At 66.7% G+C, this 56,323-nt stretch carries 50 protein-coding genes, 2 tRNA genes and 2 pseudogenes (1 of these 54 cut by a window edge); 28 read left to right on the plus strand and 26 right to left on the minus strand.

Annotated elements, in window-relative coordinates; all coding sequences use genetic code 11:
- Positions 1–555: dicarboxylate/amino acid:cation symporter (locus tag ACI2KI_RS17085; protein WP_404621949.1), on the plus strand; the 555-nt coding region annotated here is incomplete at its 5' end.
- A gap of 216 nt (positions 556–771) precedes the next feature.
- Here ACI2KI_RS17085 and ACI2KI_RS17090 read toward each other — a convergent pair.
- Entirely contained in the window at positions 772–3,594 is a 2,823-nt protein-coding gene (locus ACI2KI_RS17090) for a M14 metallopeptidase family protein (RefSeq protein ID WP_404621951.1), read from the minus strand.
- Positions 3,591–3,758, minus strand: coding sequence for a hypothetical protein (locus tag ACI2KI_RS17095; RefSeq protein ID WP_404621953.1), 168 nt, complete (start codon positions 3,756–3,758; stop codon positions 3,591–3,593). The genes ACI2KI_RS17090 and ACI2KI_RS17095 overlap by 4 nt, the downstream gene beginning before the upstream one ends.
- Positions 3,759–4,066: 308 nt before the next feature.
- On the opposite strand from ACI2KI_RS17095, the gene ACI2KI_RS17100 reads away from it, so the two are divergent.
- From ACI2KI_RS17100 to ACI2KI_RS17120, 5 genes and pseudogenes are all read left to right on the plus strand, one after another.
- Entirely contained in the window at positions 4,067–4,807 is a 741-nt protein-coding gene (locus tag ACI2KI_RS17100) for a hypothetical protein (RefSeq protein WP_404621955.1), read from the plus strand.
- A gap of 229 nt (positions 4,808–5,036) precedes the next feature.
- Positions 5,037–6,113, plus strand: a complete 1,077-nt coding sequence (locus tag ACI2KI_RS17105) for a tyrosine-type recombinase/integrase (protein WP_404621957.1) — start codon at positions 5,037–5,039, stop codon at positions 6,111–6,113.
- A 157-nt stretch (positions 6,114–6,270) separates the two neighbouring features.
- A complete protein-coding gene (locus tag ACI2KI_RS17110) occupies positions 6,271–6,693 on the plus strand; it encodes a DUF2924 domain-containing protein (RefSeq protein WP_404621959.1) in 423 nt (140 codons plus the stop codon).
- Positions 6,683–8,374, plus strand: a complete 1,692-nt coding sequence (locus ACI2KI_RS17115) for a recombinase family protein (protein ID WP_404621961.1) — start codon at positions 6,683–6,685, stop codon at positions 8,372–8,374. The genes ACI2KI_RS17110 and ACI2KI_RS17115 overlap by 11 nt, the downstream gene beginning before the upstream one ends.
- 131 nt (positions 8,375–8,505) lie before the next feature.
- Positions 8,506–9,236: pseudogene (locus ACI2KI_RS17120) on the plus strand (IS6 family transposase).
- On the opposite strand, the gene ACI2KI_RS17125 reads toward ACI2KI_RS17120, so the two are convergent.
- Together ACI2KI_RS17125 and ACI2KI_RS17130 are read right to left on the minus strand one after the other, a co-directional pair.
- Positions 9,233–10,885: an ATP-binding protein gene (locus tag ACI2KI_RS17125; protein WP_404621963.1), complete on the minus strand. Its 1,653-nt coding sequence runs from the start codon at positions 10,883–10,885 to the stop codon at positions 9,233–9,235. The pseudogene ACI2KI_RS17120 and the gene ACI2KI_RS17125 sit on opposite strands and share 4 nt — an antisense overlap.
- 171 nt (positions 10,886–11,056) lie before the next feature.
- Complete coding sequence (locus ACI2KI_RS17130; protein WP_404621965.1) at positions 11,057–11,902, minus strand: BLUF domain-containing protein; 846 nt, start codon at positions 11,900–11,902, stop codon at positions 11,057–11,059.
- Positions 11,903–12,155: 253 nt separating this feature from the next.
- On the opposite strand from ACI2KI_RS17130, the gene cheB reads away from it, so the two are divergent.
- The gene (cheB, locus tag ACI2KI_RS17135) at positions 12,156–13,214 is read left to right on the plus strand and encodes a chemotaxis-specific protein-glutamate methyltransferase CheB (protein ID WP_404621967.1); all 1,059 of its coding nucleotides are present in this window, start codon (positions 12,156–12,158) and stop codon (positions 13,212–13,214) included.
- Entirely contained in the window at positions 13,211–14,047 is an 837-nt protein-coding gene (locus ACI2KI_RS17140; RefSeq protein WP_404621969.1) for a CheR family methyltransferase, read from the plus strand. The genes cheB and ACI2KI_RS17140 overlap by 4 nt, the downstream gene beginning before the upstream one ends.
- Before the next feature lie 23 nt (positions 14,048–14,070).
- On the opposite strand, the gene ACI2KI_RS17145 is transcribed toward ACI2KI_RS17140, so the two are convergent.
- The 3 genes from ACI2KI_RS17145 to ACI2KI_RS17155 form a co-directional block, all read right to left on the minus strand.
- Positions 14,071–15,666 carry a methyl-accepting chemotaxis protein gene (locus ACI2KI_RS17145; protein WP_404621971.1) on the minus strand — a complete coding sequence of 532 codons (1,596 nt, stop codon included), beginning with the start codon at positions 15,664–15,666 and terminating at the stop codon, positions 14,071–14,073.
- Between the two features lie 68 nt (positions 15,667–15,734).
- On the minus strand, positions 15,735–16,217 hold the full coding sequence (locus ACI2KI_RS17150) for a chemotaxis protein CheW (RefSeq protein ID WP_404621973.1): 483 nt from the start codon (positions 16,215–16,217) through the stop codon (positions 15,735–15,737).
- The gene (locus tag ACI2KI_RS17155; protein WP_404621975.1) at positions 16,214–19,030 is read right to left on the minus strand and encodes a chemotaxis protein CheW; all 2,817 of its coding nucleotides are present in this window, start codon (positions 19,028–19,030) and stop codon (positions 16,214–16,216) included. The genes ACI2KI_RS17150 and ACI2KI_RS17155 overlap by 4 nt, the downstream gene beginning before the upstream one ends.
- 335 nt (positions 19,031–19,365) lie before the next feature.
- On the opposite strand from ACI2KI_RS17155, the gene ACI2KI_RS17160 reads away from it, so the two are divergent.
- The 3 genes from ACI2KI_RS17160 (at position 19,366) to ACI2KI_RS17170 (ending at position 20,993) form a co-directional block, all read left to right on the plus strand.
- Positions 19,366–19,752 carry a response regulator gene (locus tag ACI2KI_RS17160; RefSeq protein WP_404621977.1) on the plus strand — a complete coding sequence of 129 codons (387 nt, stop codon included), beginning with the start codon at positions 19,366–19,368 and terminating at the stop codon, positions 19,750–19,752.
- A gap of 2 nt (positions 19,753–19,754) precedes the next feature.
- Positions 19,755–20,090 carry a hypothetical protein gene (locus ACI2KI_RS17165; protein WP_404621979.1) on the plus strand — a complete coding sequence of 112 codons (336 nt, stop codon included), beginning with the start codon at positions 19,755–19,757 and terminating at the stop codon, positions 20,088–20,090.
- A 210-nt stretch (positions 20,091–20,300) separates the two neighbouring features.
- Entirely contained in the window at positions 20,301–20,993 is a 693-nt protein-coding gene (locus ACI2KI_RS17170; protein WP_404621981.1) for a sodium:calcium antiporter, read from the plus strand.
- A 121-nt stretch (positions 20,994–21,114) separates the two neighbouring features.
- Here ACI2KI_RS17170 and ACI2KI_RS17175 read toward each other — a convergent pair.
- From ACI2KI_RS17175 to ACI2KI_RS17185, 3 genes and pseudogenes are all read right to left on the minus strand, one after another.
- Positions 21,115–21,588 (minus strand): annotated as a pseudogene (locus tag ACI2KI_RS17175) (integrase core domain-containing protein); the annotation flags it as partial.
- Between the two features lie 7 nt (positions 21,589–21,595).
- Positions 21,596–21,952 (minus strand): GNA1162 family protein, encoded by a 357-nt coding sequence (locus tag ACI2KI_RS17180; protein ID WP_404621983.1) that lies wholly within the window; start codon positions 21,950–21,952, stop codon positions 21,596–21,598.
- Positions 21,952–22,608, minus strand: a complete 657-nt coding sequence (locus ACI2KI_RS17185) for a DUF4810 domain-containing protein (protein WP_404621985.1) — start codon at positions 22,606–22,608, stop codon at positions 21,952–21,954. The genes ACI2KI_RS17180 and ACI2KI_RS17185 overlap by 1 nt, the downstream gene beginning before the upstream one ends.
- A 31-nt stretch (positions 22,609–22,639) precedes the next feature.
- On the opposite strand from ACI2KI_RS17185, the gene ACI2KI_RS17190 reads away from it, so the two are divergent.
- The 3 genes from ACI2KI_RS17190 to ACI2KI_RS17200 all read left to right on the plus strand — a co-directional run bounded on the left by ACI2KI_RS17190 (position 22,640) and on the right by ACI2KI_RS17200 (position 28,149).
- The gene (locus ACI2KI_RS17190; RefSeq protein WP_404621987.1) at positions 22,640–23,311 is read left to right on the plus strand and encodes a hypothetical protein; all 672 of its coding nucleotides are present in this window, start codon (positions 22,640–22,642) and stop codon (positions 23,309–23,311) included.
- Positions 23,312–23,491: 180 nt separating this feature from the next.
- Complete coding sequence (locus ACI2KI_RS17195; RefSeq protein ID WP_404621989.1) at positions 23,492–26,887, plus strand: STY4851/ECs_5259 family protein; 3,396 nt, start codon at positions 23,492–23,494, stop codon at positions 26,885–26,887.
- Positions 26,884–28,149 carry a DEAD/DEAH box helicase gene (locus tag ACI2KI_RS17200; RefSeq protein ID WP_404621991.1) on the plus strand — a complete coding sequence of 422 codons (1,266 nt, stop codon included), beginning with the start codon at positions 26,884–26,886 and terminating at the stop codon, positions 28,147–28,149. Before ACI2KI_RS17195 ends, ACI2KI_RS17200 begins: the two co-directional genes overlap by 4 nt.
- A 976-nt stretch (positions 28,150–29,125) precedes the next feature.
- Here ACI2KI_RS17200 and ACI2KI_RS17205 read toward each other — a convergent pair.
- Positions 29,126–29,533, minus strand: a complete 408-nt coding sequence (locus ACI2KI_RS17205; protein WP_404621993.1) for a DUF5681 domain-containing protein — start codon at positions 29,531–29,533, stop codon at positions 29,126–29,128.
- Complete coding sequence (locus ACI2KI_RS17210; protein ID WP_404621995.1) at positions 29,499–29,888, minus strand: hypothetical protein; 390 nt, start codon at positions 29,886–29,888, stop codon at positions 29,499–29,501. The genes ACI2KI_RS17205 and ACI2KI_RS17210 overlap by 35 nt, the downstream gene beginning before the upstream one ends.
- Positions 29,889–30,198: 310 nt before the next feature.
- Here ACI2KI_RS17210 and ACI2KI_RS17215 point away from each other — a divergent pair, with 310 nt between their 5' ends.
- The 3 genes from ACI2KI_RS17215 to ACI2KI_RS17225 are packed head-to-tail and all read left to right on the plus strand — an operon-like array spanning position 30,199 to position 32,518.
- The gene (locus ACI2KI_RS17215; protein ID WP_404621997.1) at positions 30,199–30,456 is read left to right on the plus strand and encodes a DUF3489 domain-containing protein; all 258 of its coding nucleotides are present in this window, start codon (positions 30,199–30,201) and stop codon (positions 30,454–30,456) included.
- Positions 30,453–30,884, plus strand: coding sequence for a DUF2924 domain-containing protein (locus tag ACI2KI_RS17220; RefSeq protein ID WP_404621999.1), 432 nt, complete (start codon positions 30,453–30,455; stop codon positions 30,882–30,884). Before ACI2KI_RS17215 ends, ACI2KI_RS17220 begins: the two co-directional genes overlap by 4 nt.
- Positions 30,881–32,518 (plus strand): recombinase family protein, encoded by a 1,638-nt coding sequence (locus tag ACI2KI_RS17225; RefSeq protein WP_404622001.1) that lies wholly within the window; start codon positions 30,881–30,883, stop codon positions 32,516–32,518. Before ACI2KI_RS17220 ends, ACI2KI_RS17225 begins: the two co-directional genes overlap by 4 nt.
- A gap of 407 nt (positions 32,519–32,925) precedes the next feature.
- Here the strand turns inward: ACI2KI_RS17225 and ACI2KI_RS17230 are convergent.
- A tRNA-Ser gene (locus tag ACI2KI_RS17230) sits at positions 32,926–33,015 on the minus strand.
- 147 nt (positions 33,016–33,162) lie between these two features.
- Here ACI2KI_RS17230 and msrA point away from each other — a divergent pair.
- Complete coding sequence (gene msrA, locus ACI2KI_RS17235; RefSeq protein ID WP_404622003.1) at positions 33,163–33,813, plus strand: peptide-methionine (S)-S-oxide reductase MsrA; 651 nt, start codon at positions 33,163–33,165, stop codon at positions 33,811–33,813.
- Entirely contained in the window at positions 33,813–34,154 is a 342-nt protein-coding gene (locus ACI2KI_RS17240; protein WP_404622005.1) for an MmcQ/YjbR family DNA-binding protein, read from the plus strand. The genes msrA and ACI2KI_RS17240 overlap by 1 nt, the downstream gene beginning before the upstream one ends.
- Before the next feature lie 3 nt (positions 34,155–34,157).
- On the opposite strand, the gene ACI2KI_RS17245 is transcribed toward ACI2KI_RS17240, so the two are convergent.
- From ACI2KI_RS17245 to flgF, 8 genes are all read right to left on the minus strand, one after another.
- Positions 34,158–35,969: a DUF885 domain-containing protein gene (locus tag ACI2KI_RS17245; RefSeq protein WP_404622007.1), complete on the minus strand. Its 1,812-nt coding sequence runs from the start codon at positions 35,967–35,969 to the stop codon at positions 34,158–34,160.
- A 69-nt stretch (positions 35,970–36,038) separates the two neighbouring features.
- Positions 36,039–36,542: a hypothetical protein gene (locus ACI2KI_RS17250; RefSeq protein WP_404622009.1), complete on the minus strand. Its 504-nt coding sequence runs from the start codon at positions 36,540–36,542 to the stop codon at positions 36,039–36,041.
- A gap of 8 nt (positions 36,543–36,550) precedes the next feature.
- A complete protein-coding gene (locus tag ACI2KI_RS17255) occupies positions 36,551–36,991 on the minus strand; it encodes a hypothetical protein (protein ID WP_312065719.1) in 441 nt (146 codons plus the stop codon).
- Positions 36,992–37,028: 37 nt separating this feature from the next.
- Positions 37,029–37,496: a hypothetical protein gene (locus tag ACI2KI_RS17260; RefSeq protein ID WP_292083540.1), complete on the minus strand. Its 468-nt coding sequence runs from the start codon at positions 37,494–37,496 to the stop codon at positions 37,029–37,031.
- A 122-nt stretch (positions 37,497–37,618) separates the two neighbouring features.
- Positions 37,619–38,341, minus strand: coding sequence for a flagellar basal body L-ring protein FlgH (gene flgH, locus ACI2KI_RS17265; RefSeq protein WP_313102954.1), 723 nt, complete (start codon positions 38,339–38,341; stop codon positions 37,619–37,621).
- 11 nt (positions 38,342–38,352) lie between these two features.
- Positions 38,353–39,126, minus strand: a complete 774-nt coding sequence (gene flgA / locus ACI2KI_RS17270; protein WP_404622012.1) for a flagellar basal body P-ring formation chaperone FlgA — start codon at positions 39,124–39,126, stop codon at positions 38,353–38,355.
- A gap of 3 nt (positions 39,127–39,129) precedes the next feature.
- Entirely contained in the window at positions 39,130–39,918 is a 789-nt protein-coding gene (gene flgG, locus ACI2KI_RS17275) for a flagellar basal-body rod protein FlgG (protein WP_404622014.1), read from the minus strand.
- A gap of 16 nt (positions 39,919–39,934) precedes the next feature.
- Complete coding sequence (gene flgF, locus ACI2KI_RS17280) at positions 39,935–40,672, minus strand: flagellar basal-body rod protein FlgF (RefSeq protein ID WP_404622016.1); 738 nt, start codon at positions 40,670–40,672, stop codon at positions 39,935–39,937.
- 179 nt (positions 40,673–40,851) lie between these two features.
- On the opposite strand from flgF, the gene ACI2KI_RS17285 reads away from it, so the two are divergent.
- The 7 genes from ACI2KI_RS17285 (at position 40,852) to ACI2KI_RS17315 (ending at position 46,156) form a co-directional block, all read left to right on the plus strand.
- Positions 40,852–41,502 (plus strand): flagellar basal body-associated FliL family protein, encoded by a 651-nt coding sequence (locus ACI2KI_RS17285; protein ID WP_404622018.1) that lies wholly within the window; start codon positions 40,852–40,854, stop codon positions 41,500–41,502.
- A 2-nt stretch (positions 41,503–41,504) separates the two neighbouring features.
- A complete protein-coding gene (fliM, locus tag ACI2KI_RS17290) occupies positions 41,505–42,563 on the plus strand; it encodes a flagellar motor switch protein FliM (RefSeq protein WP_404622020.1) in 1,059 nt (352 codons plus the stop codon).
- Position 42,564: 1 nt separating this feature from the next.
- The gene (locus ACI2KI_RS17295; RefSeq protein WP_404622022.1) at positions 42,565–43,146 is read left to right on the plus strand and encodes a DUF6468 domain-containing protein; all 582 of its coding nucleotides are present in this window, start codon (positions 42,565–42,567) and stop codon (positions 43,144–43,146) included.
- Between the two features lie 119 nt (positions 43,147–43,265).
- Positions 43,266–44,222 (plus strand): MotE family protein, encoded by a 957-nt coding sequence (locus tag ACI2KI_RS17300; RefSeq protein ID WP_404622025.1) that lies wholly within the window; start codon positions 43,266–43,268, stop codon positions 44,220–44,222.
- A 78-nt stretch (positions 44,223–44,300) separates the two neighbouring features.
- Entirely contained in the window at positions 44,301–44,540 is a 240-nt protein-coding gene (locus tag ACI2KI_RS17305; RefSeq protein WP_207825600.1) for a DUF3297 family protein, read from the plus strand.
- Positions 44,541–44,622: 82 nt separating this feature from the next.
- Complete coding sequence (locus ACI2KI_RS17310) at positions 44,623–46,059, plus strand: M28 family peptidase (RefSeq protein WP_404622027.1); 1,437 nt, start codon at positions 44,623–44,625, stop codon at positions 46,057–46,059.
- Positions 46,060–46,071: 12 nt separating this feature from the next.
- A tRNA-Leu gene (locus ACI2KI_RS17315) sits at positions 46,072–46,156 on the plus strand.
- 34 nt (positions 46,157–46,190) lie between these two features.
- Here the strand turns inward: ACI2KI_RS17315 and pelA are convergent.
- Positions 46,191–47,234, minus strand: a complete 1,044-nt coding sequence (gene pelA / locus ACI2KI_RS17320) for a pectate lyase (RefSeq protein ID WP_404622029.1) — start codon at positions 47,232–47,234, stop codon at positions 46,191–46,193.
- Between the two features lie 115 nt (positions 47,235–47,349).
- On the minus strand, positions 47,350–50,760 hold the full coding sequence (locus ACI2KI_RS17325; protein WP_404622031.1) for a TonB-dependent receptor domain-containing protein: 3,411 nt from the start codon (positions 50,758–50,760) through the stop codon (positions 47,350–47,352).
- 206 nt (positions 50,761–50,966) lie between these two features.
- On the opposite strand from ACI2KI_RS17325, the gene ACI2KI_RS17330 reads away from it, so the two are divergent.
- Entirely contained in the window at positions 50,967–52,172 is a 1,206-nt protein-coding gene (locus ACI2KI_RS17330; RefSeq protein WP_404622033.1) for a family 43 glycosylhydrolase, read from the plus strand.
- On the plus strand, positions 52,169–53,476 hold the full coding sequence (locus ACI2KI_RS17335; protein WP_404622035.1) for a polysaccharide lyase family 1 protein: 1,308 nt from the start codon (positions 52,169–52,171) through the stop codon (positions 53,474–53,476). The genes ACI2KI_RS17330 and ACI2KI_RS17335 overlap by 4 nt, the downstream gene beginning before the upstream one ends.
- Before the next feature lie 48 nt (positions 53,477–53,524).
- Here the strand turns inward: ACI2KI_RS17335 and ACI2KI_RS17340 are convergent, their stop codons facing one another.
- The 3 genes in view from ACI2KI_RS17340 to ACI2KI_RS17350 are tightly spaced (at most 46 nt apart) and all read right to left on the minus strand, a layout consistent with a single transcriptional unit that may run on beyond the window.
- Complete coding sequence (locus ACI2KI_RS17340) at positions 53,525–55,150, minus strand: family 43 glycosylhydrolase (RefSeq protein ID WP_404622037.1); 1,626 nt, start codon at positions 55,148–55,150, stop codon at positions 53,525–53,527.
- A gap of 46 nt (positions 55,151–55,196) precedes the next feature.
- On the minus strand, positions 55,197–56,264 hold the full coding sequence (locus ACI2KI_RS17345) for a glycoside hydrolase family 43 protein (protein WP_404622039.1): 1,068 nt from the start codon (positions 56,262–56,264) through the stop codon (positions 55,197–55,199).
- Positions 56,261–56,323: the final stretch of a pectate lyase gene (locus tag ACI2KI_RS17350; RefSeq protein WP_404622041.1), read on the minus strand. 1,524 nt of this gene lie beyond the right edge of the window; the window shows 63 of its 1,587 coding nt (coding positions 1,525–1,587); its start codon lies beyond the right edge, outside the window; its stop codon occupies positions 56,261–56,263. The genes ACI2KI_RS17345 and ACI2KI_RS17350 overlap by 4 nt, the downstream gene beginning before the upstream one ends.

Here is a 56,323-nt window from a genome sequence, read left to right on the forward strand (position 1 = left end):
GGGCTGCTGTTCCTGGCCGCCGCCGCCGTCCTGGGCCGGCGCGTCCTGCCCCTGTTCAAGGTGATCCGCACCCCGGCCCTGCTGGCCTTCTCGACGGCCAGCTCGGAGGCCGCCTATCCGCGCATCCTGGACGCCCTGCCGACCGTCGGCGTGCGCCGCCGCATCGTCAGCTTCGTCCTGCCGCTGGGCTATTCGTTCAACCTCGACGGCTCGATGCTCTACTGCACCTTCGCCACCATGTTCATCATGCAGGCGCACGGCGTGCACCTCAGCGTCTCGCAGCAGGTCTTCATGCTGCTGCTGCTGATGGTGACGTCCAAGGGCATCGCCGGCATCCCGCGCGCTTCGCTGGTGGTCATCATGGCGACCCTGACCTACTTCGGTCTGCCGGAAGCCTGGATCGCCATCGTCCTGGGCGTCGACCACCTGCTCGACATGGGCCGCTCGGCCACCAACGTGGTCGGCAACTCCGTCGCCGCCGCCGTGGTCGCCAAGTGGGAAGGCGAGCTGGACGACATCCCTGAAGGGGACGCGCCCAAGCCCGCCGCCGCCTGAGGCGTCAGACGCACCTAATGAAAAGGCCGCCCCATCGCTGGGGCGGCCTTTTTGCTGGGCGATGATGCTGCCTGACTCTGCTGCTGTCATTCCGGGGCGCGAAGCGAACCCGGAACCCAGGCGTCTGAACGGGCTGCGTCGTTGGTCTGATGAAGCGCCTGGGCCCCGGATCGGCCCTTCGGGCCGTCCGGGGTGACGGTAGAGAGAGCCGCCTTCCTACTCCTCCGCGCTGACCGCCGGCCCGTAGAAGAGGGCGTTGAACAGCAGGCGGACCGACGACCGGGCCTGGGCGCGGTTGACCACGTCAGGACCCAGAACGATCACCCGGCCTTCGCCGTGCGGCAGGTCCAGAACGGCGTCCGAGCCCGACAGCTTCTGCGGACCGATGGCCCAGCCGCTGGCGACCGCGACCTGTTCCGGGTAGCGGACGATGGAGCCGGTTTCGCCGGTGTGACGGAAACCCGAGTTGCGGTTGAAGAAGACGTTCATCTGGGCCGGGGCGCCGAAGGCCAGCGGCTGACGATTGTCGACCTCGGTTTTCAGGACGGCGCCGGGGATGAAGAAGTCGGTCGAGGCCGGAGCCTTGCCGTCCGCGCCCAGCAGCACGTCCTGAACCGGCGCGCCCATGGCCGTGGCCAGGCGGTGGGCCGAGCCGATGGTCACCACGCTGCCGCCGCCGCGCACGAAGGCGTCGAGTTGCGGCACAGTCTTCTCGGTCGTGATGTGGCCCAGCCAGCCGCGATACTCGGCCGGGATGGACTCCGGCTCGGGCTGGTCGCGCTGGGCGGCCGCCGACAGGTCCGCCGGGATCATGTCCGAGGCGAAGACCAGGACGTCGAAGTCCCTGGCCAGATCGCCCGCGTCCAGACGCTGCGGATAGACCACCTCGAACGGGTATTCGAACTGCTCCAGCATCCAGCGGGTCCAGCCGGAGGCCATGGAGCCGCCGTAGCGGTCGACCAGGCCGACGCGGACGGGCTTGAGCGCGATCTTGTCGCCGCCGGGAGCGCGCGCGGCGGCGTGGGCGTTCAGACCCAGGTCGCGCACGGCGGCCTCGACGATGGGGCGGGCCGTGTCGCTGGCCGGGATCCACAGGGCGCCGGGGGCCAGGGTGGCGCGACCCGCGCGGGTCTCGCCTTCCTGCCAGTAGACAGCCACGCCCGCCTTCAGCAGACGGTTGGACAGGATGTAGCCGTTGATCGGGGCGTGATCGATCAGCCAGCCGGCGCGGCCCGTGCCTTCGATCTTGCCGGGCGGCGGGGCCATGACGTCGGCGACGCGCTCGGTCGGGGCCTCGAAGCCGTCGAGGATGCGGTCGAACTTCACGCCCATCTGCAGCGCCAGGGTATAGCCGGTGGCGTCATAGGGCAGGGCGGGCGGGCCGCCCGGATACTGCAGGTCGTGCGGGTGGTCCTGCGGCTCGAACATGTCCAGCACGTGCGGGCGATAGGCCTGGGCCGTCTTCACCACATAGGAACCGGCGGGATAGGTCGTGGCCCCGATGGTGAAGGGGCGCGTGGCGCGGTCCACGTCGACGCCGGTCTTGATCAGGCTGTTGAGGAAGGCCACCGCATTGGGCAGGTCGGCCTGATCCGCCGGGATGACATAGCCGCGCGGATCGCGACGGGCCGGATCACGCAGCACCTTGTCATAGAGGGCCGGATCGACGCCGCGACGGCCGGCGGCGGCTCCCTGTTCCTGAGCCGCTTCGACCAGAGCCTCGACGCCGGTCGGGGTGATCCGCCAGGTGTCGGTATTGCCCTTGTCGATGGCGTTCTGGCCCATGCGCCAGATGTTGAACAGCAGCCGATCCTTGTTGCGCGAGGCGTAGTTCAGCACGGCGCGGTTGATCGACTGGGAGTATTCGATCGACTGGGCGAAACGCCAGGTCTGGGGCGCGACCGGCATGGGCAGGTCATTGCGGGCCAGCTGGTTTTGCGGGATCAGGCTGATCTGGCTCGGGGTCGGGTGGCCGGTGATCTCGGTCAGCAGGCCGACCGCATTGTGGAAGTAGGTGATGGAGCGCTCCATCCCGTTGTTCCAGGTCGAGTAGCCGGCGCCGCTGCGCATGGTCGAACCGGGCTTGCCTTCCTCGATCAGGCGGCTGTGCATGGCCGCGCCCACTTCCGACAGCGTGCCCATGACCAGCGGATCGTAGTTGTAGTTGAACGGGTCGCGGAAGGGCGGCATGAAGACCACCGTCCCGGCGGGCGCCGTCTGGTGGTGGTTGTAGATGATCTGCGGGAACCACTCGCGGAAGAACTGGCGGTTGACGTTGGTCGTCTCGGCCATGGCCGACAGGTAGTAGTCGCGGTTGTTATCGTGGCCGACGTACTTTTGATAAAGCACAGGGATCGAGGCGAACTCGCGCTTCAGCGGGTCCGCGTTGCGCATGTACCAGTTGGAGACCAGCTCCATCCCGTCCGGGTTCAGCGGCGCAAACAGGATGATGGTGTCGTTCAGGACGCGCAGGGCCTCGGGGTCTTCCGCCGTCAGCCATTCATGCACGGCGGCGATCAGGGCCTGGGGCGGGACGGTCTCGGTCGAGTGCAGACCGCCATCGATCCAGACCACGGCCTTGCCCTCGGCGGACATGGCGCGGGCCTGTTCCTCGGTCACGCCCTCGGCCTTGGCCAGACGACGCGCGATCTCCTGATAGCGATTCAGGTTGGCCAGGTTCTGCGGCGTCGAGACGATGGCGATATACTGGGTGCGGCCTTCCGAGGACTTGCCGATCTCGACCAGCTTCATCCGGTCCGACTGGCCGGCCAGCGTCTTCAGATAGGCTTCCCACTGGGTGTAGTTGACCAGGTGATAGTCGGCCCCGATCGCGTGCCCGAATGCTTCCTGCGGCGAAGTGATGCTCGACCTGGGCGTCGCGGCGGCGACGGCGACCGGCGCCTCGGCCAGCGCGGCCTCATAGGCCAGGGCGCTGGCGCTGTTCAGGGCGAGGGCCGCGAAACCGACTGTGAGGGCCAGCAGAGGGCGGTGACGCGATACTCGGTTCCGCGCGACGGCGGGGGGAGGCGAACTTGTCATGGCGTTCCTGTCAAAAGCAGCAGCGGGGCGCTCAACACATGACGTTGCGGCAACGCTGATTCCTCCACGATGCTGTTGTTGCGGTCGATGTCCATGGCGAACACGCCGCGCACCGCGCTTTCGCCATGACACGGTGCATCAAGCCGCGCTCGAAAGGCGACCATCGGCACGACCAACCGGCGCGCGGTAAGCCAAAGACAGCTACGTGGAGTTGTCGGCGGGTGGCGGACAGAGAGGAAGGGCGACAAGCCTTCCTGTTCAATAACTTAAGTGGACTAACCCGCCTCAAGGCGGTCATTGAAGTACAACGAGATTTCCCGCGTTTGGCTAACGGCCGCAGCCGGAAATCGGACATGAAAAACCCCGCCAGCGTTGCAGCGCATGGCGGGGTTCAAAAGGGCTTGGGTCAGCACTCAAAGCCGACGGCACCTTACCGTGCAGCCCTCTCCGTCGCAACGCCGGAGGCCAGCCGATGAGCCGTCTTCTGGATCCTGAGAATTTCGTCGCCGAAAAGCTGGCCTGGCATCAGCGCATCGCCAGCGATCCGAAGGTTTCCCTCTCGGCCAAGGCCGTCGCCGGCTTCATTCTCCATGACCTGAACGCCAGTGAAGGCGGCGCCTGGCGTGGCCAGGAGAGCATGGCGGCAAGCCTGGGCGTCAGTGCCCGCCAGTTGCGGCGTCTGCTGGACGAACTCGAGGCGGCTTCATACCTGCAAGTCGAGATCCGCAAGGGGCGAGGTCGCACCAACATCTGCCGCGCGACGCTGCCTGGCGAGTTGGCTGTTGCGTCGGAAAACAGGACATCAATGGCCGCTCAAACCGTCGAAAAGCGGACATCGGCGACCGTTCAAGCGCCAAAAAACCGGACATCGGCGTCACGAAAACCGGACATGGGTGACCGACAATTCCTTTATGACTCCATTAGAAGATTTCCGACGCCAGAAGGCCGGAGGTCGGGAAGCGGAAATAGGCCGTTGGCACAGGTTGGTCCGTTCGCGGAGGCCGACATTCGAGCGACGGTGATCCGGCTCGCAGGAGAAGGGGCGACGGTCAGCTACCTGGACCCCGCCACCTGGGACGCAGACAACAACCGTATCGTCTGCGTGAGTTCCATCGGCTTTGGCCGATTACGCGATCTAGTCGGCCGGCCCTTGGCTGCAAAAGGCGTATCCATCGCGCTTGAGCCTCAAGATGCAAGCCGGATGGCGGCATGAGCGATGAGCTTGCGGTGAATCGATGACTTATTCGCCGCAAAGGATGCGGCGAATAATACGTACATGCTTGTTCTCCGGCTTCACCTCCTTGCTCGTGTAGAGCCGGTGCGGGTGGCTCTCTGGACCTGTTGCCGGGCGGCGAGGTGCGCCTCAATCTGGCGACAGCGGCGTCGCCGCGCATGAACCCGGATCTGGCAGCAGAGGTGCAGTCGTGGGACGAGGCCTTAGGGTGATCGGCTTCCCGTTCGTGAGCTCGTTCACGGACCGGCATGGCAAGCAGCGGTTCCGCTACCGGCGCTCCGGGCATCGGGCGGTTTATCTGCATGGCGTGCCTGGCTCGCCCGAGTTTGCAGCTGCATATGAGGCGGCGGCCAGCGGGCAGACCACGAAGCCGCAGATCGGGGCGTCGCGCACCTTGCCGGGGACCATCCATGCCCTGGCGGTGGCCATCTACGGGTCGGCCGAGTGGACCCAGTTGTCGAAGTCGACCCAGGCGACTTATCGCGGCATCATCGAGCGGCTTCGGACTGAGCATGGCGATCGCGCCGTTCGTGCGCTCCAGACCGAGCACATTCTGAAAATGCGCGACCGCAAGGCGAAGGCGCCGGCGGCGGCGAACAACCTGGTGAAGGTGCTGCGCTGGATGCTGGCCTTCGCGATCGCGCGGCAATGGCGACCGGATAATCCGGCGATCGGCATCAAGCCGCTCAAGATCGCCTCTGAGGGCTTCCCGGTGTGGACCGAGGCGGACATCGCCAGGTTCGAGGCGCATTGGCCCCTGGGCTCGCGTGAGCGGCTAGCTTTCGATCTGCTGCTCTACACGGCGCAACGCTCTGGCGATGTGCGTCAGATGGGGCGGCAGCATGTCCAGGGGCGCGCCATCTTGGTGCGGCAGGAGAAGACCAAGGCGTTTCTGGAACTGCCGATCCATCCGAGGCTCAAGGCGTCGCTCGACACCGTGCCGGCCGGGCAGATGCTGTTCCTCGTCACGCAATCGCACATGGGCTTCACGGCGGGCGGCTTCGGCAACTGGTTCCGTGGGGCCTGTCGGGCGGCGGGCATCCCCGATCGGTCGGCGCACGGGCTGAGAAAGTCGGCGGCGACGCGTCTGGCGGACGCGGGTTGCACCGAGGCGCAGATCAAGGCCGTGACCGGCCACCAGACCTCCAAGGAGGTCGAGCGGTACACGAAGGCGCGGGATCAGCGGCTGTTGGCGCAGGATGCCTTCGCCATGATCGGCGGTACGCAACGCGAACAAACTTTGGCTAACCCGGCAGGGAAGCTAGCCAAATCGAACGGTAACTGACTGAAAATAAAGGAAATTGCGATGGTGGTGGCGGTGGACCCAGTCAGCTGATAAGTAGTCTCCATAATATGGCCCGTAAGTAACTTCAAAAACGGGATTATATGCCTGGACTTATATGATATGTTAGTCATCGCCCTCGCCGTGTCAGGAGGATGCGATGACTACTACTGATGATGGTGATGAAGCGTTCTTGGCGAGCTTAGAAACGATGTCGTTGGCATCGCTCAGGGATGAATGGCGACGGCGCTGGGGGCCACCGCCTGACATGCGCTCGAAGCGTCTAATCCAGCATATTATTGCCTGGCGGGTTCAGGCCGTTCAGCACGGTGATCTCACGGCTGATGATCGCCGACGGCTCAAGTCGACCGCGACGCCCACCCTCCAGCCGCTTCAACCCGGCAGTCGTGTCGCTCGGGAGTACCGGGGCGTGGTTCATGAAGTGATCGCAGAGGGAAAGCGGTTCCGCTATCGCGACCGTGATTACCGGAGTCTGTCCGCCATCGCTCGGGAGATCACCGGCGTGCGTTGGAATGGTCCACGTTTCTTCGGTCTGCGGCCGGGGTCTCGCCATGAATCATGAGCCGACGGTACGGTGCGCCATTTACACTCGAAAGAGTTCAGAGGAGGGGCTGAGCCAGTCGTTCAACTCGCTCCATGCCCAGCGTGAGTACTGCGAAGCCTACATTAAATCCCAGGGCGGCGAGGGCTGGACGATCGATCGTCGGCGATATGATGACGGCGGCTTTACAGGCGCGTCGATGGCACGACCCAGTCTCAAACAATTGCTCGCAGACATCGACGCTGGATCGATCGATGCCGTGGTCGTCTACAAGGTCGATCGCCTGACACGGTCGCTAGCCGACTTCGCGCGAATACTGGAAGCGCTCGACAAGCGGGGTGTCGCGTTCGTCAGCGTCACCCAGGCGTTCAACACCAACAGCTCGATGGGCCGGCTGACGCTCAATGTGCTGCTGTCCTTCGCGCAGTTCGAGCGTGACGTCACCGGTGAGCGGATACGCGACAAGATCGCCGCATCGAAGGCGAAGGGCATGTGGATGGGTGGCGTCGTTCCCCTTGGCTACGATGCGCCAGATGGATCGGGCGACCGCCGTCTTCGTTTGAACGAAGTCGAAGCATCAACCGTTCGGCTAATTTTCGACCGGCTGATTGCCTGCCGCTCATTTTATGATCTTCAGCAGCAACTGGCGGAGGACGGAGTTCGGTCGAAGGCTGGCCGGTCTCGACGCGGCCTCACCTATCCCAGCATGCCGTTCAGCCGCGGAGCACTGCGCCATCTGCTCCAGAATCCGATCTACCTCGGTCTGATCTGCCATAAAGGTGTGACCTACCCGGGCCGGCATGAGGCCATCGTAGATCCGCAGACATTTGATGCAGTCCAGTCGCTCCTTCGCCAGCGGAGCGCCGCGTGGAAGTCTCGCGCGCCCGACCTTGAGCGCGCGCCTCTCAGGGGGCGGGTTTTCGACGAGCTCGGACAATTGATGCGGCCGACGTTCGTCCGGCGAAAGGGGCGGCGATACAGCTACTACGTTGGGCCTGGCCCGGTGCTGGGCATGGTCGGCCCAAGCCGCACGGATCTCCTTCATCGTGTTCCCTGCGACGTGCTTGAGGGCGTCATTCGCCGGCGCCTTGGTCAGCTGATCGATAAAGATGAGCGAGCCATCACCATTGAGGAGCTGCGGCAGATGGTGGCTCGCATCGAGATCAGGAGCGACTGCACGCATGTCGTGCTCGCTCTTCGGGCCCTGCGTGATTATCGCCGCGATTTAGACACGGTGGCGGCGGTGGAGGCGCGGTTGGCTGCTGGTGATCGGGTAACCGCCGAAGGGGCAAGGCCAGGTCATGTCCGGATCGCCATACCCGTCCGCATGAAGTTCTCCGGTGGCCGAACCTGGATTGGAAATGAGCAGCGGGAGATCGATGCCGATGCCAAGATCGCGAAATTGCGCGCGCGTGCGCGATTGAGGCTCGCTCATGCCGCGTTAGGCCCGGCCCTTCCCGCGCTCGCCGACCACCGCCACGTCGTGCGAACCGCGATGATGCCGTCGGCCGATTACGGCCGCTTCGCCTGGGCTTTCCTGGCCCCTGACATTCAATCCGCGATTCTGACTGGGCGGCTTTCGACCTCAGCTATCGCCACGCTCGAAAGACAGACGGCGATTCCGTTGAGTTGGGATGTCCAGCGCCGACTGTTGGGGAAAGTTTATGCGATGGGAGGAGGGCAGGTAAGCGCACCGACATGATCGCAAATTCGTCTCCAACAGTGAGCTAATTGCTTGGAGACTTGCCGTCTGACTGGGTGGGGTGCTGTCAGTCTAACGCTAACCTGTCTCCACTGAAGGTCGGCGTAAATGGCTGATCGGGGACGCCTTTCATGAAGCCGCTATCGTTCAAGCGCCACCGCTTCCGGCGGACGTGATCCGCCATGCGGTGTGGCTGTATTTTCGGTTCAGCCTGAGCCTGCGCGACGTCGAGGAAATTCTCGCAGCGCGCGGGATCGAGGTCAGCTACGAAACGATCCGTTGCTGGATGCGGAAGTTCGGTCCGCTGATCGCGAGGCGTTTGAAGAAGCAGCGACCGGCCCCTTCGCCACGTTGGCATCTGGACGAGATGGTCTGCTGGATCGGCGGGCGGCGCATGTATCTCTGGCGAGCGGCCGACGACGAAGGCGAGGTTCCGGACCTTCTCGTGCAGCGACGGCGGGACAACGAGGCGGCGCTGAAGTTGCTCGGTCGGCTCCTGGGAAATCAGCCTGTTGAGCCTGAACGGATCACGACGGACGGCCTCGCGTCATATGGCTCGGCGCTTCGAGATTTGGGCTTGAAACACCTCCATCGACCTGGCCGATTGCGCGAGAACAATCGGGTCGAGAACTCTCATCTGCCGATCCGACGACGAGAGAGGCAGCATCAAGGCTTCAAATCCCAGGCCTCCGCCCAGAAATTCCTCACCACCCACGCCGCGATCTACAACACCTTCAATGTCCAGCGTCATCTGATCAGCCGACCGACCCTTCGCCGTTTTCGTGCCGAGCGGATGCGGCGTGGGCGGCGGCTGTCGCCTGATAAGCGTCGGGTAGGGGGTCTCTCACCTTGGGCCGCTTAACCTGACAGCACCATCGCGTCGGCGATGGCGGAGAACAGCTTGCCGATCTCGATCGGCTTGGCGACCAGGCCGTCCATGCCCGCGTGCCGATATTCCACAAGCTGGTGGTCCATGGCGTTCGCGGTCAGGGCCAGGATCGGGGTGCGCGACTGGCCGCTGTCGAGTTCGCGCCGCCGGATGATGGAGGTGGCGGTCGGACCGTCCATCTCGGGCATCTGCACATCCATGAGAATCAGGTCCCAGGGGCCTTGCTCCCAGGCGGCCACCGCCGCCCGCCCGTCGGGGACGATGACGGGGACGATCCCCGCCTGTCGCAGGAGGGTGTCAATGACCAGTTGGTTGGCGCGGTTGTCCTCGGCCACCAGCAGACGGACCGGCGTTGCGTGGGGCGCCGTCGTCGCGTCCTCCGTCAGGTCGGGCAGGGGCGGCACTTCGCCGATATGCTCCAGCGGCAGGCGCACGGTGAAGGTCGCGCCGGCGCCGATCGCGGTGTCGCAGACGGCGATGTCTCCCTCCATCAGCCTCACAAGGTCCTGGCAGATGGCCAAGCCCAGCCCCGTGCCTCCGTGGCGGCGGGTGATGGCGAGATCGCCTTGTTCGAACTTGCTGAACAGCCGGTCGCGGATCTCAGGCGTGATCCCCATGCCGGTGTCCTTGACGGCGATGATCAGTAGGCCGTCCTCGCGGTCGACGGCGACCTCGACCCGGCCGCGTTCGGTGAATTTGACGGCGTTGGAGATCAGGTTGTTGAGCACCTGGCGCAGCCGCAGGGGGTCGCCGACGTAGGCCCCCTGGGCCTCGGGCGCGATGCGAGCCTCGAACGTCAGGCCCTTCTGCGCCGCGAGGGCCGAGAAGGTCTCGCAGGCGCCGCCGATCAGTTCATCGAGGTCGAACTCGAGCATTTCGATCTGGAGCTTGCCGGCCTCGATCTTGGACAGGTCGAGCATGTCGTTGAGCGTGCCCAGCAGACTCTCGCCCGACCGGCGGATGATTTCGAGCCGCTCGGCCTGCTTGGGCGACAGGGGATCGCGCGCCATGGCCTGGGCCATGCCCAGGACGCCGTTCAGCGGCGTGCGGACCTCGTGGCTCATGGCGGCCAGGAAGGCGGATTTGGCGACGTTGGCGGCGGTGGCGTCGCTGACGGCCTGGTTCAGAGCGGCCTCGGTCACCACGCGCTCCGAGATGTCGCGGATGATGGCGGTGTAGATCATGCCGGTGCGCGTCGTCACCTTGGACAGGCCTACCTCGATTGGCGTCAGGCGGCCATCCTTGGTCAGTCCGGTGACGTCCTGGCGATTGCTCATGCGCCGGCTGAGAATGGCCCCGGCGGCGAAGCTCTGAACGCGCTGGCGGTGCGACTCGCGCCGCTCGACGGGGATGAGGAGCTCGATCGGTCGGCCCAGGATCTCCGGCGCTGAATAGCCGAAGATGGCCTCGGCGCCCTTGCTGAACAGCAGGATCCTCTGATCCTGGTCCGCGACGATGATCCCCTCGGACGAGATGTTCAGGATGCTGCTGAGAATGTCTTCCAGGGTTTCGGGCAGGCCGGCCTGAACCGCCAGGGTCCGCTGCAAGGCGCTGCGGGCATGGCGCCAGCGCGATCGAGCCTCGCGGGCGCCTTGGCGGCCGAGGTGATGGCTGTGCGTCATGGTCGGCCCCTCTCGACAGGTCCCCGTGCGGACGGCTCAGGCTGGCGTCCGCTGTTAAGCTTACCCGGATTTCGTCGTTTTGAGAGCGTTGTTCACCATTGATTTGAAAATAAATTTATTAAAATCATTGCGTTAGTTGTGCCGCGGCGAGACTTGATCCTCGGCTGTGTTTCAATGCGCCTGAGGGGCAAGGGCGGCTTCCGGCGCGCGGCGTCCGCCGCCGCAGGTGGAGTCCATGCAGTTCGACACCAGGGGGCAGGCGCCGGGCGCGCCGCGCGTGTTGCGAGGGGCCAGTTGCTGCAGGTCGCGCGCCACGCCGAGCAATCCGGCGGCCGCGTTTGGCGTCAGCTCTTCGGGCCTGAAGTCGCCCATGAAGGCGGGATCCCCTGCCGTCAGCTTGATGTCCGAAGCGAACTGGCCGCAGCAGAAGCTGAACTCGGGGAACTGACGTCGGGTAGTGGCGCGGTCCTCGAGCAGGCGAAGATCGTGATGCTGAGGGTAGCAGCTGATGGCGCGATAGGCCTGGTGCACCGTGGCGCGGTCGCCCTCGAGGGCCTGCAGCAGATGGCCCTCGCGGGCGAAAATGATGCCGGTGACGCCGAGGCCGGCGTGCAGCGTGTGCGCCTCAGCGTGGATATAGGCGAGCATCGGGCGCAGGCTTTCGTCGCCCTTTCTCGCGATCCGGCTGTGATAGATTAGGCGGTGCAGGTCGGTCGCGGGTTCGGGCGATGCCTGTCGGGGCGCATGGGCGCGCGAGCGCGCTTCCGTCGCGCCGCGCAGCACGCCGATCCGACCGCTGTCGTCGCCGTCAAACTGGACGCCGATGGCCGCGAAGGCGTCCTGGATGGCGCGCAGGGTGCGCGCATTGGCCTCCACCGGCCCGCGGATGCGCTCCAGCCGCTTGATCGTCTCTAGGCTGAGCCCCGAGAGCCGCGCCAGTTCGGCCTGCTCGATGCGGGAAAGGGCCCGTGCCGCGCGAATTTGCTCTCCGGTAAGCGTTAAAATGTTAAATGACATGTAATTATTGAAGCAATCGGATTGCACCTAAGGTGTAATAGCATGCATTTGTGGCGGCAAAATTTCTAACTAACGTAGTTTTTGCAAGCATGTTTGTTTGCCGATGCTGCTCCACCTCCTCCTAGACATTAACTCGATATTGTTATGATTTGAGTCGTAACTTGATATTCGATCTTCGTCGCGAAATCTGATCGGTTCTAATCCGGCGATATTGAATCGAGCGTTGCAGTGACGCTGTTAGGGGGCGAAGGCAATGGAGAACGCCTCACAGGCGATCAAAGTGATGATCGTCGACGATTCCGCGGTGGTGCGCGGGGTCCTTCGGCGCCTGCTGGAGGCCGAGACCGGCGTCGCGGTGGTCGCGGCCGCCTCGAACGGCGAAATGGCCCTGAAGGCGCTGGCCCAGCAGGCGGCGGACGTGGTGCTGCTGGACATCGAGATGCCGATCATGGACGGCCTCGCGACGTTGCGGCGGATCGCCATCGATCATCCGGCGGTCAAGGTGATCATGGTGTCGACCCTGACGCGGCGGAACGCCGAGATCAGCCTGGAGGCCCTGAGGCTAGGCGCCGCCGACTATGTGACCAAGCCCGAAGCCGGAATCGCCACGGCGGCCGAGTTCGGGCGCGACCTGGTCGCCAGGATCAGGGCCCTGGCCGCGCCGCGTCGACGCGCGGCGTCGGAGGTGCCCGCGGCGGCGCCTGCGGTGCGGCCTCGGTCGCGACCGCCCCTGGTGCGCGCCCTGGGGGTCGGCGCCTCGACCGGCGGCCCACCGGCTCTACTGAAGCTGTTCCGGGCGCTGGCCGGCGGGGCGGGGCGCCAGCCCATCCTGGTGACACAGCACATGCCCGCGACCTTCACCGCCCTGCTGGCGGAACAGATCGAGCGGGCGGCGGGACGGCCCTGCGCCGAGGGCAAGGACGGCGAGTCGGTCCTGCCGGGCCGTATCTATGTGGCGCCGGGCGGCTGGCACATGCGGGTCGAGAACCGGCCGATCTCGCCGGTCATCCGGCTGGACCAGGAGGCGCCCGAGCATTTCTGTCGCCCCGCCGTGGACCCCATGCTGCGCAGCCTGGCTTCAGTCTATGGCGAGGGCGCGCTGGCGGTGGTGCTGACCGGCATGGGGGCCGACGGGGCGGCGGGCTGTGCGGCGGTGGCGCGGGCCGGGGGGCGCTTCATCGCCCAGGATCAGGCCACCAGCGCGGTCTGGGGCATGCCCGCGGCGGCGGCGGCGACGGGGCTGGCCGAGGCCGTGCTGCCGCTGGGCGACATCGGGCCGTGGCTGCGGCGCGCGACGGAGGGCGGCGCATGACGGGGGCCGATTTCGACTATTTCTGCCGCCTGGTGAAGGACCGCTCGGGCCTCGTCCTGACCCCGCACAAGGCCTATCTGGTCGAAAGCCGACTGGGGCCGGTGGCGCGGGCCGAGGGGCTGGCGGGCGTGCCGCAACTGCTGGAGCGCCTGCGGGCGGGCGGGCCGTCGGCGGAGCCCTTGGTGGTGCGCTGCATCGAGGCGATGGCGACGCACGAGTCCTTCTTCTTTCGCGACGGCACGCCGTTCAACCTGCTGGCGGGACGAGTCCTGCCGCAACTGGTCGAGGCGCGGGCGGCGACGCGGACGCTGCGAATCTGGTGCGCCGCCTGCTCCAGCGGCCAGGAGCCCTATTCCATCGCCATCCTGCTGAAGGAGATGGGCGCGCAGCTGGCCGGCTGGCGGCTGGAGATCACGGCCACCGATCTGTCGCGGCCGATCCTGCAGAAGGCCGAGGCGGGGCTCTACAGCGATTTCGAGGCGCGGCGCGGCCTGACCGACGCCCGGCGCGACCGTTGGTTCGTCCGCGACGGCCAGGGCTGGCGGGTCAGCCCGGAGTTGCGCGCCCTGGTCAAGTTTCGCCCGCACAACCTGCTGGACGATGGCCTTCCGGGCGTGTTCGACGTCATCTTCTGCCGCAACGTCCTGATCTATTTCGACGTGGAGCAGAAGCGGACGGTGCTGCAAGCGATGGCGCGGGCTCTGGCCGAAGACGGCGCCCTGTTCCTGGGCAGCGCCGAGACGGTGCTGGGCGTCACCGACGCTTTCGAGTTGACGCCGGGCGCGGCGGGCCTGTTCCGTCGCCCGCCCCGCGAGCGCGCCCGCATCGCCTGAGCGACGCGGGCAGCCGCGTCGGCCTAGCCCCGCATGAAGCCTTCGATCTCGGCGCGCAGGACGTCCAGCTCGCGGGCCTTGTCCGTCAGGCCGGCCGTGGCCGCCAGCATGTCCGTGGCGGCCTGGGCGTTGTCGGCGGCGGCGGCGGTCACGGCGACGATGTTGGCCGAGACCTCGCGCGTGCCCCTGGCCGCTTCCTGGACGTTGCGAGTGATCTCCTGGGTGGCCGCGCCCTGTTCCTCGACCGCGCTGGCGATGGCCGAGGAGGCTTCGCTGGCGCGTTCGATGGTGCGGCGGATGCTCTCGATGGCGCTGACGGCGGCGTGGCTGGCCTTCTGGATCGAGTTGACCTGATCGGCGATCTGCTTGGTCGCGCGCGCCGTCTGATCGGCCAGGTTCTTCACTTCCGAGGCGACGACGGCGAAGCCCTTGCCGGCCTCGCCCGCGCGGGCGGATTCGATAGTGGCGTTGAGGGCCAACAGCTTGGTCTGGGCGGCGATCTCCTGGATCAGGCCGACGACCTCGCCGACGCGCTCGGCCGAGTCGGCCAGGCCGCGCATGGTCTCGTCGGTGGACAGGGCCTCCTCGACCGCGTGGCGCGAGATGCTGCTGGACTGCTCGACCTGACGGGTGATCTCCTGGATCGAGGCGGACAGTTCCTCGGCGGCGGCGGCCACCGTTTGCACGTTGGACGAGGCCTGGTCAGAGGCGACGGCCACGGCCGAGGCCTGGCTGTTAGTCTCCTCGGCGCTGCCGGCCATGCCCTGGGCCATGCTGCTGAGGGCGGCGGCGGCCCCGGCGACGTCCTGGCTGAAGTCGTTGACCCGGTCGATGAAGCGCACCTGCTCGGTCACGACCGACCAGGTCAGCATCAGGCCCGACACCCCGCCTTCGGGCGTGCGCACGGCGGCGATGTTGAGGTCCAGCCGATGGTCGCCCAGCTGGATCAGCGCCCGGTGGGGCAGGCGCGACGGATCGGCCAGCAGGCGGCGCTGGTGCTCGGGGTGCTTGTGGAAGATGTCGATGGATTGGCCGACCATCTGGTCCACCGGGACCGCCAGAAGGTGTTGCAGCGGGCGCAGCGTCTCGACCGAGCGGCGATTCACATAGGTCAGCCGCAGGTCCTCTGGCTCGCACAGCATGACGTTTAGCGGCATGGCGTCCAGCATCCGCAGCAGGCGCTGGTTGTCGCGCTCGGCCTTGACCCTTTCGGTCTGCAGCGACCAGGTGGTCATGGCGGCGACATAGCGGCCCTTGTCGTCCAGCACGGCGCTGACTAGCAGGTCCAGATGCTCGCCGCCGATCTCGATGCTGGCGCGGTGCGGCAGGTTGCGCGGATCGGCCAGCATCCGACGCTGATGGGCGGGGTTCTTGTGGAAGACGTCGATCGAGGTGCCGACCAGGTCATCGGCCCGGATCGGCAGGACGTGTTCGATCGAGCGCAGCGTCGTCAGCGTGGCCTGGTTGGCGTAGACGACCTGGAAGTCGATCAGGTCGCAGATCATGACGTTGACCGGCGCGTCGTCCAGCAACTGCTTGAAGTTGGGCGTCCATTTGGCGGCGGGGCGCGGGCTCTGCTCGAGGGCGCGGGGGCTGCGCGCCGCGGTTGCGCTGGTCATGATCGGTCTCCGGTGAGGGCGAGGGGCGGGCGGCGATAGGTGGAAATGAGGGAAAGGCGGCCGGGCTGTCAGGCCGGGGCCTCGCCGATGGGCGGCGAAGGGTCGTTCAGGGTCAGGACGGCGGCGGTGCGCAGCACCAGCATCAGCGCGTCCTCGAGCCGGTATAGGCCGTCGCACAGGTCGCGCCAGGCGGGCGACAGGGTCGGCGGCGTCGGTTCGTGCGCCGAGGGCGGCAGCCACAGCACGTCCCCCACATCGTCGACCATCAGGGCGTACAGCTCGCCCGAGGCCTGTTCGACGATGACGCAGACGCCCGTGTCGCCCGGCCCGTCGGTCACCGGCGCGAGGCCGAGGCGGCGGCGCATGTCGATGGCGGTGACGATGCGGCCACGCAGGTTCAGCGAGCCGGCGATCTCGGGCGGGGCCAGGGGGATGCGATGGACCCGCGCCTGGGTGATGACGTCCTGCACCTCCAGCACAGGCACGCCGAAGGTGTGCCCGCCGATGCTGACCGAGACCAGTCCGGCTTCCGCCGTCTGCGGCGCGCTCACGCCGCCGCGCTTTCGGGCGTCAGGGCGCTGGACACGGCGTCCAGCAGGAAACCCGTGTCCACGGCCGAGCCGCCGCCGCCGTTCACCAGACTCAGGCTCAGCAGGGGGGTGGCGTGCCAGCGCTCGGCCGCGGCCAGGACGCGGGCGAAGGCGCGCGCGCGGCCGGGCTGCAGGTCGGCCAGGATGAGGTCGAACCGCTCCTCGGCGTCGTGGCGGGCCAGGGCGGCCTCGGCGTCGGGGGTCACGGTCACGTCGTAGCCCGCGCGGTCCAGCAGCGGCCGCAGCAGCAACTGGGAGAAGGCGCTGGGATCGACGATCAGCAGGCGTTTCAGCTTGGCAGACGGGCCGGTCTCGGCCGGCGGGGCGGCGGCGAAGGCGCGTCGCCAGTAGGCCTCGACGTCGATCAGGTCGGCGGCCTGCTCCAGCACGATCAGGCTGCCCAGCGTCAGCCCGCCCGCGCCGCCGATGTGGGGCTGGGCCGCCGTCTCGACGATGTCGACGATCTCGTCGATCAGCAGGCCGAGGGCCTGGTCGCCTCGTGCGAAGACCAGCAGGGGACGGCGGCCGGGGCCGGACCAGTTCGGCGCGCCGCCGTCGGCGTCGAGGACCGGCATCAGGCGGCCGCGATAGCGCAGGACGGCGCGGCCCTCGACCCGTTCGATCTGGCCGGCCTCGACCTCCTCGATGCGGGCCACCTCGGCCAGGGGCGCGGCCCGCAGCGGGGCGTCGTCGGCCCGGAACAGCAGCAGGGCCTCCGCCTCGGCTTCGGGCGCGGCCTGCGCCGGGCCGGCGGCGTCGGACATCCCTGCGGCGGTCTCGTCGATCCCGGCGGCGCGCGCGGTGCCCTTGGGGTCGAGGATCAGGATCACCGACCCGTCGCCCAGGATGGTCGCGCCCGAATAGAGCCGCAGATGGCGCAGCGCCCCGGCCGTCGGCTTGACCACGATCTCCTCGATGTCGAAGACGCGGTCGACGATGACGCCGAAGACGCAGGCGCCGAAGCGGATGACGACGATGCAGGTCTCGCTCTCGGCCTGGGGCGGGCGGTCGTCGTCCAGCCTGAGCAGGCGCCGCAGCGACACCAGGGGCAGCAGCCGCTCGCGCAGGCGCAGCACCGGGGCACCGTCGATCTGTTCGATGCAGCGGCCCGAGCCGTCGCCGGCGTTGATCAGCTCCACGATCGACGACTGCGGCAGGGCGAAGCGTTCGCCGCCCGCCTCGACGATCAAGGCCGAGACGATGGTCAGGGTCAGGGGAATGCGGACGGTGAAGCAGGCGCCCCGGCCCTCGGTTGACTTCAGCTCGATCACCCCGCCGATCTGCTCGATGTTGGCGCGCACCACGTCCATGCCGACCCCGCGCCCGGAGACGCTGGTCACCTGGGACGCGGTCGAGAACCCGGCGCGGAAGATCAGCTGCATCGCCTCGGCGTCGCTCATCTGCTCGGCCTCGACGGGCGAGGCCAGGCCCAGGGCGACCGCCTTGGCCCGCAGGCGCGCCACCGACAGGCCGCGGCCGTCGTCGGCCACCTCGATGAGGATGGCGCCGCCCTCGTGGCGCGCTGACAGGGTGATGCGGCCCTTCTCGGGCTTGCCCGCGGTGCGGCGCTGCTCCGGCGTCTCCAGCCCGTGGTCGGCGGCGTTGCGGATCATGTGGGTGAGCGGATCGCGGATCAGCTCCATCACCTGGCGGTCCAGCTCGGTGTCCCCGCCGGTCATGACCAGTTCGATGCGCTTGCCGAGCTCGTTCTCCAGGTCGCGCACCAGTCGGGGCAGCTTGGCCCAGGCGCCGCTGATCGGCTGCATCCGCGCGACCATGACCTTTTCCTGGATCTCGCTGGTCACCTGGTTGAGCCGGTGCAGCGGAGCCTTGAAGGGACTTTCCGGCTCCAGCCGCAGGGTCTGGATCATCTGGTTGCGGATCAGCACCAGTTCGCTGACCGAGCGCATCAGCTGCTCCAGCATCTCGACGGTGATGCGGATGGTCGCGGCGGACTTGCCCGCCCCGTTCGGCGCGGGAGCGGCGGCCGGTGCGGCGGCTGGGGGCGGCGTCGGCGCCGCATGCAGGCGGTCGCGCAGTTCCCTGACGTCGTCCGGCGCGGCGCCCAGGGCCTCCAGCGCGACGGCGACCGCCGCGAACAGGGCCTCGTGCGGCCCCTCGGGCAGGCGGATGTCGGCGATGTCCGCCAGCGCCCGCGTCAGGGCCGAGGCGTCGCCGCCGCGCGCCGAGCCGAGCAGCCCCTGAAGCAGCGCGGCCTGCAGCAGGACGGGATCCGCCTCGCCGAGCAGGGGCTCGCGCAGCAGCGACGGCGTGGCGGCCTCGGCGGCCGCGTCCAGCACGGCGTCGCCGCCCAGACGTTCGATCAATGGACGTTCGATCAATGGGCGCTCGATCAAGGAGCGGTCGCTCGGGAGGGCGGCCCCGGCCGGGACCGGCGTGGCGACGCAGGCGGCTTCCAGCCGAGCGATCAGGGCGGCGTCTTCGCCCGCCGGCTCCTCGCCGGTGGCGTCCAGGGCGTCGATCAGGCCGCGGATAAGGTCCACGGCCTCAAGGATGGTGGTCACGGCGGCGGCGCTGACCGTCAGGGAGCCGTCTCGGAACCCGCCCAGTACCTCCTCGGCCGCATGGGCGACACGCTGCAGCCGCACCAGGCCGATAAAGCCGCAGGCGCCCTTGATGGTGTGCATCAGGCGGAAGACGCTGGCCAGGGGCGCCGGGTCGCGTGGGTCGCGCTCGAAGCGCACCAGTTCGCTGTCCAGCGCCTCGAGGCCCTCGCGCGTTTCCGCGATGAAGTCGCTCAGAACCTCGTCCACAGCCTCTCCCTGACTGTTGCGGCGTCAGGTCCGGCGGGCGGCTGGCGCCAAGCGAATGAACGCATGGGGTGGCGCTGTTATCCATAGATTCGAAGTTTTCGCCACGACAAAAGTCGATATTGCAGCGCTAACTCATAGCAAATAAAATATTCTATACTGAATTAAATCGCTCGATTCGTTATCTATTTATTCTATGTGGACCTGAAAATGCGCCTGTGGTGCATTTTATGTTTCTTATCGGCGATAACATTTTGGATTTGATTTGTATCAATGTCCAGAATTTATTCAGAATGTCGCGGCTTCACTGGCGTCATCAATTACGGGGGCGGGGTGACATGGCTGTCGACAAGACGATGAAGATCCTAGTCGTGGACGACTACAAGACGATGGTGCGGATCGTCAGGGGGCTGCTGAACCAGCTGGGCTTCCACAATGTGGACGAGGCTACCGACGGCCCGACCGCGCTGACGATGATCGGCGCCGGGGGCTACGGCCTGGTGCTGTCGGACTGGAACATGGCGCCGATGACGGGCTACGAGTTGCTGAAGGCGGTGCGCGCCGATCCCAAGACCAAGTCCTTGCCGTTCGTCCTGGTGACCGCCGAGGCGAAGGTCGAGAACGTCATCGCCGCGCGGCAGGCCGGCGTGAACAACTACATCATCAAGCCCTTCACCCACGCCGTGCTGAAGCAGAAGCTGACGGCCGTCCTGGGCGAGTTCTGACGGTGGGGGAGGCGTTTGACGACATCATCGCCGCCGTTCGGCGGGATCTGGAGGCCGCGGCGGGGGGGCTGATGGCGGCCTCGGAGGCGGGGCTGCGCGCCGTCGCCGTGGCGCGCGACGGCGACGGCGAGGCCCTGACGCGGATCGAGGCGGCGTTTCTCGCCGTGCTGGAGGCCTGCGCCTTCGAGGACCTGATCGGCCAGCGGCTGACCCGGCTCGCCATGGTCGCGAGCGAGCGATCGGCGCCGCAGGACGCGCTCCTGAACGGACCCGCGCTGCCGGGGCAGGGCCTGGACCAGGCGGAGATCGACGCCTGGCTGTCCGCGGATGAAACCTGAGGCGCGAGCGTGATCGACTTGCCGAGCCTTGGCGGCCGGAGTACGGCGCATTCGAACTGGCGGTGTCGTTTCGCGGAAGGCTAGGCTTTGTATTGTCAGCATCCGTGTCGAGTTGATCACTTCCGGGACCCGCTACTAACGGCTTCAAGGGATGAACGTCTGCGCGGGTCCACTTTCGTTCGCCCGAGCCAGTCCCAACTGTATGGCGAGTTGGCTACCCTTTGGCGCGATGGCGGTATTGGCACCCTCGCCGTTCTGGCCTTGCTCGCCGCCGGCGCGACTGTTGGCCTCTCCCGCGAGGCTGGCATCATCTTCCTGATCGCGATGGGAGGGTATGTTTATTATGCCTACCGCCAGGAACGATTGGGAGCGCCCCACAGTGCCGCTTATGATCGTGCCGTGGCGATGGAAGAAATCGACCCGGCCCTGATCCCGCAGGAGCAATCCGGCGGGAGGCTCTCGGTGGCCATTCTCCTTTTTCTGGTTGGTCTCGTATTGATAGTGAGCGGCGGATCGCTTTTGGTGGATGGTGCCATCAAGATTGCAGAGCAGCTCGGAGTGAGCGACGCTGTCATCGGTCTGACAATCGTGGCGGTTGGAACGTCCTTCCCGGAGCTGGTCACCTCTGCCGTGGCTGCCTATCGCAAGGAAGGTGACATTGCTCTGGGCAATGTCCTCGGCTCCAACATTTACAACATCTTGTTTATAGGCGGCATCACTGGCGTGGTGGCTCCCACCGAAGTACCTGCCAGCATGATGGCCTTTGACCTCCTGTTGCTGGTGGCGGTGTCGCTGGTTGTCATGGTTTTCGCCTTCTCCGGAGGCCGGTTGAGCAGAAATGAAGGCTTCGCCCTCGTCGCATCTTACGCTGCATACACGGCCTATACGGTCGGCATGTTCTGACAGCCGGCACATCTTTGCTGGGTGCTGTCAGTCTAACGCTAAAGGTGCTCCACTTCGAAGGCTGCAAGCCATTGGTGGAGAAGGCGTTTTATGAAACCGCTATTGACGTGCCCCTGAATTTTCATCCAGCGGCGACCAGAGTCCTTGGGTTAGTTACGCCTCGCAGCGTGGGATGAGCAACAGGCCGGACCGCGCAGCTTTCATCCTGCGCAGCGGGTCGGCCTGTTGCGGTCAGACTGGCGGCAAAAGCCTCCGGGGTGAGGTAGCCGATCGATGAATGCGGCCGGCGGGTGTTGTAGTCCAGCGCCCAGGCGGCGACCTTCTGGCGGGCGTGGTCGAGGCCGAAGAACAGGCTTTCGTTCAACAGTTCGTCGCGCATCCGCCCGTTGAAGGATTCCACAAACCCGTTCTGGGTCGGCTTGCCCGGCACGATGTAGTGCCAGTCGACGCCTTGATCCTGCGCCCAGGCCAGGATGGCCGTGGACGTAAACTCCGTGCCGTTGTCGCTGACGATCATGGCAGGACGGCCCCGCCGAGAGATCAGCGCTGTCAGCTCTCGCGCGACGCGGCGTCCCGAGATCGAGGTGTCGGGGATCGTGCCCTCAGACACGCCGTGCTTGCGCGCCAGCTCGCCCGCTTTCGCGCCGGCCTCGTTCTCCCGCAGCTTGGTGCACCAGGCCGGCGTCAGACAGGCCTTCGTCGTCGAGCACCCGCTTCACCATGTGCGCCGGGAAGACATAGTAGCCGCGCTCCGCTACGGGGCGGGAGATGGTCGACACGAAATAGTCGGCCGCATCGACATTGACCGTCGAGTTCAACGCCGGGACGACGAGGACGCTGCGTGGGTTCTCGGCGCGGAAGGAGGCGTAGGGTTTTGGAGTCGGCGCCGTCACACAGGCTGCTGTGGCCAGTGGCGTCGCGAGGGCGGCGGCGAGGATCAGCTGGGATCGCATGCGCATTAGTTCTGCCCTCCGGCGACCGCCTGCGACGGTTCAATCTGGTTGATCACCCGGTCCATGAAGCGGGCGGACTCAGGAAACAGGGCGCGCTCTTGCTGGAAGTGTTGAAGCGCTGCGGCGCGCTCCCCCTCTTCGAGGTAGAGGTAGCCGAGTTCCGCATGCAGACCCGGCGCGACCGCGTTGCGCTTCTGACCGAGTTCAATGGCCTGTTCGAGGGAGGTCTTGTAGACGCTGCGGCTCTCGGGGTTCTGCGTGTAGGCGTAAAGAGCTTGTTCGTATCCTGGCGCGTCAGGCCACGCGCATCGCGCGGCCTTGACGGTGCAAAGCCAAGGACGCGCGCCCGAGACGTCGGCTGGAATATGGCGGGCTTCGAAGGCGGCGTTGTGGGCCACAAGGATGTCGGCCGAAGACACTTCATCAAGGAAGGCGGCAAGCGCTGCGTTCGTGCACAAGGGAGCTTCGGCGAGGTCGGCCGGCGTAAGATGGTGGATGGCCATGGCGTGAAAGGAGATCTCACCAAGGGGTTTGTAGCGTTGGATGCGCGGCCGCTCCGCGGTCCAGCTGCCGAGGCGTGAAACGACGTCGACGGCAGCGATTTCGATGATCTCGGAGGGAGAGCCGCCGCTGGTTTCGATATCAATGACCCTGAACCGCATGCAGCGCCTCCCTCTTGCTACCGGGTCACGTATGGCCGAGCTTTCCGTCAGAATCGGTCGTGATGGGGGCGACATGTCGGATTTGGAAATGGAGATCGTGGCGCGATGCCGGGCCTTGGGCTTGGGGCGATGCGGTCTCGGATCTATCCGCAACTTCATCGCCAGCGCCTTCCATCACGCCAGTCTTGCAGGGACCTTGCCGGCGGATCGCCACGTTGCCTTTAACAGCGCCATTCGCTTTGCGACCAATCGGATCGCCTGCGGAGGGCGGGATGGCGCCAGTATCTGGGGCAGCCGCGTGCTGAGCCAGCGCGCCCTCGACCTGCGCGAGGCTCTGCTGGCAGACGATCTGCCAGCGCGCGCTAAGGCGAAGGTTTGGACGCAGGGCGTAACCTTCGAACATCAAGACCCTGTCTGGGAGGTCCAGGACTGGATCGACAAGACCGAGGGCCTCGACGTCGATGACGTAATCAGACGACTGCTCATCCATCCCGCCGTCGTCATCCTGCGCGACGAAGAGAAGGCGATCCCTGGAAAATTTCGGAGCCGGGGCCGTCCGGATGAGCGCTATGGGGCGGCGGACATTGCGGTGGTGACCGTGGAGGAGGGCACAGGTGCGCTGTTCAGAGCACGGTTATGGCCCGACCGCCCCCAGCGAAAGAGCAAGTATCATTGGGCGTTCGAACCCTTTGATGACCTGTGACCGCCTCTGATCGAGCGAGTTCACTTATTTGTTGAACGGCGTTCACCTGATGGCAAGTGTTGCCGGTTGAGGTGAGCCTGGGTCTGGGGGACGAAGGTGTCGGGGCAGGGTAAGCTTACTGGGATTAGGCGAGCATCGATTAGTGAGCTTCGCCAGATCTACGAACAGCAAGACGGGGACGTGGGCGTCCTGGAGGGCTTGAGCGCCGAGCTTAAGAAGCGTTCCTGCGACGCTGGATTTGACCTGCTGGCGGAAGTCGCACGTGCGCTGGTGGCTGCACGGAAAGTTCAGCCGATTGAAACCCAACATCCAGCCTTGGCAGTTTTAGGCGCCCGCCAGCTCCCGCGGGCTGACGGCCGTCCCCTCTATCGTTATCGCGTGACCATCAGTGAGTGGGAGCGACTTCGCCGTCATCTCCTGCAAATGACACGTGTAAAGGCGATCGAACACGCCGACGATCGCGACGCTGCAGCCTTCGCTCTATACGCGGCTGAATGGTATCGCCGCGAATTTGAAGGCGGCGCTTATCGCTGGGAAGCTTTGCTTGAGAGCATCGGCGGGGTCGCGCCCGAGATTACGGCGCGGCTCGCTCGCCGAGGATTGAAGTGGTGGGGACGCAGCACCCATCGGACGGATCATGGCGAACAGCGATTGATGTCTTTGGCGTTGGAGGGCGGCTTTCCCACGCGGTTGCTGGACTCGAGAGAGCAGGGTTGGCTCTCAGGCGCTCTTCGACGTCTAATAGCCCGCGCTGCCGTCCTCGGCGATCAAGGCTTAGAGGCGACGGTTGAATTGGCGGTAGCAGAACCCGCCATTCCCCAGACTTTTCGCAAGCCTGAATTCTTCACCTTGCTTGCGGAGTTAGCCCTGGCGATCGTCGACCTGCGGACGAGCGCTTCGCATGAGGCGACGACCGCAGGTGTTTCGACCTCGGCTTGGTTAGATGCGCGACGAGAAGGCTGGAAGGACGAACTGCCCATCGCCTTGGAGGGCGAAGGCGCCAGTAAGCTGATTGATGAGCTCGTCAGTCAAAGTTTGGACCGGCTGGGCGGCCGCGGGGCCCGATGCTGGCGTATGTTGGTGCGCCGCGACGGTGTCTGGACGCCGGCTCTGAAACTCGCCTTCGACGGCGAAATCCGTGTGCCAGCTGCCGTGCGCGCGATGTCGTCGAGATTGCGTCTCTACGCGATCGGTGATCTGGGGGACCGGCTGGCGGGGGAGTTGGCGCTCCTCGACCCTCCTGGAGAAGACGGCGCCTGGGTCGCGCGACCGCGCCCTGCCGCACCGCGTCGTCCTCTGCGCAACTACGCTTTTTCATCGCCGGTGGAAGTTGAGCTACGCTCGGACGGGCAGCGCGTTGCGGCCTTTAACTGGTCCACTGCGGGTCAGCCGCTTTACGGCGAAGTCTTAGCCTTTATCGACGATCAGGATCTTGAAGCGGGTTCGGCCGAAACACTCTCCTTGTTAGGCGGCGGATCCCAACGGGCGCGAAATCGCGCCATCTATGTTTGGGCGCCGGCGGACCATGAGGCGAAAACTCTAGAGGGAATGGCGGTTCCCTGCCTATGGGAGGATCAAGCGCATCGCCTGTTTTGCTTGTGCGAGCCTGCCTATGTGAGCGGGCCGGGCGATGATCTGGCTTTTTTCTACGAGCCGAATACGGCCGCGGGAAAAGCCGAGTCGCTCGATTTCGCAGGCGAACCATGCCGGGGTGTGGCCTGTGTTGCGGGCCGCCCGGTTTTTTGCGGGGCGCCCGTTGTCTCATTGCTTTCCGGTGTAGCTAAGAACGCGTTCGGATTCGGACAGGTGATGTGGCGCTATGAAGGCGAGCAGCCCTGGCGCGACCTTAAGCGTGAGCGGCTTGGCTTTGGACGGATCGAAGTGGTTTGGCGCGCCAGCGAAACCCGAACGGCGCGGGACCGTCGGCGTCTGATCGTTCTCCCGCCGGATCTAGAGGTGCGCGGTCGCGCCGGCGCCCAGGGCGCTGCGGATTTTTGGCTGGAAGGCGCAGAGGGCTGGAGGCTCGAACTTGAAGGGGCCCACGCCTACGGTGTGGAGCGCCTCGAACGCGGCGTGCGGGTGAAGTGGTCGATCGATCGGCGAAACGCGATTGATCTGCAGTTGATTTCGCCTGAGGGGCGGTCGGCCAAAGTGACAACGCGCTTTCCGTTGGGCGACGGCGCTCTCGTGGGCGCAAACGGGTCGGTGTTGGGCGGCGACGCGGTTCTGACCCTCAAACAACTCCGTGGCGCGCGCGCGTTCGCGCGCGGAAAAGGCAAACTTGCGATCGAAACCACCGATCGTGATAATCGAACCGTCTACCATCAGGTCTTTGACGACGAGTGCTCGCTCTGGTCGCTAAGAGACAGGATCGCGGCGTTGATGGAGGCGTCCGGCGATCTCGACGCCGAGGTGCGCGTCGCTTTTGAGCCGAACGGGCCCGCTCTACGTGTCAGGCGATATGTGCATGCCCTGGAGGTCGCTCGCGGGACTGTACGTCTGAGGAAGCCGACGGAAGGCGACGGACGTCCGCTGTCTTTCGAATGGCGATCACTGATCGACCTGTCTGAAAATGGTCAACGGTTGGTGGCGTCGATGAGCGTCGCCGATGCGATGTCGATGCGGCCGTTCAGTTTGCCGGAAGACTTGATCGGACCGGGGTTGGTCTATTTGCGCCAAGGGGAAGCGATTGTCAGCCGTCCCCATTTCGTCCACGGTGCCCCGATCGACGGCCAGGACCTCAACCGCCTGCAAACCGCGGTCGTGCAAGATCGATCGTCGTTCAAGCCGGCGCTCGACGCCGCGTTCGCCACCATAGAAGGCGGCGGCGCCGCGGCGGATGTCGAACTACAATGGCTGCATCAGCTGGCGACGCTCGCCGCGACCCTGCCAGCCACGACATTTGATGTGCTCAAACACCTTGGCCGTCGCTCGCGCATTTTGGCGCACTTGATCGCCTCCAGCCCCAACGAGGAGGCTTTAGAGCGTGTTTGGGCGTTAGAGCCGGAACTCCCGTTCCTTTGGGTGTTGGTGTCGTTGGATGACTGGCGGCACGCCTTTGCTGAGCAATATCAACGCACTTGGCGGGCGCTCCGGGGGTTGGGTTGGGAAGAGGCCAAGGCGCATGCCACCGCAGCGGCCCAGATCAACACTTTGCTCGATAAGCTTCTGTTGCTTGATGACGATCTGCGCGCGCCGATGGCTGCGGCTGGCTTGCGCGTCCGCGGCGAGCGGCCCCAGCGCTCGCCGAGGGAGGTCGGCCAGGATCGTATTCGCCGAATGGCCGGCTCTGAACAGGGGCCTCGCCGAAGCTCCTGCTTCATGGCCGACCCTGATCTGCGCGCTGAACTTCTGAGCTTGGCGGATTGGTTCCAGAGCTTCCATGAAGACCAATGGGAGGGCGTTCAGGCTCCCCTGGTGGCCGCCCTTCGGGCTGCCGGCAAGGTGACGTTGCTGCCGCTTCACCGGCTGCGCATCCGCGAAGCCATGCTCGAAGACCCAGAGCACTTTTCTGAAGCCTATGAGGCTTGCCTTCTTTCCCTGTCTCACCCGTCTCCTGCCGAGGTCGCCCGATGATTGAGTCCAGCATCTTCCAAACCCTGGACGCGTTGCGCCACCGGACGACGGAAGCGGTGATCGGCCAATCGGGGCTCAATCATGTCGGCTTGGCTGCTGAGGTGCGGCGGCGGTTCGCTTCAACGGATCCCCTGCAGGGCGGCGTAATGCAGCATGCGGTGCTCGAAGCCGCGCCTGGCTACGTTGAAGCTGAGAAAACGATGGCTGAGCTTGCTGGCGCCTTGCTTCACCCCGAAACCGTCGGGGCGCTGGATGGCCATGACGACGATCGCCCGGACCGCTACCGTTTTCGTGCCGAATGGCGTCCCTATGCGCATCAAATCGCAGCCTGGCGGAAACTGAGCGACCCGAGCCGTCCTCAATCGGTTCTCGTCACCAGCGGCACGGGTTCGGGCAAGACCGAATGCTTCCTCGTGCCGATTATTGACGAACTGGCGCGACAATCGGACGGGTCAGGCCTGGAGGGCGTTCAGGCGGTGATCCTCTATCCGCTCAACGCCTTGATCGCGAGCCAGGAGGAGCGACTGAGAGATTGGACGGCGCCATTCAAGGGGCGGCTGCGATTCTGCCTTTACAATGGCCTGTTGCCTGACGAACTTCCTTCTCATCTCAAGCAGGGGCGGCCTGAAGCCGTTCGCGATCGCGCGACGTTGCGGGCAAGTCCGCCGCCGATCCTGGTGACTAACGTCACCATGCTGGAGTACATGCTGCTGCGGAAGGAGGACGCCCCGATCCTCGCCAAATCCCAAGGCAAGTTGCGCTACATCGTGCTGGACGAAGCGCATAGCTATGTCGGGGCGCAGGCGGCGGAGATCGCGCTGCTGCTTCGCCGCGTATGCCTCGGCTTCGGGGTGTCGCCGTCGGACGTTCGTTTCATAGCCACGTCGGCGACTATCGGCGGACCAGATTCCCAGGCCCAGCTGCAGAGGTTCTTAGCGGACGTTGCGGGCGTTCCGCTCGACCAGGTGACGGTGATCGAAGGTCAGCCCAAATGGCCGACGTTGCCCGCCCTCTCAGAAGGCCCTCTTAGCGACGCGCTTCACGCTCCAAACAGCGCGGAGGCCTATCAAACATTGGCCAGCCATCCAGCAACGCGTCCCTTGCTGAACCAGTTGCGTGAGGGGCCCATCGCTTGGTCCTCCGTGGAGCGCATCGCCGCCACCGCGGGCGCTACGCCCGAAGCCTTGGCCAGCCGGACGCGGATGACGTCGAGCAGCAGCCAGCTGGCGCCGTCATGGCCCCAGACCGTGCCGACGGAATAGTCAGCGGACGGGTCGGTGGACGCCGCCGGATCCCAGCTGTGCACGACCTTGTGGAGGGCATGTCGCTCTGGGGGCTCGTCGTAGAACTGGATCCGGTCCCAGCGGACATAGTCACCTTCCGTCGGGCTCGGGTTCTGCTGATACTGGGCTTCAAAGGCCCGGCCGCCCATCTCCGCACGGATCCGCTCCAGCACCTCGCGGGATTCGCGGGCCGGGTTGAGTACGTCTCCGATCCGCCGTGCATGGTTGCGGCCATGGGTGAGGGAGATGATCTCATCGCGAATGGCGATGGCCGGCAGGTCCAGGTGACGAAAGCCGCCTTTGGCTGTGAGGTGGGCCGAGACGTCGTCCTCATGCAGGCGTTGCTGGATGGCGATGATGGCGCCGGTTCGCTTATCGTCCAGACGGCTGAGAAGGGTCTCGTCGACGAACCTCTGAGCCTTGGCGCGAGCCTCCGGGAAGGTGGCGTCTTGAGCCTTCATCAGGTCGTCGATGATGATCAGGTCAGCGCCCAGGCCGGTCACCGTGCCGCCGACCGCGGTGGCGTAGCGATAGCCGCCCTGGCGCGTGGCCAGGTCGGCTTCGGTGTCGCGGACGATTGAGCGAGCGGTCTCTGGAAAAACCTGCGCATACCAGGTTGAGTTAATCACCTTTCGGAAATTGCGCGATAGGGCGGCAGAGAGGTCCTGGCCGTAGCTGGCGCAGATGATCCGCGTCTCCGGCCGACGTCCCAACAGCCAAGCGGGGAAGGCCACTGTCGTCATCACCGACTTCAGATGCCGCGGCGGCACGGTGATTTGAAGACGGCGGTTAGAACCGTCGGCCACATCCTCCAGCGCCCGCACCATGGCCGAGAGGTACCAACCGCGTGCGAGGGGCGTGCCGGGATTGAGGGTTGGGAAGACCAGATCCAGAAAGACGCCGAAGTCCCGTCGCGCGAGGGCGTGGACCATGGCGTCGGCCGGTAAGGGAAGGGTCATGCTGGCCTCCCTTCGCTCAGGTCTGCGAGATAGCGAGCGACGATCTCGTCGTACTCGGCCGGCTGAAGCTCGCTCGCTGGCGCCACTGCCTGCTCGCGGGCCACGGCCGCCGCATCCTCCTGGGCGTATTTCATCAAGGCGGCGAAGGCCTTGGCGTCGCCCTTGGCGGCCTTGTCGACCTGCTGGATGACAGCGACCCGGGCCTTGGACATCATTTGCGTCCGGCCGTTCTGAGTGACAGGGATGGAGCGCTCCAGTTCCTCACGGAACAGGGTGAGGAGGTTCTTGGCGCCTTTGGGCCGGCCTTTGGGGTTGCCGGATTGGCCGGGCTTGAAACGGGCCGCCTGAGGAGGCCGGCCGTAGCCGACCTCATAGGTACCTGACGACTTGGAAGATTTGGACATGGATCATCCCCCTCAAGCGGCCGCACGCGTGCGCACACGCGCGGCAGGCAGGGTGATGACGGGCGACGCGGCCTCCGACGGTGCGGAAAGCGCTTTCCGCCTTTCCGCACGGACCTGGCGGAAGGTCTGGCCGGTAGCCGGAGATGATCTTGTCCTGGGCGTTGATCAGGACCGGGACGAGGAAGCCGAACTGTCGAATGGTGCCGGCCAGGGCTGTGATGGCGCTCTTCTTGTGGATACGCAGTTTGCGAGACAGAGGCGCCAGGCCCGCGATGGGCCGGTTCTCGATCGCCAGTGCGAGGGTAGGGGGAAGCGAGGGCGCGATATCGGTCGCGTGGCCGTAACCCGAGGACATGATGATCTCCTGCAGTTAGGCGCGCGCCCGCAGTCGTGCGGGCACGGGATCCTGTGATGGGATGGAGGGGGAAGCGATGGCGATGGCTAGGAACACGGCCTGCCCGGCATCTATGGTCAAGGCTTCGAGAACAGCCTGATGCTGCGCAGCTAGGCAGCGGCTTTAAGTCCCGCAAGGCGACGCTTCGAATATTCCCACAAGCGGCTGGACTTGCGCTGCATTGGAAGCGGTAGTGATCCTGTTCCCGCCCGGCCTTCCGGGCTCAGGTCAGTAGAGCGCAAGCCGCGCTCGCAGACCTGAAGGAACTCCCATGTCGTCGTTCAAGAAGCCCGCTGCCGATGTCGCTGCGGCACCCGCCCCGACCTCCAAACTCGATCGTCTGATCGTCTTGCTGCAACAGGCCGATGGGGTGGGCATGCCGGCCATGATGGCGGCCACCGGCTGGCAGGCGCATTCGGTCCGCGGCGCTCTGGCCGGTGCCCTGCGCAAGAAGGGCCATGTGGTCCGGAGTGAGAAAACAGACGCCCGTCGTCTCTGGCGCATCATGTCGGTGGAGTCGCAGGCATGAGCGCCGATCTGGCGCAACAGCTGGCGGCGATCCAGGACATGGGCGTGGATGGCCTGAGGTCGGTCTGGAGGGAGCGGCTCGGCGAGCCGCCCCCGATCCGCTCGCGCGACATCCTGCGCCGGGCGCTGGCGGAACAGCTTCAGATGGTGGGTGCGGGTCGGGATGCATTGCTGGATCGGCGGCTGGTCAAGGTCGCCGCCCAGCATCGCACCGGATGCAAACCCAAGGTGCGGACGACGACCTTTAAGCCGGGTTCGACCTTAGTGCGCGAATGGCAGGGTGAGCGCCACCAGGTCGAGGTGGCTTCCGACGGCTACATCTGGAATGGCCAGAAGCACGCCAGCCTCTCCAAGGTCGCGCGTCTGATCACAGGCGTGCGGTGGAACGGACCTCGGTTCTTTGGTCTGAGAGAGGGGGAAGCCGCATGAAGACGCCCGCCCGTCCAATCCGCTGCGCCATCTACACCCGCAAGAGCACCGAAGAGGGGCTGGAGCAGGACTACAACTCGCTGCACGCCCAGCGCGACGCCTGCGCCGCCTACATTCTGTCCCAGGCTGGCGAAGGCTGGACCCTTCTGCCTGAGGTCTATGACGACGGCGGGTTCAGCGGCGGCAATATGGAGCGGCCGGCGTTGAAGCGGCTGATGGCGGAGATCGAGGCCGGGCGGATCGACGTGGTCGTGGTCTATAAGGTCGACCGGCTGACGCGGGCGCTCACTGACTTCTCTCGGATTGTGGATGTCCTAGATAAGGCGGGCGCCAGCTTCGTCAGCGTCACACAGGCCTTCAACACCACCACCTCCATGGGGCGACTGACCCTGAACGTCCTTTTGTCCTTCGCTCAGTTCGAGCGCGAGGTCACGGGCGAGCGCATCCGCGACAAGATCGCGGCGAGCAAGAAGCTCGGGATGTGGATGGGCGGCGGCGTTCCGTTCGGCTACGACCCGGACGGCCGCACGCTCGCCATCAATCCAGCCGAGGCGGAAACCGTGCGTGGCATCTATCGCCGCTACCTGGAACTGGGCTCGGTGCACCTGCTGTGCCGTGAACTGGCCGACCAGGGCGTCCTGTCGAAGCGAACCGTCAGCAAGACCGGCGTGGTGCGAGGCGGCGTGCCGATCGAACGGGGGGCGTTGTTCCATATCCTGCGCAACCGCATCTATATCGGCGAGATCCCCCACAACGGCACCCATTACCCCGGTCAGCATCCGGCCATCGTCGATCGCGACCTGTTCGACGCGGTCCAGGCCAAGCTCGGCGAGAAGCAGCGTCGGCCACGAGCGAAGGGGCAGCCGCGCCGGCCACATACGGGGGCGCCTCTCACGGGTTTGATTTACGACAGCGCCGGCAACCGCATGTCCCCCGTCAGTTGCTCGCGCAGGAATGGCGCGACCTACCGCTACTATATTTCGACCGCGATCCAGTCGGGGGCGCCGGATAAGGCGGGCGCCTGTCCGCGAGTGTCAGCGCCGATCGTCGAACAGGCCGTCGCGGACCACCTTCAGAAGTTGGGGCTCTGCCGACCGATCGACCTTGCGCCCGACTGGTCTCGCGTCCGCGATCTGCTTGATCGCGTGGAGGTCGAGCGCGATGCCCTGACGGTCGTGCTCGATGCTGAAAGGCTCGATCTGGCGACGCGTGATCTACAGGGGCGTGAGCGCCTGATTCTTGACCAGCTTGAGCGGAGAGAGGACGGGGTCTTGATTCGGATCCCGATGCGCATCCAGCGACGGGGCGGGAGCAAGATCGCCGTCGGCCCTCAGGGTCAATCCCCTTGGCATAAGGCGGCGGTGGATCCAGCCCTGAGTTCGGCCTTGATCCGAGCGGAATCCTGGAAGCGCAAGCTGTTGGCCGGCGAAGCGGACAGCCTTGAGAGCATCGCTAAAGCCGAGGGGGTAAAGGCCGCTTACGCCGCGCGCCTGATCCGAACCGCTTTTCTGGCGCCCGATCTGAAGCAGGCCATCCTTGATGGCGATCAGCCTGTGGGCCTGACCTTGCAGAAGGTCATGACCCAGGACGTTCCGCTCGATTGGGATGCGCAGCGGCGGCTCTATCGTGCCTGATCCGTTCGACGCCCTCGATCCCTGTTTAGGGCGAGGGCGTTCCCTGTTCCCCTAATATTTTTCCCTGATACGCCGTTTTGAATTCCCTGTTCCTGCAGCGGGAATTTGAGACCCATGATCTCTGCCATTGCCCGCCGCGCCTGGGGTTGCGCGGCGGTTCGTTCGTTGCGGGAACCAAGAGATCTGACGCGATTCCCTGTATTTCCCTGTAAACAGGCAAAGCGCCGTTGTCGGGCGCAAACCAAACCGACCATCGGCAAACGGAGACGGGGCGCGATAATGGCCGCTGAACAGGCGTGTTCAGTCGCGCCGGAGACGCCAGAATCGTCTCTGCTTGCGCGCAGGCCGCGGTAATGTCGGGGTAATTTTCAGAGAAACAGCGAACCGTCAGTCAGCGACTGACGGCGTGGCGGACAGAGAGGGATTCGAACCCTCGGTAGGCTTTCACCTACACACGCTTTCCAAGCGTGCGCGATCGACCACTCCGCCACCTGTCCGTTTCCACGACGTCGCCGTGTAACCGCCGGACGGTCGATCCAGCGGAGCGAGGCTGATAGAACAGCATGACCCCCTCGGCAAGCGCTGTCTGAAGCCCCATATGGGGGGAAGTCGATTTTGCCGCTGATTTCTGCGAGATTTTTCCGATGCTGTTCCAAAAGACCGCCGAACTGCCGACCGTTGAGACGGCCTTGCCGGGGCGCGATGCGCCGCTGGCGACGGATGAGACTCATTTTGTTCTCGGCCATGCGCTGAAGGGACCGCATCCCGACGGGTTCGAGACGGCGGTGTTCGGCATGGGCTGCTTCTGGGGTGTGGAGCGGGTGTTCTGGCGCCTGCCGGGCGTCTGGGTGACGTCGGCGGGTTATGCGGGCGGGATCACGCCGAACCCGACCTATGAGGAGGTCTGCTCGGGCCGGACGGGTCACACCGAAGTGGTGCAGGTCGTGTTTGATCCCAAGGTCATTTCCTACGGCGATCTGCTGAAGGCGTTTTGGGAGAACCATGACCCGACCCAGGGCATGCGCCAGGGCAATGATCAGGGCACGCAGTACCGCTCGGCCATCTACACCCTGAACGACGCTCAGCAGGCGGAGGCCGAAGCCTCGCGTGACGCCTATCAGGCGGCGCTGAGCGCGGCGGGGCGCGGAACGATCACGACCGAGATCGAGCCGGCGGGCCCCTATTACTTCGCCGAGGATTATCATCAGGGCTATCTGGCCAAGAACCCGGCGGGATACTGCGGCATCGGGGGGACCGGCGTGGTCTGCCCGATCGGTGTCGGCGTAGACGCCTGATGGACCGGGAGGGGGTAGGCAAGGTTTGTCTGGCGCTGCCGGGAGCGACGCTGGATCACCCGTTCGGCGACGACCACGACGCCTACAAGGTCGGCGGCAAGATGTTCGTCATGGTGGGGGCGACCGGCGGGGTGTCGTTCAAGGTCTCGGACATCGCCTACGAGGTGCTGACCGAGAGCGGCCACGCGCGGCCCGCGCCCTATATGGCGCGCGCCAAGTGGGTGAACCTGCCGCAGATCGACGACTGGGCGGACGAGGAACTGGCGGACCACATTCGGTCCGCCCACGCCATCATTGTCGGCAAGCTGACGAAGAAGGCGCGGGCGGAACTGGGGCTCTAGGCGTCAGGTTGCGGGTTTGGCCTTCTGCTCGGCGATCCAGCGGTCCATGCGGGCGTCGAGCAGGTCCAGCGGCAGAGGGCCGTCGACCAGCAGGGCGTCGTGGAAGGTGCGGACGTCGAAGCGGTCGCCCAGTTCGCGCTCGGCCTTCTGGCGGATCTGGCGCAGGCGGATCTCGCCGATCTTGTAGGCCGTGGCCTGACCGGGCCAGCCGATATAGCGCTGCAGCTCGGTCTCGATGTTGTGCGGGGCGAGGGCAGAGTTGTCGCGGAAGCAGGCGCGGGCCTGCTCCTCAGTCCAGCCCAGCCAGTGAAGGCCGGTGTCGGCCACCAGGCGGCAGGCGCGCCACATCTCGTAGCTGAGGCGGCCGAAGCGTTCGTAGGGGGTGCGGTAGATGCCCATCTCTTCGCCCAGGAACTCGGAATAGAGGCCCCAGCCCTCGGTGAAGGCGGTCACGTCGGCGCCGCGCCGGTAGTAGGGCTGATCCGCCGCCTCCTGTTGCAGAGCGATCTGCAGGTGGTGGCCCGGGACGGCCTCGTGAACCGTCAGGGCCGGCAGTTCATAGAGGGGCCGCTGATCCAGCTTGGACGTGTTGACGATATAGCCGCCGGCCACGCCGTTCTGCATCGAGCCGGGGTTGTAGCGGCCGGTGGTGTAGCTCTCCTCGATCTCGCGCGGGACGGGGCGCACGCCGTAGGGCAGGCGGGGCAGGGTTCCGAACAGGGCGGGCAGGCGGTCGTCGGCGCGCTTGGCGATCTCGGACGCCTTTTCCAGCAGCTGTTCGCGGCTGGTGGCATAGAATTGCGGATCGGTGCGCAGGAAGTGGAGGAAGCCGGCGAAGTCGCCGGTCCAGCCCGCGGCGCGCATTTCGTCCTGCATCCGGGCGCGGATGCGGGCGACCTCTTCCTGACCGATCTGGTGAATCTGATCCGGGGTCAGGTCGGTGGTGGTGTAGCTGCGCACGGCGTTGGCGTAGAGATCGCGACCGCCGGGCCGGTGGGTCATGCCGGGTTCGACGGGGGCGCGCGGCCGGTAATCGTTCTTGAGCATGTCGCGCCAGGCGATCCGGCGCTGCGCGACGGGGCCGTCGATCAGGGCCTGGGCGCGGGCGCGAAGGGCGGCCTGTTCGGCGGCGGGGATGGTCGCGGGCAGGACCTTGAACGGCTGCATCAGGATGTCGCCGCCCTCGCGCGGCTTCACGTCGGTTTCGGCCAGGACCAGGGCGCTGTCGACGACGGAACGAGCCTGGACCAGGCCGGTGTCGAGGCCGCGCCGGGCGTCGGCGATGGCGGCGTCGTAGAGGCCGGGAATGGCGTTCATGCGCGACAGCCAGGCCTCGGCGTCGGCGGTCGAGGTGATGCGGGTCGAGCTGGCCAGATAGGCCACGCCCTGACCAGGGCCGCCCTCGGAGCTGAAGGCCAGGCGTCCGCCGTCCAGCGGGATGGCGTCCAGGTTGCGGCGGATCAGGTAGGCGGCGAAGGATCGGTTCAGTTGCTCGTCGTCGTTCAGCGCGGACGGGCTGATCGCTTCCAGACGGTTCAACAGGGCGGTCAGGGGGGCGACGCGGGCCAGTTCGCCCGCGCGGGTGGGATCGGGCAGGCGCGACAGGGCCTCGCGGTCGCCCTCCATGCCGGCAGTGATGGGGTCGACGCGGCGCAGCCAGGCCTCGTAGTCGCTCAGGATCCTGGCGAGGGCGTGGCTGGCGGCGTCGGCCGGGGCGTGGGTTTCCGCCGGAGCGGTTGACGGGGCGTTGGCCAGAGCCGGCGTCGTCGCCATGAATGCAGCCAGAGCCGCCCCGATCAGAACTTGCTTATGCATTGCTGTCCTCCCTCAAGCGAGGGGGAGCAGACAGGCGCTGCGCCTGACGGTCAAGCTATGTCGAAGGCATCAGCCGCATAGGGCGAAGAAGCGGTCGATCTGCTTGTCCGTTCCCTGCTGGGCCGCCAGCGGGGTGCGGTAGTCGGGGCCGTAGGTGGCCAGCCATCCGAGCTTACGGAAGCGCAGGAAGACCGGGTCGGTGGTGCGGGCGACGGCGGTCAGGTCGAGGCCGTCGTGCATGGCCGAGGGCTCGGCCTTGGCGGGATAGGTCTCGGTGTCGCCGCCGGATTCCAGCGCGATCATCCTCGGGTGGCCCTCGGCGACGGTCTGCAGGATTTGCAGGGCGCCCGAACCCGGACGGCACGACAGGTCCAGCGGCACGTCGTCGGTCTCGGCCATGCCGTAGGACAGGCTGGCTTCCTCGACGTCCTCGTTCAGGTGCCAGTCGTAGCCCGCGACGGGCGCGGGGGCGCCGCCGCCGGAGGCGGCGACCAGGTGGGCGCCGACGGTCGGCGCGCAGGCAGACAGGGCGAGCGCCGCAAGGGCGGGGACGGTCCAGATGATGGGGCGCATGGCGGTCCTCAGCCGGTGCAGAGTTCGGCGAACCGGCGCAGCTTGGACAGATTCGCCCGGTCGATCTCTATCGCCGAGGATTGTTCGCCGACCGCGATCTGCAGCTTCCCGTTGGCCAGGAAGGCGGCGAAGACCGGGTGATCGGCGCGCAGCATGGTCTGCAACTGGCCGCGCCGGGGCTGGGCCTCGGCGTTGACCGAAGCCGCGCCCGAGGTGACGACGGCGATGCCTTCGGCCGGGGCGGCGTCATAGAGGGTCAGGCGCACGATGCTGGAGCCGGGCGCGCATTCCAGCGTGGTGCGCAGGCGCGGCGTGTCCGGCACCTCATTGGCCAGGACAAGAGGGCCGTTGTCGGCGTAGAGGGTCCAGGTCCAGGCCTCGGCCGACGGCGTGGCTTGCAACGTCAGAGCCAGCGACATGGCCTGGGCCAGCCCGAGCAAGGCGGTCATGGTTCAGCCCCCGCTGATTGGTTCTAGGGGACTTTGATCAGGCGTGGCTGGAAGCGCAATAGCTGAGGAAGCCCTGAACCAGGCGGCGTTCGGTGCGGCTGGCGCGAATCTGCCGGGCGCCGGCCTCGCTCTGGACTGCCATGCGACCGCCGCGCGCCAGGCCGGTCAGGGCCGCGTCGGAAAGGGGCAGGCGGGCCTCATAGGCTTCGCCGTCCGACAGGGGGTCGATCGGCTGCGGGCCGTTGGCGGCGAGGGTCAGGGCCGGACTACGCGGTTGGGTGTCGCCATAGACCACGGCGGCGCGGTCGCCCGGGGTGCAGGTCAGCATCAGTGCCACCTGGTCGGAATCCGGCAGGCCGTAGGCCAGCTTGGCCATCGACCCCTCGTGCAGCAGGTGCCACCCCGCCGCGCCTTCGCCGGGAGCGGACGGGGCGGTGGTCATGGCCTGACCGGCCAGGGCGACGAAACCGAGGGCGGCGGCGGCGGGAAGCAGGGACTTCAGCATTACAAATCACTCGCGTTCGACAGAGCAAACGCGGGTCGCTTGTTAAGGGTTCACCGCTCCGCTTGCGCGAGCGCGACTCCGTGACGACGAGTCACCGGAAAAACACGCTCGACGAACAACGGTCAGAACGGGCTGAAGCGCTCCACCAGGGACTGGGCCGCGGGCGTCGCCTGCATCCGGCTGATGTCGCCGCGGCCGCCGTAGCTGATGCGCGCCTCGGCGATCTGGGTGTGGGCGATGGTGTTGGCCGAGGAGATGTCCTCGGGGCGCACGATGCCGGCGACGGTCAGTTCGCGGACCTCACGGTTGGTGCGCACTTCTTGCCGACCCTGGATGACCATGTTGCCGTTGGGCATGACGGCGGTGACCACGGCGGCCACGGTCAGGTTGACGCGCTCGGAGCGGTTGACGCTGCCCGAACCCGAGGCGTTGGTCTCGCCCTCGGTGCCGACCATCTTGGCCGGGTCGAAGCCGCCGGGGAAGGCGCGGCCCAGGCTGTTCTCCAGGCCGAAGAAGTTGGTGACCCCGCCCGAGGCGCTGTTGGAGCGGGCGCGCTGGGTCGAGTTCTGGGTCTGGGCGCGGTCGTTGATATCGATGTTGACCGTCAGGATGTCGCCGACACGGCGGGCGCGCTGATCGCCGAAGAAGCTGCGGGCGCCGGTGCGCCACAGGCTGTTGGGCGAGGCAGGTGTGGGCGCCGGCAGATAGGCCTGCTCGATCGGCGCCAGGGCGGCGGGATAGCCGACGGGTGCCAGTTCCGGCCCCTTCACCGTTTCGGTGATGGTGGAGCAGGCGCCGAGCGTCAGGGCGGAAGAGGCGGCGGCGAGGATCAGGACTTTACGCATGACGGGATCTCTCAACGAGCGGCGAACTGTTGCGGGTTGGCGCGGGCCATCTGGGCGGCGGGACCGGCGACGGCGCGACCCGGCGACACGGCCACGGCGTCGATGGTGCGGCCCGACTGGACGTTCAGTACGGGGACGGGCTCGCCCGCCGAGGCGTTGCGGGTGGCCTTGCCGGTGACGGTCAGCTCGACGCCGCCTACGATATAGGCGACCTCGACCATGTCGTTGCGGGCGATGAGCTGGGGCGAGGCCAGGTCTCGGCTGGTCACGACGGCGCCGGCGCGCAGCGCGCGCTTGGCCGACAGACCGACGACCTGATCGGCGTCCTGGGGACCGCCGGCCGGGGCCTGATGCGCCTGAACCGTGGACCAGACTACGTCGGCGGGCTGGATGATGTCGCCGGCGGCCAGGCTGCGGGCGTAGGTCAGGACCTCGACCGTGGCGCCGGGGCGCGAGGCCACGGTGGCGGCGGCGGGACGGGCGGAGGCCTCGGCCGGCGCGGCGCCGCCTTCACGGACGACCACGCGGCGCAGACCCTGCGGGTTAGCCCAGTCCAGACCGGCGCGGCGGGCCGCAGCCTGAATCTGGCTGGCCTCGAAGACGGCGGTGGCGCCCAGGCGCTGGCCGACCACGACATCGGCGGCGGCGCCTGCGTCATCGAACAGATCGCCCAGGGTGACGCGGCCATCGTCGTCGAGGGGGTCGGCCAGCAGGCTGACCGGACCGGCCAGAGCCGGAGCGGCGAAGGCGGTGAGAAGGGCGGTCAGGATCAGGATGCGCTTCATGGCTTAGCTCTTCACCTGGGCCGAGACCGACAGCATTTCGTCGGCGGTGGTGATCACCTTGGAGTTCATCTCATAGGCGCGCTGGGCGACGATCAGGGCGGTGATCTCGCTGACGGCGTCCACGTTCGAGGCTTCGGTGTAGCGGTGCAGCAACTGGCCGAAGCCCGGCTCGTTCGGCGCGCCGATGGTGGCGGCGCCCGAGGCGGCGGTTTCCAGCAGCAGGTTGTCGCCGATGGCTTCCAGGCCCGCCTCGTTGAAGAAGGTCGCAAGCTCCAGCTGTCCCACCACCTGCGGCGCGGCCTGGCCCTGGGTCGTGACCTGGACCTGGCCGGATTTGGAGATCGAGATGTCGATCATGTCCTGGGGGATGTTGATGGCCGGTTCGACGGGATAGCCGTCTTCGGTCACCAGCTGGCCTTCGCCGTTGACCGCGAAGTTGCCCGCGCGGGTGTAGGCGATCTCGCCGGACGGCATGCTGATCTGGAAGTAGCCCTTGCCCTCGATGGCGATGTCGTAGTCGTTTCCGGTACGGGTCGGGCTGCCCTGTTCGGTGATGCGATAGACGCTGCCCGCCTTCACACCGGCGCCGATCTGGATGCCGGTCGGAACCACGGTGCCCTGGGTCGAGGACTGAGCCCCCATGCGTTCGACATTCTGGTACAGCAGGTCCTGGAACTCGGCCCGCTGACGCTTGAAGCCGACCGTGTTCATGTTGGCGATGTTGTTGGAGATGACCTCGACGTTCAGCTGCTGGGCCAGCATGCCGGAGGTGGCGGTTCGAAGAGCGCGCATCGTTCGGGCGTCCTAACTAGCTGATCCGGCCCAGCCGCTCGACCGAGCGGCGTGACAGGTCGTTGGCGTTTTCGATCATCTTGGTCACGCGCTCGTAGGCGCGGTTGATCTCGATCAGGTTGGTGATTTCCTGAAGCGTGTTGACGTTCGAACCTTCCAGCATCCCCTGGCGGATCTGCACGTCCGGGGCGTCGACCGGCTGGGCGTTCGAGGTGTTGCGGTACAGGCCGTCGCCGCTCTTTTGCAGCACCGACAGGGCGTCGAAGCGGACGGCGTTCAGGCGGCCGACCGGCTGCCCCTGCTGACTGATGGTGCCGTCGGGGCCGACGGTGACGGGGCCGAGTTCAGGGTCGAGGGTGATCGGGCCGCCGTCGCCCAGGACCGGCTGGCCCTGCTTGGTCATCAGCACGCCCTCGGCGTTGGTCGTGAAGCCGCCGTCGCGGGTGTAGGCCTGGCCCGTGCCGGTCTGGACCGCGAAGAAGGCGCCTTCGCCCTCGATGGCGAAGTCCAGGGCGCGGCCGGTCTGCTTCATCGAGCCCTGGCCGAAGTCGCGGCCCACGCCCTTGTCCAGCACGAAGCTGGCCGAGGGGCGGATGTTGTCGTTGCGGGCGCGCTGACCAACCTCGGTCCCGACCATCAGCTGTTCGACCTTGAACCCGTTGGTGTCGGCGTTGGCGACGTTGTTCGCCACGATGTCGAGCTCGCGGCGAAGCGTCATCTGACGGGACAATCCGATGTAGGCGGCGTTTTCCACGAGTGCGGCTCCTTCGCCGATCTCGTCGCAACGACCGTGCCAACAGGGTTAATCCAGGCGTAGCGGGCATTTGAGCCGAATTGGCCCCTGTGGCGCCCGGCAGGATTTGCCGATCGTAAACGCCTCGTTAACCAAAATCGCCTCATCAGGAAGTCTGTGATGATCGGGGCGACGTGCGGATGCTGAAGCTGAAGCTGGGCAAGAAGAAGGATGCGGCGCCGGGCGGCGACGACGCCAACCTGCCCGCCGTGTCGGACGGCGAGGGCGCCGATGGCGCGCCCGCCAAGAAGAAGCTGCCCCTGCTGTTCATCATCATCCCGGCGGCCCTGGTCGTCCTGGGCGGCGGCGGGGCTGCGGCCTTCTTCCTTATGAAGCCCAAGCCGGCAGAGGCCGAGGCCGGGGAGCACGGCGCGGAAAAGAAGGCCGACCACGGCAAGAAGGAAGAGAAGAAGGGCGGCGATCACGGCGGCGGCAAGGACGGCGAGGCCGATCCGGCGGCGGGCAAGATCGCGGAGGGGCCTGACGGCGTGACCTTCTACACCCTGCCCGACATGATCGTGAACATTCAGTCGGCGGACGGTCGTCCGACCTATCTGAAGCTGAAGCTGACGCTGGAGATGAAGGACGCCGAGCTGGCGTCGCATCTGCAGGGCGAGTCTCCGCGGATGCAGGACATGTTCCAGGGCTTCCTGCGCGAACTGCGCCCCGAGGACCTGGCCGGCTCGGCCGGATCCTATCAGCTGCGCGCCGAGATCCTGCGCCGGGTCAACCTGATCGCCGCTCCTGGCAAGGTCGACGCCGTGCTGATCGAAGAAATGCTGGTGCAGTAGGCATGACCGACACCCTGGCGGCCGACAACGAACTGGATCCCTTCGGCGGCGAAGCGGACATGGGCGCGGCCCTGTCCGAGCGCGTGCTGAACCAGGACGAGATCGACAGCCTGCTGGGCTTCGACATGGGCGACGGCGACGACTCCGAACGGAGCGGCATCCGCGCCATCATCAACTCGGCCCTGGTGTCCTACGAGCGTCTGCCGATGCTCGAGATCGTCTTCGACCGCCTGGTGCGGTTGATGACGACGTCCTTGCGCAACTTCACCTCGGACAACGTCGAGGTCAGCCTCGACACCATCAGCTCGATCCGTTTCGGCGACTATCTGAACTCGATCCCCTTGCCGGCCATCCTGGCGGTGTTCCGGGCCGAGGAGCTGGACAACTACGGCCTGCTGACGGTCGATTCCAACCTGATCTATTCGATCGTCGACGTCCTGCTGGGCGGGCGTCGCGGCACGGCGGCCCTGCGTATCGAGGGGCGGCCCTACACCACCATCGAGCGGGTGCTGGTGCAGCGGATGGTCGAGGTCATCCTGAACGACGCCCGCGCCGCCTTCGAACCGCTGACCCCGGTGCATTTCACCCTGGACCGGCTGGAGACCAATCCGCGCTTCGCCGCCATCGCGCGCCCGGCCAACGCCGCCATCCTGGTGAAGCTGCGCATCGACATGGAAGATCGCGGCGGCCGGGTTGAGCTGCTGCTGCCCTATTCGACGCTGGAGCCGATCCGCAAGATGCTGCTGCAGCAGTTCATGGGCGAGAAGTTCGGCCGCGACAACATCTGGGAAGGTCACCTGGCCACGGAACTCTGGACCACGGAGACCGAGGTCCGCTGCGTGCTGGACGAGCAGCAGATGCCCCTGTCCCAGGTACTGGACTTCAAGGTCGGCGACACCCTGATGCTGAACGTCTCGCCGGATTCCGAGGTGTCGGTCCGCGCCGGTTCCATTCCGCTGACGACCGGCAAGATGGGCCGCAAGGGCCAGCACATCGCCGTGCGGGTCGAGGGACCGATCAATCCCGACATCGCCGCCAACCTGAGCCGAAGGAAGGGCTGACATGACCGGCATCATTCTCGATTCCATCCTGATGCTGCTGCTGGTCGCGGCCATCGCCTATGGCATCAAGCTGGAGAAGAAGCTGAAGGCCCTGCGTGACGGTCAGCTGGCCTTTGCCGGCGCCGTCAGCGAGCTGAACTCGGCCGCCGGGCGCGCCGAACAGGCCCTGGCGACCCTGCGCGCCTCGGGCCACGAGACCGACCTGCTGCACGACCGCATCATCAAGGCCCGCGCTGTGAAGCAGGAGCTGGAGGTGCTGATCGCCCGCGCCCCCGCCGGCCTGCCGCCGCGCGCCCAGGTCGAGGCTCCGGTCGAGGCGCCGCTGGAACTGACGGTTCCGGCTTCGCAGGTCGCGCCGCTGCTGGACGACGACGCCCGCGCCCGCCGCATGGCCTCGCTGATGGAACGGATCGAGGGCGCGCGCGCGGTGATGAAGGCGCCTGCCGCCCGACCCGCCGCGCCCGCTGCGGCTCCGACCGAGGCCTTCGCCCCGGTGCGTCAGGCCCTGGCTGCTAACCATGCTGCGCAACAGAGCCTAAACCGCGCCCGTCGTAGTCTGGACGAAGATCTTTTCGCTGCTTGATCTTTAGGCCCCCTATGTCCGAGGCGCGGCCTCGGACGACTTGAGGGGATCATTTTTCTTGCCCTATGCCTGACGCACGGCGTCAGGCGGCTTGAGGGCGCCGACGACCGAGTTGACCGATGAGCAAGCTGCCCCGTCTCCTGCCCCTGATCGCCATCGCCATCGGCGGTGTCGTGGCCGTGCGCGCGGCGGGCGTGGCGCCGGAGCTGTTCCAGGGCGCGACCGCATGGGCCCAGGAAGCCGTGGCCCCCGAGACGCCGGGCGAGGGCGGGGCTGCGGCCGCCGCCAAGCCGGCGCCCGCCGTCTGCGCCCTGACGCCGGAGCAACTGGCCCAGCAGGCGGGGATTTCGCCGGCTGAACTGCGGATCATCCAGTCCCTGTCCAAACGTCGCGACGCCCTGGACGCCCGCGACGCCGACTTCGCCACCACCCTGCCGCTGATGGTCGCCGCCGAGCAGAAGCTGGACGCCAAGCTGCAGGCGCTGGAAGCCCTGAAGGGCGAGATCGCGACCCTGGTCGGTCAGGTCGACGAGAAGGAAAAGGCCGAGACCGATCGTCTGGTCGCCGTCTATTCCGCCATGCGGCCCAAGGAGGCGGCGGCTGTCTTCAACACCCTGGACGACAGCGTGCGCCTGCCGGTCGCCGCCGCCATGCGTCCGCGCACCCTCGCCGCCATCATGGCCCAGATGCCGCCCGCCGGCGCCCGTGAACTGACCGAAAAGCTGGCAAAGCGCTTCCAGGCCCAGCAGTTCGCCGCCCGTGCGGCCGCCGCCACGGCGGGCGCCGCGCCCGCGACGACCCCGGCTGCGGCGCCGGCCGCCGCGCCTGCGCCGACACGGACGGCGGCCCCGGCGACGACCGCGCCCGCGACGACGCCTGCCGCCCAACCCGCGGCCCAACCCGCGGCCCAACCCGCGCGCCGTCCGGCCCCGCGACCCGCCGCACAGCGTCCGGCTCCGCGCCCGGCGGCCCGTCCCGCCGCTGCGACTGCTGCGCCGGCCGAAGCCGGCCCGCGTCCCTATGCCCCTGCGGGCGAGGCGGCGGCTCCGGCCCCGGCCCGTCAGTCGGTCCAGTAAGAACGTCAGCGAACGCGCGGTTGGCAGAGCGGCCGCGCGCCGCTATTCAGCGCGCTTCGATTTTCGCGAGACCATCCCATGTCCGACGTCCTGCCTGACCGCCTTTCGGTCGATCCCGACAGCCCCTTCCACGACGCCGACCTGCTGATGCGCGGCGTGGGCATCCGCTTCAAGGGCGAGGAAAAGACCAACGTCGAGGAATACTGCGTCTCGGAAGGCTGGGTCCGTCTGGCCGTCGGCAATCGCGTCGACCGTCGCGGCAAGGCCCTGACCGTCAAGCTGCAAGGGCCGGTCGAGCCCTTCCTCAAGGGCGAGTGATTTTGGCTGGGACCTGAGGCTTTCGGTCGCAGGTTCCAGCCGCTAGGGTCGCCACCTCGTTTGTGAGTCTGGGAGGCGCTCCATGTCGTTCAACGCCCGTCTGATGGCCGCCAGCGCGATCGCGCTCGGCCTGATCGCCACGCCGGTTCTGGCGCAGGACGCCGCGACCATCCGCGCCGCCGAACAGGTGCGCGATCAGGCGCTGCAGGGCAACATCGCCCTCGACTACGTCACCCAGATCACCACCCGCTTCGGCGCCCGCCCCGCGGGCTCGCGCTCGGAGCAGGCCGCCGCCGACTGGGCCGCCGACTACATGCGCGCCCACGGCTTCCAGAACGTCCGCATCGAACAATTCCCCCTGGTGGGCTGGGAGCGGGGCGAGGAGAGCGCCGAACTGCTGGGCGCGCGTCCGCAGCGTCTGGTCGCCGCCGCTCTGGGCCATTCCATCGCCACGCCCGCGAACGGCATTGAAGCCGAGATCGTCTTCTTCGACGGTCTGGACGCCCTGCTGGCGGCGCCGGTCGGCTCGCTGACCGGCAAGATCGCGGTCGTCGACGGCGGCCAGATGGTGCGGATGCAGGACGGCTCGGGCTACGGCTCGCTGTCGCGCATTCGCGGTCTGGGCCCGACCGAAGCGGCCAAGCGCGGCGCGGTGGCCTTCGTCATGCGCTCGGCTGGTTCGGACGAGCACCGGATGCCGCACACCGGCACCACCCGCTATGTCGAGGGCAAGGTGCCGCTGCCGGCCTTTGCGCTGAGCGCGCCCGACGCCGACCAGGTGGCGCGGCTGGTGAAGATGGGCGAGCCGGTGCGGCTGCGCCTGAAATCCACCGCCCACACCTATCAGACCCACAGCCAGAACGTCATCGGCGATATCGTCGGCGCGACGCGTCCGGATGAGATCATCGTCCTGGGCTCGCACATGGACAGCTGGGACCTGGGCACAGGGGCCATCGACGACGCGGCCGGCGGCGCCATCACCCTGGCCGCGGCCAAGCTGATCGCCGAGCAGGGCCGTCCGGGCCGCACCGTGCGCGTGGTCCTCTATGGATCGGAAGAGGTGGCCCAGCCGACCGACACCGGCAACGGCGGCGGCGCCTATCTGCGCAACATCGGCGCGGCGGGCGTGGAGAAGCACGTTATCGCCGGCGAGAGCGACTTCGGCGCCGACCGTATCTACGCTCTGAAGACGCCGCCGGGCGCGCAAGGGTCCGACTTCGCCAGGATCGCCGCGCGCGTGCTGCGTCCCATCGGCGTCCTGCCGTCGAGCGAGCCGGAACTGCACGGCGGCGTGGACATCGGCCCGCTGGCCGGGGCGGGCGTCCCGGTCTTCGGCCTGGCGCAGGACGGCACGCGCTACTTCGACCTGCACCACACGGCCGACGACACCCTGGACAAGATCGACCCGGCCCAGATGACCCAGAACGTCGCCGCATGGGCCGCCCTGGTTCGGTTGATCGCCGATTCCGATGTGGACTTCCGCGCCCTGCGTTCGGCGGCTACACAAGCCAGGCCTTAAGCGCGTGACCTTGCGAGCGTGGCGAAACTGGTAGACGCAGCGGACTTAAAATCCGCCGACTTCGGTCTTGCGGGTTCGACCCCCGCCGCTCGCACCACTGTCAGCCCGGCGGCCGGCCTTTCGCGGTTTCGTCAGGGCGTGCGGTCGCGCAGAAGGGCGGCGGGCCAGGCGCCGACGTAGGTGTAGCCCATGCGTCGTTCGCGCTCGATGTCGCCGAGGTCGGCGTGGGCGACCGAGTCCCGGCCCATGTAGATGGGCGCATTGGTCTGCAGATCATAGAAGCGCGCCCATAGGGGATCGGCGCCGGGAACGGGAACCAGTCGTCGGTCCGGCTGCCCCTCGGCGTTGACGTAGCTCTCCAGTCGGGTGTCGCGGATCGCCGAGCGCTCGAACCAGGCGCGGGCGCCTTCGATGGCGGCGCGAACCTCGGGCGAGGGATGCTCAAGGCTCATCAGGAAACGGACGATGCCGACGCTCTCGCTCCCGGACAGCGAGGGCGGCTCGAACCTGCGCGCCCAGGCGGGGGCCAGGGTGACGGCGTCATGTTGGGCGCACCAGACGGTCAGGCGGCCGTCCTGGCGCACCTGGGTCTTCAGGATGACATCGACGCCGCGCGACACGGCGGCGCTGGCGCGTGCACGCTGGGCAGGATCGACGAAGCCGTAGGTTTCGCGACCCTCCGCGACATCGCGCAGCATGGTCAGGACCCGCACCATGGCGTCGTCATTGAAGGTGATGTGGTCGTGATAGCCGCCCCGCAGCGGATAATACTGAGGCCAGCCGCCGTTCGGGTACTGGGCGGCCAGGACGTAGTCGAGCCCTCGCTGGAAGGCGGCGGCGTAGGCGGCGTCGCCCGTGGCCGTCGTCATTCGGGCCAGAAAGGCCAGAGGCAGGGTGGTGGCCTGGTTGTCGAAGGTGTTGGTCAGGCCCGGATCGGCGTCGGGACGCGCGGGCAGGTTTAGCGGCGTGTTCTTGGGCCAGCCGCCTTCGGGTGACTGATGGGTCAGGACATTGTCGGCGATACGCCGGGCGGCCGGGGTTGCGTACCAGTCCGCCGCCTGGGTCAGGACGGCGGCGTTCCACGGCACGGGGGCCTCCGCCGCGAGGGCGGCCGGGGCGAGGACCGAGGTCAGGGCCGATGCCGCGACGGCGCCGAGCCAGGGACGAGACATCATGGCGACAACTCCTTGGTCGGGTCGGGGCCTGGGCGGCAGGTAAAAGGAAGCGCCGTGTCTCCACGGCGCTTCAAGTGCGACAGCTCTTCCGGGAGGAGGCTCTGTCGATCGGAAATCAGAAGGTGAACCGGGCGCCGATGAAGTACTGGCGACCGGTGCTGGCGTAGTTCTGAACGACGGGATCGTTCTGATAGGCCCAGCGGCTGTCCGTCTGATTGGTCAGGTTCAGCGCCTCCACCGTGATGGTCACGTTGTCGGTCAGCTTGTAGGTGGCCGAGGCGTCGACGTTCAGGGTCTCGTCGCTGCCGATGAAGTCGTTGATCAGCGGCGAGTCGCAGTTGCCCGGATCGCACCCGCCCGAAGCCAGGGGATAGGTGGTCTGATAGGCGGCGCGATAGGCCGTCGAGACACGGGCGCTGAACTTCGGGTCCTCGTAGAAGATCGTGGCGTTGAAGGATTCCGGCGAGGCGCCGAGGAAGGGCGCAGTGCCGGTCAGGCCGCGCGCCGGGTCCAGGATGTACTCCATCTCGGAGTTGATCTTGGTGTAGTTCAGCTGGACGCCCGTGTATTCCAGCAGTCCCGGCAGGAAGGTGAAGTTCTGCTGATAGGCGATCTCGAAGCCGTCCAGGGTGCCGCCCGGCGCGTCGTTGTACTGGCGGATCTGGAAGGGGCGGTCCTCGTCCAGATAGGCGCGGCGGCTGGCCGAGCCTTCGTCGATCAGGCCGTCCCAGGTGGCGCGCAGATTGGCGATCGCCGCTTCATCGAACAACTCGCTCAGCCTGGCCTCGCGCAGGACCACCTGCGGGAAGCTCTCGATCTCCTTCCAGAAATAGGCGAAGGACAGGATGGCGTCGCGGGCGAAGTACCATTCGACGTTGAAGTCGAGGTTGGTGGCGCGGAAGGGCTTCAACTGAGTGTTGCCCAGGGTGATGGCGGCGTTGCTGCCGTCGAACTCGGCGGGCGCCGTGCCGATGCCGACCGGCACGTTGAAAGCGGTGACGCCGGGGTGCAGGGCGGTCATCTGCGGACGGGCCATGACCTTGGCGGCGGCGAAGCGCAGGATCAACTTGTCGTTCGGCTCCCAGGCCAGGTTCAGCGAGGGCAGCCAGTCTTCATACTCGTTGGCGTTCTCGACCGGGCGTCCGCTGGGCGAGCGGCCGCGCGCATCCACCTCGGTCTTGGCGTAACGCAGGCCGGTGTTGCCGCGCAGATCGCCCATGAAGACCGGGAAGCGGAAGTCGACCTGGCCATAGAGGCCGCTGGATTTCTCGTCGACCCAGAAGGTGTTGACGCCGCCGTTGCGCAGGTCGGACAGGCGCCAATCGCCCCATTCGTTGATGCAGTTGCAGTCGAAGCCGAAGCGGTTCTGGAAGGCCTCCAGGTTCGGCACGAAGAACTGCGAGGGCATGCCGTCGGGCACGTTCAGGCCCTGACCCCAGCTGACGACCTTGCCCATCTGGCCGACGGTGGTGGCCGGCGCCAGACCCGAGCGAACCCCCTCCAGCAGGCTGGGGTTCATGGTGTCGCCGATCAGGCGCTCATAGCGGGTGTAGAAGAAGTCGAACTCGCGCACGCCGCCGCCGAAGCGGAAGGTGAAGTCGTCATTGTAGTCCCAGGCGAAGTCGACCTTGGCGGTGCGATAGCCGTTCTCGGTGACCGTCTTGTAGTGACGCAGGGCCGAGTAGCCCTTGACGAAGTCCCACTTGGTCGGATCGGCAACGTCGAAGCCGAAGTCCATGAACGGCATGTCGCCGCCGCCGCGCTCGTCGTAGATGAAGTAGTCGTTGCCGGCGACGCCCTGGCCAGAGTCCAGGCGGATGAAGTCGGCCAGCAGGCCCGTGTTCTCATTGGTGGACTTGGAGTCGCCGATCAGCGCCGACATGCGGAAGCGGTCGGTGAACTCGTGTTCCAGGTTGATCGAATTCTGACGGAACTCGGTGGTGTATCCGCCCTGGTCGACGGCGGAGCGCATGTCGACATTGGCCAGCTTCAGATAGGCGGCGTTGTCGCCGTTCTCGCTGAGGGCGGCGTCCAGCACGCGAACCGACGGGCGGCCGATGAAGGCGCCGCGCATGGCCATGTAGTTGGCGTGGGGCATATAGCCGACCGAACCGGGCTGGTTGTAGTAGTCGTAGACCTCGAGGTTGTTCGGATTGAAGCTGCCCGTTCCCGCCAGCAGGTTGTTGACGTTGGCCCCCGGCGCCGTGGTGAAGACCGGCGTGTTGCCGTACAGGCTCTGGCCGCAGTCGATGGCGTCGCGGAACTCATTGGCTTCCTGGCTGGTGCAGGTGGCGTAGATGCCGCGGCGGTTGCGGTAGCTGTTGTTGGTCGCGCTGGTCGTCGGCAGGGTCTGATAGCTCAGCGACGTCAGGGTGCGGTTGCCGTTGGTGTTGTTCCGGTTCAGGCCGACCGCGCCGATCTGGTAGTTGGTCGAGACCTGGGTCATCTCCGAATAGAGATTGTCGAAGCTGATGGTGGTCCGGTCCGTCGGCCGCCATTGACCCGACAGGGTGATCCCCAGGCGCTCCTGCTCGACCTCGCGGTGGTTCAGGGTGGACAGGGCCGGGATGCGGACCAGCGAGCCCCTGGTGTTGCCGCCGTTCAGAAGGGCGTAGGCCGCCGGGTTCGAGCCGATCAGGTAGGACAGGGCCTCGGGGTTGGTCACGCGCGGCAGGGCCGTCGCCGGATTGGTGCCGGTCGGCAGGGCGAAGCCCTGATGGTCGCCGGCCGAACCCGTGCCCACGTTGTTGAAGGTCGCGCCGCGGTACAGATAGTCGCTGGAGCCGACGCCGCGCGTATAGCTGTCGATCGACTGGTCGCGCTTGTTGTAGGCGGCCGAGGCCAGCAGGCCGAAATCGCCGATCTTGCTGCTCCAGCGGTCGGAGGCGAGGAGGGCGACGCGCGGATTATGGGTCTCGCCGTTCTCGTAGTAGGCGTCCTGCAGCGTCATCGCCAGGCGACGGTCGCTGAAGTTGAAGGGACGGCCCGAGATCAGATCGACGGTCGCGCCCAGCGAGCCCTCGTCCGTCATGGCGTCGGCGGATTTCTGCACCTTCAGCGAGTTGAACAACTCGGAGGCGAAGGTGTTGAAGGCGAAGCCGCGGTCGCGGCGCAGGGCGCCGTCGGCGTTGCTGGCGCCCGAGGTCGACAGGGTTTCAAGGCCGTTCAGGCGCACGCGGGTGAAGTCGCCGCCCAGACCACGCACCGAGATGCTGTTGCCCTCGCCGTTCTCACGGTCGATCGACACGCCGGGAATGCGCTGCAGGGATTCCGCCAGGTTGGCGTCGGGGAAATCGGCGATGTCCTCGGCGTTGATGACGTCGACGATGGTGTTGGAGCGTCGTTTCTCGTTCAGGGCGCTGGCCAGCGAGGCGCGAAGGCCGGTGACCACGACCTCGTCCACGGTGGTGGTCTGATCGTTCGACTGTTCCTGTGCGACAGCGGGAGCGGCCGCCAGCATGGCGGCCAGACAGAGCGCGATAGGCGACGCGGCCGCGCGCAACTGTAGCGTTGAGTTGTTCGTCATGGGTTCCCTCCTCCTCGATCGCAGAGCCTCTTGGCGGGCTCCGTCGATCATCCAGCCGCCGGGTGAGCGCCCGGCTTCTTCAAAAAAGTATTATAATATTTTTAGACCGCCAAGCGATTTCTGATACCGGTGTCATGTCATTGATGATCATGTGTGAATCGCAAGCGCAAGGGGGAGGGGCCGTGTTTGTGGAGAATCGCAGAACATTGTTCGCGTTTATGGGCGTGGCGGCGACGGGGCTGATGGCGCCGCGCGCGCTTGCTCAGTCGGCGGACGATTCGGGGCGGCTGATCCCGACGCCTGAGCGCAACCCTTATCCCTATGAGGGCGTCAGCGGAGCGGGGGCGACAGCGACCCTCGCCGATGCGCGCGGCGGCTGGATGTCGGGCCTGGCGGGGGTGCGTTATCGCGGCGCGCTGCCGATGGCCTATCCGACCCTGCCCTGGGGCGAGGCGGCGACCGGCACGGCGGTGGAAAAGGGGCTGCTGCCGCCGATCCATCCGCTGATGGAGCTGCATCTGCGCGACACCCAGATCTGCATCGGCGGCGACGGCGCCTACTACATGACCGGCTCGACGGGCGACAACATCTGGGCCTTCAACGACGGGATCGAGCTGTGGCGCTCGACCGATCTGGTCGACTGGACCTATCTGGGCCTGGTCTGGAGCCTCGACCGTGAAGGCGGCTGGGCCAGGGACTGGCGGATGCGGCGCGGCGTGCCGTTCCGCGCCATCTGGGCGCCGGAGGTCCACTATGTCGCCGGCAACTACTTCCTCTGCTTCAGCGTCAGCCGGGCGGGCCTCGGCATCCTGCGCAGCACGACCGGCAAGCCGGAGGGGCCGTATGAATACGCCTTCTCGCCCGAGGCCCATCTGCGCCGGGGCATCGACGCGAGCTTGTTTCAGGACGACGACGGGGCCGTCTATCTGACCTATGGCCCGGGCGACGAGATCGTGCGGCTGAAGGACGACCTGTCCGGCTATGCCGACGAGTGGAAGCGCACGACCTTCGCTGACACCCAGTGCCTGGCCGCGCGCGACCGCGCCCGCTGCCTGAAGGGCGAGAACACCCTGGGCTACGAAGGTGCGACCCTCTTCAAGAAGGACGGGCTCTATTACCTGGGCGCGGTCGGCAATGTGGAGGGGCGCTATTCCTTCGTCTTCGCGGTGTCGGAAAACCTGCACGGCCCCTATCGGATGAAGCACGAGGCCGCGCCCTGCGCCGGGGGCGGCAATGTCTTCAAGGACCGTGAGGGGCGCTGGTGGTCCACCTTCTTCGGCAATGACGAGCAGAGCCATTTTCGCGAGAAGCCCGGCCTGATCCGCGTGGACTTCGACGCCGAGGGCCGCATCGTCGTCGCCGAGGACCAGCCCTTCGCCAGACCCCTGCCGCCGCTGGAGGCCCTGACATGATCGATCGTCGTCGCCTGATGCTGACCGCCGTTGCGGTCGGGGCAATGCCATTGCCAGTCTTTGCGGACGTCCAGGGTTCCGCCTTTCCGGGCGCCATGGGCTGGGCCGCCTCGACGCCGGGCGGACGCGGCGGACGGATCCTTCGCGTCACCACCCTGGCCGGAGAGGGGCCGGGCTCGCTTCGCGCAGCGCTGGAGGCCGAGGGGCCGCGCATCGTGGTGTTCGAGGTCGGCGGGGTCATCGACCTGAACCGCCGCGACATCCGGGTGACCAATCCCTTCCTGACCATCGCCGGCCAGACCGCGCCCGAGCCGGGGATCACCCTGATCCGGGGCGGGATCAGCCTGCGTACCCATGACGTTATCGTGCGCCATATCCGAATCCGGCCCGGTGCGGACGGGGCGGCGGCGAAAAGCGGCTGGGAGGTGGACGGCCTGACCAACTCGAGCGCGCACGACGTGATCGTGGACCAGTGCTCGTTCAGCTGGGCGACCGATGAGAACCTGTCGGCGTCCGGGCCTCGCTTTGACGGCGGCGACACGGCGGAGCAGTGGCGTCAGCACACCTCGCGCCGCATCACCTTCAGCCGCAATATCGTGGCCGAGGGCCTGTCGAACGCCAGCCACGCCAAGGGCGAGCATTCCAAGGGCACCCTGATCCACGACAATGCGACCCAGGTGCTGATCGTCGGCAACCTATACGCCCACGACCATGAGCGGAACCAGCTGTTCCAGGGCGGTGTCCACGCGGTCAGCACCAACAACCTGATCTACAACCCCGGCAACCGCTGCATGCACTATGCGCTGAACGCCTCGGAATGGGGCGCGCATCCGTGGCAGGTCGGCCAGTTGTCCATCGTCGGAAATGTCGTGCGCGGCGGACCATCGACGCGCGCGGATCTGCCCTTCCTGATCGTGGAGGGGCAGGGGGATCTGGATCTCTATGCGCTGGACAATCCGGCGCGCCATGCCGACGGGCGGGCGATGCAGGAGATTGGGATCATCTCTGACCGCGAGCCGAAGATCAGACGGCTGGGCGCCTCGCCGCACTGGCCCGCCGGGTTCCGGGCGCGGCCTTCGGATCAGGTTGAAGCCTGGGTCATGGCCGAGGCGGGCGCGCGGCCCTGGGCGCGCGACGCCGTGGATCGACGGATTCTGCAAGAGGTGCGCAGCGGAACCGGCCGCATCATCGACGACGAGCGCGAAGTCGGCGGCTATCCGGTCATGGCTCAGACGCATCGCCCCTTCGTCGAGGCCGACTGGGATCTGGCGACCCTGACGCGCAAGGACAGCGCGCCCAGTTGAGAAAGGGCGGAGCGTTTCGGCTCCGCCCCCTTGTGGCTTACAGGCCCATCACAGGGCGCGGAACTTGAAGTTCTTGAACCGCGCCTCGCCCTCGCCGGCGGCGTAGATGCCGGGGCGCAGCATCATGAAGCCGCCGCGGACGTTCTGGTTGTAGCCGGACACCTCCATGCCCCGGTCGAAGCGCTTCCAGTTCACCCCGTCGGCCGAGGTGTCGAAATAGACGTTCTGATAGGCGTTGGTCAGGCGCATGAACATGCGACGGCCGTGCGGATTGGCGGGCCGCCCCCGCTCGATGCCGTACTGGTGGGTCACATAGCGCGTCGCATCGAATCCCAGCCCGGCATAGAGGGCGCGGTCGTAGAACAGGATCAGCCCGGCCACCGCGCCGGGATCAATCTCGATCTCGCATTCGATCTGATAGGCCTGCTCGCCCTGGACGAAGGTCAGCGGGGAACAGTCGACCGGCGCCTTGCCCTTGGCCTTCATGTGCAGGACGCCGTTGTCGCGGCGCAGGCGGTCCTTCTCGTTCGGCTGCGGGTCGTAGAAGCTCCACTGGACGCCGAACTTGTCGGTGGTGAAGTCGTCCGACAGAGCCATGCCGTGCGGCACGGCCTGACCGCCGCGCGGCATGGGGATGGGCTTGGACAGATCGCCGCCCTTGGCGCGGAACCAGCCGTCGTCGGTCCACTCGATCGGGTCCATCAGGGTCTGGCGGCCCAGGCTCCAGTAGGCGTTTTCATAGCCGTGATAGACCATCCACCAGTCGCCGTCGGTGGGGCCCTCGACCAGGGTGGCGTGACCGCGCGACCACCATTTTTCGGCGCCGCTGCGGGTGCGCACGATGGGGTTGTGCGGGCATTCCTCCCACGGGCCATGGATCGACTTGGAGCGGGCGGCGATGACCATGTGGCCGGTGGGCGGACCCGCCGTGCCGCCGATGGCGGTGATCATGTAGAAGTAGTCGCCATGCTTCAGCAGCTTGGGCCCTTCCTGGGCGTGGCCCTCGACGATCCAGTCCTCGGGATAGCGCCAGGCGTCATAGACCTGTTCCAGCGGACCGTCGGTGGCCAGGCCGTCGTCGGTGAGCCGCACCCGATCGCCGCCGTTCAGGAACAGGTAGCGCTTACCGTCCTCGCCGACGATATGGCCGGGGTCGATGTTGCCGGGGATCTTCAGATCGATCGGCTCGCTCCACGGCCCTTCGATCTTGTCCGCCCAGATGACGTAGTTGGAGCGGTAGTTGGGGAAGCGGGCCGGGATGTAGCAGTAGAAGCGGCCCTCGTGCTTGATCAGCTCGGGCGCCCAGACCGAGCCGATATTGGTGGTCAGGGCCGCCGTGATCGGGCGCCAGTTCACCAGGTCGCGTGAGTGCCAGATGTGGATGCCCGGCACCGACTCGAACGACGAGAAGGTCATGTAGTAGTCGTCGCCGTCCTTGACGATCGACGGGTCCGGGTGGTCGCCCGACATGATGGGGTTCAGGAAGGTGCCGTCGCCCAGGTCGGCCATGCGCTGGCCTTCGATGCCCTTGCGCCACTTCATCCCGGCCCATTCACGGCCCAGCGGCGCCGCCTCTTCGTTGGTCTGGGCGAAGACGGCGCCGACCGGCAGGGCCGAGGCGGCGACGCCGCCGAGCAGGCCGCTCAGGGCGGCGCGACGATTGATGGGGCTCATGGGCGTTTCCTCTTTTCTTCTATGCGTGACGCGAACTGAACCGGGGTCAAGGCGCGGGAATGAAGGGGTCGATGGTGCGGATCGAACCGTCGGCCTCGTGATGCAGATCGACCACCTTGGCGCTGCGCAGGTGGGTGCGGTTCGACAACTGGGTGTCGTGATAGAAGAGCCGCCACTGGCCCTCGACCTCGACGATGGAATGGTGCGTGGTCCAACCCTGAACCGGCAGCAGGACCCGCCCTCGATAGGTAAAGGGGCCATAGGGCGTGGTCGCCGTCGCATAGGCGATGAAGTGCGTGTCGCCGGTCGAATAGCTGAGGTAGTAGAGGCCGTTGTGGCGATGCAGCCAGGCGGCCTCGAAGAAGCGCCGGCCCAGATCGCCGCCCTTCAGGGGCTGGCCTTGCTCGTCCAGGATCACTGCGTCACGGAGCGGCTCGGCCAGGGTCAGCATGTCGTCGCTGAGACGCGCCACCTTGGGCATCAGCGACGCCGTATCGGGCTGATTCAGGTCGGTGTCGCCCGCCGCCGGGTCGTAGCGGCCGCTGGCCCAGCGCTGAAGCTGTCCGCCATGGATGCCGCCGACATAGAGATAGGCCGCGCCGTCTTCGTCCACGAAGACGCTCGGGTCGATGCTGTAGGCGCCGGCGATGGGCAGCGGCTCGGGCGTGAAGGGGCCTTCGGGCCGCTCGCCGGTCGCCACGCCGATGCGGAAGACGCCGTCGCGGTCCTTGGCCGGGAAGTAGAGGTAGTAGCGCCCGTCTTTATAGGCCGCATCCGGCGCCCAAAGCTGGCGATCCGCCCAGGGCACGTCGGCCAGGGTGAAGGCGGTCGGATGAACCGTGACCGGTCCGCCGACCCGGTCCATCGACAGGACGACATAGTCCTTCATGACGAAGCCCTTGCCCGGCTGGTCGTCGGCGGGCGGCCCTTGGGTGTCGTGCGAGCCATAGACATAGACCCGCCCGTCGAAGACGTGGGCCGAGGGGTCGGCGATGAACAAGTCGGTTGTCAGGGGCGGGGCGCGATAGGCGCGGCCGTCGGGGGCGCGGTCCTGCGCGCCGGCGCCGGTTGCGAAGGCGGCGAGAGCGCCGAGGAGGATCAGGCTTCGGCTCATGCCGGCCTCGCCTCGCGCACATGGGCGATCAGCCGGGCCATGTTGTTGATATAGGCCCC

The organism is Brevundimonas sp. NPDC046655 (assembly GCF_044901625.1).
Lineage (GTDB): Bacteria > Pseudomonadota > Alphaproteobacteria > Caulobacterales > Caulobacteraceae > Brevundimonas.

Bases quoted from the DNA above. Each gene is read 5' to 3' on its own strand.
- ACI2KI_RS17090 (WP_404621951.1), bottom strand. From the start codon at position 3,594: ATGACAAGTTCGCCTCCCCCCGCCGTCGCGCGGAACCGAGTATCGCGT.
- ACI2KI_RS17095 (WP_404621953.1), bottom strand. From the start codon at position 3,758: ATGGTCGCCTTTCGAGCGCGGCTTGATGCACCGTGTCATGGCGAAAGC.
- ACI2KI_RS17100 (WP_404621955.1), top strand. From the start codon at position 4,067: ATGAGCCGTCTTCTGGATCCTGAGAATTTCGTCGCCGAAAAGCTGGCC.
- ACI2KI_RS17110 (WP_404621959.1), top strand. From the start codon at position 6,271: ATGACTACTACTGATGATGGTGATGAAGCGTTCTTGGCGAGCTTAGAA.
- ACI2KI_RS17115 (WP_404621961.1), top strand. From the start codon at position 6,683: ATGAATCATGAGCCGACGGTACGGTGCGCCATTTACACTCGAAAGAGT.
- ACI2KI_RS17125 (WP_404621963.1), bottom strand. From the start codon at position 10,885: ATGACGCACAGCCATCACCTCGGCCGCCAAGGCGCCCGCGAGGCTCGA.
- ACI2KI_RS17130 (WP_404621965.1), bottom strand. From the start codon at position 11,902: ATGTCATTTAACATTTTAACGCTTACCGGAGAGCAAATTCGCGCGGCA.
- cheB (WP_404621967.1), top strand. From the start codon at position 12,156: ATGGAGAACGCCTCACAGGCGATCAAAGTGATGATCGTCGACGATTCC.
- ACI2KI_RS17140 (WP_404621969.1), top strand. From the start codon at position 13,211: ATGACGGGGGCCGATTTCGACTATTTCTGCCGCCTGGTGAAGGACCGC.
- ACI2KI_RS17145 (WP_404621971.1), bottom strand. From the start codon at position 15,666: ATGACCAGCGCAACCGCGGCGCGCAGCCCCCGCGCCCTCGAGCAGAGC.
- ACI2KI_RS17160 (WP_404621977.1), top strand. From the start codon at position 19,366: ATGGCTGTCGACAAGACGATGAAGATCCTAGTCGTGGACGACTACAAG.
- ACI2KI_RS17180 (WP_404621983.1), bottom strand. From the start codon at position 21,952: ATGCGCATGCGATCCCAGCTGATCCTCGCCGCCGCCCTCGCGACGCCA.
- ACI2KI_RS17185 (WP_404621985.1), bottom strand. From the start codon at position 22,608: ATGCGGTTCAGGGTCATTGATATCGAAACCAGCGGCGGCTCTCCCTCC.
- ACI2KI_RS17190 (WP_404621987.1), top strand. From the start codon at position 22,640: ATGGCCGAGCTTTCCGTCAGAATCGGTCGTGATGGGGGCGACATGTCG.
- ACI2KI_RS17200 (WP_404621991.1), top strand. From the start codon at position 26,884: ATGATTGAGTCCAGCATCTTCCAAACCCTGGACGCGTTGCGCCACCGG.
- ACI2KI_RS17205 (WP_404621993.1), bottom strand. From the start codon at position 29,533: ATGTCCAAATCTTCCAAGTCGTCAGGTACCTATGAGGTCGGCTACGGC.
- ACI2KI_RS17210 (WP_404621995.1), bottom strand. From the start codon at position 29,888: ATGTCCTCGGGTTACGGCCACGCGACCGATATCGCGCCCTCGCTTCCC.
- ACI2KI_RS17215 (WP_404621997.1), top strand. From the start codon at position 30,199: ATGTCGTCGTTCAAGAAGCCCGCTGCCGATGTCGCTGCGGCACCCGCC.
- ACI2KI_RS17220 (WP_404621999.1), top strand. From the start codon at position 30,453: ATGAGCGCCGATCTGGCGCAACAGCTGGCGGCGATCCAGGACATGGGC.
- ACI2KI_RS17225 (WP_404622001.1), top strand. From the start codon at position 30,881: ATGAAGACGCCCGCCCGTCCAATCCGCTGCGCCATCTACACCCGCAAG.
- msrA (WP_404622003.1), top strand. From the start codon at position 33,163: ATGCTGTTCCAAAAGACCGCCGAACTGCCGACCGTTGAGACGGCCTTG.
- ACI2KI_RS17240 (WP_404622005.1), top strand. From the start codon at position 33,813: ATGGACCGGGAGGGGGTAGGCAAGGTTTGTCTGGCGCTGCCGGGAGCG.
- ACI2KI_RS17245 (WP_404622007.1), bottom strand. From the start codon at position 35,969: ATGCATAAGCAAGTTCTGATCGGGGCGGCTCTGGCTGCATTCATGGCG.
- ACI2KI_RS17250 (WP_404622009.1), bottom strand. From the start codon at position 36,542: ATGCGCCCCATCATCTGGACCGTCCCCGCCCTTGCGGCGCTCGCCCTG.
- ACI2KI_RS17255 (WP_312065719.1), bottom strand. From the start codon at position 36,991: ATGACCGCCTTGCTCGGGCTGGCCCAGGCCATGTCGCTGGCTCTGACG.
- ACI2KI_RS17260 (WP_292083540.1), bottom strand. From the start codon at position 37,496: ATGCTGAAGTCCCTGCTTCCCGCCGCCGCCGCCCTCGGTTTCGTCGCC.
- flgH (WP_313102954.1), bottom strand. From the start codon at position 38,341: ATGCGTAAAGTCCTGATCCTCGCCGCCGCCTCTTCCGCCCTGACGCTC.
- flgA (WP_404622012.1), bottom strand. From the start codon at position 39,126: ATGAAGCGCATCCTGATCCTGACCGCCCTTCTCACCGCCTTCGCCGCT.
- flgG (WP_404622014.1), bottom strand. From the start codon at position 39,918: ATGCGCGCTCTTCGAACCGCCACCTCCGGCATGCTGGCCCAGCAGCTG.
- ACI2KI_RS17285 (WP_404622018.1), top strand. From the start codon at position 40,852: ATGCTGAAGCTGAAGCTGGGCAAGAAGAAGGATGCGGCGCCGGGCGGC.
- fliM (WP_404622020.1), top strand. From the start codon at position 41,505: ATGACCGACACCCTGGCGGCCGACAACGAACTGGATCCCTTCGGCGGC.
- ACI2KI_RS17295 (WP_404622022.1), top strand. From the start codon at position 42,565: ATGACCGGCATCATTCTCGATTCCATCCTGATGCTGCTGCTGGTCGCG.
- ACI2KI_RS17300 (WP_404622025.1), top strand. From the start codon at position 43,266: ATGAGCAAGCTGCCCCGTCTCCTGCCCCTGATCGCCATCGCCATCGGC.
- ACI2KI_RS17305 (WP_207825600.1), top strand. From the start codon at position 44,301: ATGTCCGACGTCCTGCCTGACCGCCTTTCGGTCGATCCCGACAGCCCC.
- ACI2KI_RS17310 (WP_404622027.1), top strand. From the start codon at position 44,623: ATGTCGTTCAACGCCCGTCTGATGGCCGCCAGCGCGATCGCGCTCGGC.
- pelA (WP_404622029.1), bottom strand. From the start codon at position 47,234: ATGATGTCTCGTCCCTGGCTCGGCGCCGTCGCGGCATCGGCCCTGACC.
- ACI2KI_RS17325 (WP_404622031.1), bottom strand. From the start codon at position 50,760: ATGACGAACAACTCAACGCTACAGTTGCGCGCGGCCGCGTCGCCTATC.
- ACI2KI_RS17335 (WP_404622035.1), top strand. From the start codon at position 52,169: ATGATCGATCGTCGTCGCCTGATGCTGACCGCCGTTGCGGTCGGGGCA.
- ACI2KI_RS17340 (WP_404622037.1), bottom strand. From the start codon at position 55,150: ATGAGCCCCATCAATCGTCGCGCCGCCCTGAGCGGCCTGCTCGGCGGC.
- ACI2KI_RS17345 (WP_404622039.1), bottom strand. From the start codon at position 56,264: ATGAGCCGAAGCCTGATCCTCCTCGGCGCTCTCGCCGCCTTCGCAACC.